46 protein-coding genes are annotated in these 56,219 nt (G+C 42.2%); 25 read left to right on the forward strand and 21 right to left on the reverse strand.

Annotated elements, in window-relative coordinates:
• Positions 1–164: 164 nt before the first annotated feature.
• Positions 165–905 carry a hypothetical protein gene (locus H6G86_RS27620; protein ID WP_190936991.1) on the reverse strand — a complete coding sequence of 247 codons (741 nt, stop codon included), beginning with the start codon at positions 903–905 and terminating at the stop codon, positions 165–167.
• 473 nt (positions 906–1,378) lie between these two features.
• Positions 1,379–3,307: an alpha-amylase family glycosyl hydrolase gene (locus tag H6G86_RS27625; RefSeq protein ID WP_190936992.1), complete on the reverse strand. Its 1,929-nt coding sequence runs from the start codon at positions 3,305–3,307 to the stop codon at positions 1,379–1,381.
• A 479-nt stretch (positions 3,308–3,786) separates the two neighbouring features.
• Between H6G86_RS27625 and H6G86_RS27630 the strand changes: the two genes are divergently transcribed.
• From H6G86_RS27630 to H6G86_RS27640, 3 genes are all read left to right on the forward strand, one after another.
• The gene (locus H6G86_RS27630; RefSeq protein ID WP_190936993.1) at positions 3,787–4,839 is read left to right on the forward strand and encodes a tellurite resistance TerB family protein; all 1,053 of its coding nucleotides are present in this window, start codon (positions 3,787–3,789) and stop codon (positions 4,837–4,839) included.
• 501 nt (positions 4,840–5,340) lie between these two features.
• The gene (locus H6G86_RS27635; protein WP_190936994.1) at positions 5,341–7,173 is read left to right on the forward strand and encodes a serine/threonine-protein kinase; all 1,833 of its coding nucleotides are present in this window, start codon (positions 5,341–5,343) and stop codon (positions 7,171–7,173) included.
• Positions 7,174–7,560: 387 nt separating this feature from the next.
• Complete coding sequence (locus H6G86_RS27640; protein WP_114080301.1) at positions 7,561–7,779, forward strand: hypothetical protein; 219 nt, start codon at positions 7,561–7,563, stop codon at positions 7,777–7,779.
• Between the two features lie 42 nt (positions 7,780–7,821).
• Here H6G86_RS27640 and ribD read toward each other — a convergent pair whose 3' ends face one another.
• Positions 7,822–9,021, reverse strand: coding sequence for a bifunctional diaminohydroxyphosphoribosylaminopyrimidine deaminase/5-amino-6-(5-phosphoribosylamino)uracil reductase RibD (ribD, locus tag H6G86_RS27645; RefSeq protein WP_190937026.1), 1,200 nt, complete (start codon positions 9,019–9,021; stop codon positions 7,822–7,824).
• A 229-nt stretch (positions 9,022–9,250) separates the two neighbouring features.
• Positions 9,251–9,850: an MBL fold metallo-hydrolase gene (locus tag H6G86_RS27650; RefSeq protein ID WP_190936995.1), complete on the reverse strand. Its 600-nt coding sequence runs from the start codon at positions 9,848–9,850 to the stop codon at positions 9,251–9,253.
• A gap of 182 nt (positions 9,851–10,032) precedes the next feature.
• On the opposite strand from H6G86_RS27650, the gene H6G86_RS27655 reads away from it, so the two are divergent.
• Positions 10,033–11,211, forward strand: coding sequence for a pyridoxal phosphate-dependent aminotransferase (locus tag H6G86_RS27655; RefSeq protein ID WP_190936996.1), 1,179 nt, complete (start codon positions 10,033–10,035; stop codon positions 11,209–11,211).
• A gap of 203 nt (positions 11,212–11,414) precedes the next feature.
• Complete coding sequence (locus H6G86_RS27660; protein WP_190936997.1) at positions 11,415–12,905, forward strand: glutamine synthetase family protein; 1,491 nt, start codon at positions 11,415–11,417, stop codon at positions 12,903–12,905.
• Positions 12,906–13,153: 248 nt separating this feature from the next.
• Here the strand turns inward: H6G86_RS27660 and H6G86_RS27665 are convergent, their stop codons facing one another.
• Complete coding sequence (locus H6G86_RS27665; RefSeq protein WP_190936998.1) at positions 13,154–14,335, reverse strand: family 10 glycosylhydrolase; 1,182 nt, start codon at positions 14,333–14,335, stop codon at positions 13,154–13,156.
• A 303-nt stretch (positions 14,336–14,638) separates the two neighbouring features.
• On the reverse strand, positions 14,639–16,018 hold the full coding sequence (gene dnaA / locus H6G86_RS27670; protein ID WP_190936999.1) for a chromosomal replication initiator protein DnaA: 1,380 nt from the start codon (positions 16,016–16,018) through the stop codon (positions 14,639–14,641).
• Positions 16,019–16,182: 164 nt separating this feature from the next.
• Between dnaA and H6G86_RS27675 the strand changes: the two genes are divergently transcribed.
• On the forward strand, positions 16,183–17,424 hold the full coding sequence (locus tag H6G86_RS27675) for an HhoA/HhoB/HtrA family serine endopeptidase (RefSeq protein ID WP_190937000.1): 1,242 nt from the start codon (positions 16,183–16,185) through the stop codon (positions 17,422–17,424).
• Positions 17,425–17,496: 72 nt separating this feature from the next.
• Positions 17,497–18,027, forward strand: coding sequence for a peptide deformylase (gene def / locus H6G86_RS27680; RefSeq protein WP_190937001.1), 531 nt, complete (start codon positions 17,497–17,499; stop codon positions 18,025–18,027).
• Positions 18,028–18,248: 221 nt separating this feature from the next.
• On the opposite strand, the gene H6G86_RS27685 is transcribed toward def, so the two are convergent.
• On the reverse strand, positions 18,249–19,940 hold the full coding sequence (locus H6G86_RS27685; protein ID WP_190937002.1) for an NAD-binding protein: 1,692 nt from the start codon (positions 19,938–19,940) through the stop codon (positions 18,249–18,251).
• 179 nt (positions 19,941–20,119) lie between these two features.
• Between H6G86_RS27685 and H6G86_RS27690 the strand changes: the two genes are divergently transcribed.
• From H6G86_RS27690 to H6G86_RS27700, 3 genes are all read left to right on the forward strand, one after another.
• Positions 20,120–20,617 carry a hypothetical protein gene (locus H6G86_RS27690; protein ID WP_190937003.1) on the forward strand — a complete coding sequence of 166 codons (498 nt, stop codon included), beginning with the start codon at positions 20,120–20,122 and terminating at the stop codon, positions 20,615–20,617.
• Positions 20,618–20,739: 122 nt separating this feature from the next.
• Complete coding sequence (locus H6G86_RS27695; RefSeq protein ID WP_190937004.1) at positions 20,740–21,840, forward strand: D-alanine--D-alanine ligase family protein; 1,101 nt, start codon at positions 20,740–20,742, stop codon at positions 21,838–21,840.
• A gap of 201 nt (positions 21,841–22,041) precedes the next feature.
• Complete coding sequence (locus H6G86_RS27700) at positions 22,042–22,692, forward strand: hypothetical protein (RefSeq protein ID WP_041565806.1); 651 nt, start codon at positions 22,042–22,044, stop codon at positions 22,690–22,692.
• Between the two features lie 126 nt (positions 22,693–22,818).
• Here the strand turns inward: H6G86_RS27700 and H6G86_RS27705 are convergent, their stop codons facing one another.
• Positions 22,819–23,307 carry a hypothetical protein gene (locus H6G86_RS27705; RefSeq protein WP_190937005.1) on the reverse strand — a complete coding sequence of 163 codons (489 nt, stop codon included), beginning with the start codon at positions 23,305–23,307 and terminating at the stop codon, positions 22,819–22,821.
• A gap of 163 nt (positions 23,308–23,470) precedes the next feature.
• On the opposite strand from H6G86_RS27705, the gene H6G86_RS27710 reads away from it, so the two are divergent.
• The gene (locus H6G86_RS27710; RefSeq protein WP_190937006.1) at positions 23,471–25,336 is read left to right on the forward strand and encodes a serine/threonine protein kinase; all 1,866 of its coding nucleotides are present in this window, start codon (positions 23,471–23,473) and stop codon (positions 25,334–25,336) included.
• A gap of 170 nt (positions 25,337–25,506) precedes the next feature.
• On the opposite strand, the gene H6G86_RS27715 is transcribed toward H6G86_RS27710, so the two are convergent.
• From H6G86_RS27715 to H6G86_RS27740, 6 genes are all read right to left on the reverse strand, one after another.
• Positions 25,507–26,166 (reverse strand): heterocyst differentiation related protein, encoded by a 660-nt coding sequence (locus H6G86_RS27715; protein ID WP_174709225.1) that lies wholly within the window; start codon positions 26,164–26,166, stop codon positions 25,507–25,509.
• Positions 26,167–26,407: 241 nt separating this feature from the next.
• Positions 26,408–27,226: a tryptophan synthase subunit alpha gene (trpA, locus tag H6G86_RS27720; RefSeq protein ID WP_190937007.1), complete on the reverse strand. Its 819-nt coding sequence runs from the start codon at positions 27,224–27,226 to the stop codon at positions 26,408–26,410.
• A gap of 115 nt (positions 27,227–27,341) precedes the next feature.
• Entirely contained in the window at positions 27,342–27,653 is a 312-nt protein-coding gene (locus H6G86_RS27725) for a DUF3007 family protein (protein WP_012412811.1), read from the reverse strand.
• Between the two features lie 25 nt (positions 27,654–27,678).
• Positions 27,679–27,891, reverse strand: a complete 213-nt coding sequence (gene ndhL / locus H6G86_RS27730) for an NAD(P)H-quinone oxidoreductase subunit L (protein WP_185581107.1) — start codon at positions 27,889–27,891, stop codon at positions 27,679–27,681.
• A gap of 845 nt (positions 27,892–28,736) precedes the next feature.
• Complete coding sequence (locus tag H6G86_RS27735; RefSeq protein WP_190937008.1) at positions 28,737–28,982, reverse strand: hypothetical protein; 246 nt, start codon at positions 28,980–28,982, stop codon at positions 28,737–28,739.
• Positions 28,972–29,556: a Uma2 family endonuclease gene (locus H6G86_RS27740; RefSeq protein WP_190937009.1), complete on the reverse strand. Its 585-nt coding sequence runs from the start codon at positions 29,554–29,556 to the stop codon at positions 28,972–28,974. The genes H6G86_RS27735 and H6G86_RS27740 overlap by 11 nt, the downstream gene beginning before the upstream one ends.
• Positions 29,557–29,977: 421 nt before the next feature.
• On the opposite strand from H6G86_RS27740, the gene H6G86_RS27745 reads away from it, so the two are divergent.
• The gene (locus tag H6G86_RS27745) at positions 29,978–31,297 is read left to right on the forward strand and encodes a Sll1247 family protein (RefSeq protein ID WP_190937010.1); all 1,320 of its coding nucleotides are present in this window, start codon (positions 29,978–29,980) and stop codon (positions 31,295–31,297) included.
• 15 nt (positions 31,298–31,312) lie between these two features.
• Here H6G86_RS27745 and H6G86_RS27750 read toward each other — a convergent pair whose 3' ends face one another.
• A complete protein-coding gene (locus H6G86_RS27750) occupies positions 31,313–32,230 on the reverse strand; it encodes a lysylphosphatidylglycerol synthase transmembrane domain-containing protein (RefSeq protein WP_190937011.1) in 918 nt (305 codons plus the stop codon).
• 339 nt (positions 32,231–32,569) lie between these two features.
• On the opposite strand from H6G86_RS27750, the gene H6G86_RS27755 reads away from it, so the two are divergent.
• From H6G86_RS27755 to H6G86_RS27770, 4 genes are all read left to right on the forward strand, one after another.
• Complete coding sequence (locus H6G86_RS27755) at positions 32,570–33,139, forward strand: DUF6658 family protein (RefSeq protein ID WP_190937012.1); 570 nt, start codon at positions 32,570–32,572, stop codon at positions 33,137–33,139.
• 100 nt (positions 33,140–33,239) lie between these two features.
• Positions 33,240–33,830 (forward strand): hypothetical protein, encoded by a 591-nt coding sequence (locus tag H6G86_RS27760; RefSeq protein WP_179075343.1) that lies wholly within the window; start codon positions 33,240–33,242, stop codon positions 33,828–33,830.
• Between the two features lie 870 nt (positions 33,831–34,700).
• Positions 34,701–36,122: an AAA-like domain-containing protein gene (locus tag H6G86_RS27765; protein WP_313931465.1), complete on the forward strand. Its 1,422-nt coding sequence runs from the start codon at positions 34,701–34,703 to the stop codon at positions 36,120–36,122.
• Positions 36,115–39,801 carry a WD40 domain-containing protein gene (locus tag H6G86_RS27770; RefSeq protein ID WP_190937013.1) on the forward strand — a complete coding sequence of 1,229 codons (3,687 nt, stop codon included), beginning with the start codon at positions 36,115–36,117 and terminating at the stop codon, positions 39,799–39,801. Before H6G86_RS27765 ends, H6G86_RS27770 begins: the two co-directional genes overlap by 8 nt.
• A 583-nt stretch (positions 39,802–40,384) precedes the next feature.
• Here H6G86_RS27770 and H6G86_RS27780 read toward each other — a convergent pair.
• The gene (locus H6G86_RS27780; protein ID WP_190937015.1) at positions 40,385–41,257 is read right to left on the reverse strand and encodes an S-methyl-5'-thioadenosine phosphorylase; all 873 of its coding nucleotides are present in this window, start codon (positions 41,255–41,257) and stop codon (positions 40,385–40,387) included.
• A 421-nt stretch (positions 41,258–41,678) separates the two neighbouring features.
• Between H6G86_RS27780 and H6G86_RS27785 the strand changes: the two genes are divergently transcribed.
• Positions 41,679–42,803: a metallophosphoesterase family protein gene (locus H6G86_RS27785; protein WP_190937016.1), complete on the forward strand. Its 1,125-nt coding sequence runs from the start codon at positions 41,679–41,681 to the stop codon at positions 42,801–42,803.
• Between the two features lie 83 nt (positions 42,804–42,886).
• Here the strand turns inward: H6G86_RS27785 and H6G86_RS27790 are convergent, their stop codons facing one another.
• On the reverse strand, positions 42,887–43,042 hold the full coding sequence (locus H6G86_RS27790; protein WP_190937017.1) for a hypothetical protein: 156 nt from the start codon (positions 43,040–43,042) through the stop codon (positions 42,887–42,889).
• Entirely contained in the window at positions 43,023–43,454 is a 432-nt protein-coding gene (locus H6G86_RS27795) for a nucleoside deaminase (RefSeq protein ID WP_012412799.1), read from the reverse strand. The genes H6G86_RS27790 and H6G86_RS27795 overlap by 20 nt, the downstream gene beginning before the upstream one ends.
• Positions 43,455–43,470: 16 nt before the next feature.
• Here H6G86_RS27795 and H6G86_RS27800 point away from each other — a divergent pair, with 16 nt between their 5' ends.
• On the forward strand, positions 43,471–44,394 hold the full coding sequence (locus H6G86_RS27800) for a nucleoside hydrolase (protein WP_190937018.1): 924 nt from the start codon (positions 43,471–43,473) through the stop codon (positions 44,392–44,394).
• Positions 44,395–44,423: 29 nt separating this feature from the next.
• On the opposite strand, the gene H6G86_RS27805 is transcribed toward H6G86_RS27800, so the two are convergent.
• From H6G86_RS27805 to H6G86_RS27815, 3 genes are all read right to left on the reverse strand, one after another.
• The gene (locus H6G86_RS27805) at positions 44,424–44,684 is read right to left on the reverse strand and encodes a hypothetical protein (RefSeq protein WP_163932716.1); all 261 of its coding nucleotides are present in this window, start codon (positions 44,682–44,684) and stop codon (positions 44,424–44,426) included.
• 15 nt (positions 44,685–44,699) lie between these two features.
• On the reverse strand, positions 44,700–45,029 hold the full coding sequence (locus H6G86_RS27810; RefSeq protein WP_190937019.1) for a flavoredoxin: 330 nt from the start codon (positions 45,027–45,029) through the stop codon (positions 44,700–44,702).
• 216 nt (positions 45,030–45,245) lie between these two features.
• Positions 45,246–45,800 carry an NUDIX hydrolase gene (locus H6G86_RS27815; RefSeq protein ID WP_190937020.1) on the reverse strand — a complete coding sequence of 185 codons (555 nt, stop codon included), beginning with the start codon at positions 45,798–45,800 and terminating at the stop codon, positions 45,246–45,248.
• Between the two features lie 139 nt (positions 45,801–45,939).
• Between H6G86_RS27815 and H6G86_RS27820 the strand changes: the two genes are divergently transcribed.
• The 7 genes from H6G86_RS27820 to H6G86_RS27850 all read left to right on the forward strand — a co-directional run bounded on the left by H6G86_RS27820 (position 45,940) and on the right by H6G86_RS27850 (position 56,151).
• Entirely contained in the window at positions 45,940–46,992 is a 1,053-nt protein-coding gene (locus H6G86_RS27820; RefSeq protein ID WP_190937021.1) for a dipeptide epimerase, read from the forward strand.
• Positions 46,976–48,022: an N-acetyltransferase DgcN family protein gene (locus H6G86_RS27825; RefSeq protein WP_190937022.1), complete on the forward strand. Its 1,047-nt coding sequence runs from the start codon at positions 46,976–46,978 to the stop codon at positions 48,020–48,022. The genes H6G86_RS27820 and H6G86_RS27825 overlap by 17 nt, the downstream gene beginning before the upstream one ends.
• Before the next feature lie 539 nt (positions 48,023–48,561).
• Positions 48,562–48,732 carry a photosystem II assembly protein Psb34 gene (gene psb34 / locus H6G86_RS27830; protein ID WP_163932704.1) on the forward strand — a complete coding sequence of 57 codons (171 nt, stop codon included), beginning with the start codon at positions 48,562–48,564 and terminating at the stop codon, positions 48,730–48,732.
• 179 nt (positions 48,733–48,911) lie between these two features.
• On the forward strand, positions 48,912–49,658 hold the full coding sequence (locus H6G86_RS27835) for a Uma2 family endonuclease (RefSeq protein WP_190937023.1): 747 nt from the start codon (positions 48,912–48,914) through the stop codon (positions 49,656–49,658).
• Positions 49,659–49,839: 181 nt separating this feature from the next.
• Entirely contained in the window at positions 49,840–51,471 is a 1,632-nt protein-coding gene (locus H6G86_RS27840; protein WP_190937024.1) for a M48 family metallopeptidase, read from the forward strand.
• Positions 51,472–51,551: 80 nt separating this feature from the next.
• On the forward strand, positions 51,552–52,328 hold the full coding sequence (locus H6G86_RS27845; protein ID WP_190937025.1) for a COP23 domain-containing protein: 777 nt from the start codon (positions 51,552–51,554) through the stop codon (positions 52,326–52,328).
• A gap of 799 nt (positions 52,329–53,127) precedes the next feature.
• The gene (locus tag H6G86_RS27850; RefSeq protein WP_242065004.1) at positions 53,128–56,151 is read left to right on the forward strand and encodes a phytase; all 3,024 of its coding nucleotides are present in this window, start codon (positions 53,128–53,130) and stop codon (positions 56,149–56,151) included.
• Positions 56,152–56,219: the final 68 nt, after the last annotated feature.

The following is a 56,219-nucleotide window of genomic DNA, read 5'->3' on the forward strand; positions in this document are numbered from 1 at the left end:
TACCAGCCACCACCGAATCTAGCGCAGCGTTCCCCTGTTGCGTCAATGTTCACAGTCCCGGTTTTTTGTTCACGATCGCTTGACTTTTAAGACAGTCGCTACGTTTAATGCACTGTTTTAGCCTGGACACGCCACTACTTAATATTTACTTTATCAATAACCTCTTATTGCCTCTTTACAGAAATTGTATAACTGGGTAAATGTGAGGCATCTGTTTGAGTTTTTACAAGTCGCCAGTCATTATCTATATATAAATGCTGAAACACTTGAGAAGGTGCTAAGGATGTTTTTTTTAAATAATTTGTATGATTTGTCTCTATATTTTCTAATTCGAGAGCTTTTGGTAAAGCCAATTTTGACGCATTCAGTTTGACTTTAGTGTTAAGTACATTAGTAAACCAGGTGTAGACTGATTCTAAAGTTAGAGGAATTTCTCTATTTTTAAAAGCCTGAAATCTATCAATGTTTTGAAGATACCATTTACCATTTTGAACTCCATATTTTTGGATTACCATGAAATCATAAGCTGGTAATATTGAGTTAAAACTCTGGGATAAATACGGCTCTTTTCCCATTATATAGCGAGCGACACTGGCACAGTAACCATCATGCTGAAAAATTTGAAAAGACTGTTCTTGTATTCTTTTCGGTAAACTTTCATGAAATGATATGGTAGACCATATTGGTGTCCAAACACCCACTAAAAGCCGTAATTGTTCCGTAACACTGAAAACAGGATTGTGTTGGCTCAATTTTATAAAATAGGGAAGTAGTTCAGTTTTATAAAATTTAATTTCGTCATTTGAAGTTTCTGAGTTTTGTCCTTGAACTCGTGCCAAAATCTCATTTTTAAATTTTACTTTTTTGGGAGCGCTTAATTGATTTTTTAGCAAGAGTTCAAACATCACCATTTACCTTTTTTTCATTTTTTTAGATGATTTGGTAAGAATTAAAAACTGGTGATTTTAGTACTTATACAGGTATCATCTATTCTTTTACCCTGTAAGAGGTAGAGCTTTTTAGCTCCTGCCTTTGACAGTTCTAAGGTGTTTATGTGCTTGATACTATCTATTCTTACTCACAAAATGGTGTGATCTAGATCACTGCAAACTAAAATATATTGAAAAAGCATTTAGAAATCAGAGCATTGCATACATAAACTTATAGCGGCTACTCTCAATACGGTTTCGTTAAGAGGGAAAGGGTAATTCAAACTTTACCCCTTCCCCTTTTCTGAAACCACAAGGGAAGTGAAGAATCCTTATCCGAACCGGATTATAGCTACTTTCTGAGAACGCCAAAGACTAAACCATAAAGCTCAAGAAGTGTAAAGGATGAAAATTTTGCTCCTTCACACTTCATTGTTGATTTGAAATTTCTACGATTCTCTTCCCGATGCCCAAGTATCACGCCATTTAACAGTACCTTCTTTGGCAATCACCCAGCGACGATTGACCAAATTTTCCCGCAGAGGCGATCGCCCTTCCCGCCACATGGCATATTTATAAGCAATCAGCTTACCAGCACTTTCATCAAAGGGAATCTCAGCAGACCAAGTATTTGAGTTGATGTACTCCAAAGGATATGCTTTGCTGATATCCCAGTTACCCAACTCTGGACAATCTCCTGTCACCACAATGATTTCACCAGGTTGGGTATCCACACCATTGAGTTGGACGCGGACAATTGTTTGTGCTTTGATCCGTTCCCCAACGTGGCTGAAAACAAGCACTCCCCGTTCTTCTAGTACTAAGTCATAAATCTTACCGTCTTTTACTTCATACTTGTTGCGAGTCACTACGCAAGTATGCTCACCATCGGGTAATTCTGTTTCTACTTCAGGGAGAGTAACTTCCCCTCCCCGGTTTAAAGCTACAAAACACAGAGAATCACGATAGCGGCGGACATAACAGTAAACATCGGCGGTCAAGTATTTCTGCCAATGGCTACCCATTGATATAGCAGGATTCAGTCGCCGTAAACCAGATAGCAATCTAATGCAACGATAAACCTCACTATCGGTATCCCAATTTTCCATCATCGGGCGGTTATATGGGTCATTACCGCCATCAGTATCGTTATGTAAATACTGTTCTGTGCCGTAATATATACAGGGAATACCGCGAGATGTCATAATTAAGGCGATCGCAACCTTCAACATCGCTGGATCGGGATTCAGCGATTGGAAGCGGCACATATCATGGTTATCGATGAAGGTAACTAACTCTGTTGCCCCGTTATAGCGATAATCCTGGTCAAAAATGTATTGAATTGTTTGGAATCCCATTTCTGAACCTTGACCCAGTGCGGCTCGAATTGCCACACATAGCCCAAAGTCTAGAAGTGTCATGCCTGAGTGGTTAACAAATTCCACCGAGCGATCGTCACTCGGATTACTATAAATCCATTCACCAAAAATAAATACATCTGGTTTGTGATTGGTCATCTCGCCAGTAAATTCTTGCCAAAACCAAATCGGCATGTGCTTGACAGTATCAACCCGCAGTGCATCCACACCTCTGTCTAGCCATTGTTTAATTGCTGACTTAATATACTGTCGATATTCTGTATTATTTTCATTAAAGGTTGCAAGACCAGCTAGTTCACAATTCTGTACTTGCCAATCGTCTTCCCAGTTTTGCACTTCACCGTAATGGTGATACCAATGATTGACATCATCATTGAAGTCAGCAATTTTAACGCCATCATCATACAATTCACCTTTGCTACCACTGGTATCAGGGCTGCTGTGGTTGCAGACAATATCCAGCACCAGCTTCATATTCCGCTTGTGCAGTTCTGTAACTAACCGATCAAATGTTGTATTTTTTTCTTCTTGCGTAGCGTTTAAAGAAGGGTTTTCTCCAGCAGCAATGTAACGAGGATTAATCCGCTTAAAGTCTTTTGTCCAATAGCCATGCATTGCCGCATTGCTAATAAATAACTCTTCTACTTGCTCGAATAATGGAGTTAGCCAAAGGGCAGTAACTCCCATATTTTTGAGATAATCTAACTTATCGATGACACCTTGCAAGTCACCACCCCAGTACTTACCCCATTCTTGTCTATTGGGATCGTAGAGTTCTGAATTTTCACCTTCGCTGTTATCTGGATCGCCATCATAAAAGCGATCTACCACCAGAAAGTAAATGGTTTCCTGACGAAATTCAATATCTCTGGTGTAAAGAAACTCTAGGTCAATCTCGGTTTCTGATGGTGGCGTTTCTATAATAGCGTCTACTTTTTCTTGTGCAGAATCAACTTTGTATTGATCTGGGGAAAACTGAGATGGAGGGGTTTTTACCATAAAAAACTCAAAATCTTATGTAATTTACATTTGTAGAACTAACAGTACAAACGCTTTGGCTATTGTGTGTCGCTACAAACATCGGTATTGTGACATCCTGCCCACGGTATAGGTATCTATCGCTAGCTAGTTTATAATTCTATCGATAGATATAATTCATCTGCTAGAGGTTAAAAATCAAGGAATATAGCATTTATTAACGATAATTGCTTAATAACAAAAATTTACAATATTTAATTAAGTTGACCTTTGGTAAAAATTGAGCCTAACTCGTGTTTAAGTGTATATTCGACAACAGATTTGAGAACATCTCAATTTATTGGAGATTAGCTGTCAACAAGATTTTGTTACACCTGAGCAATATTGAGTAGACCAAGCATTAGCCAACTTTTTCTCTAGAAGATTCGCTCCATTGGTAAACTGACCATTGTCACTTTCAATCTGTTTTTACTGTTGAAGAATTAATTTAGGTAGCAATTATGTCCAAGTATGACAAGGTTTTTAACTCACCAAAGACATCAGAGGAATCACTAAGTCCAGAGGAAGCGGTAGCGGCGATCGCAACTGTCACTGCGATCGCTGATTCAATGATTGAAGATGTAGATGCAGAAAGTTTAGCGGGTATCCTCTGGGAATTCGAGGTTTTCGAGGAATACTCAGAAGATGAAATCGCCGAAATAGTTGATAGACTCCTAGCCATTGCAGAAGAGGAGGGAATTGGCCCCCTGTTTAATGCTGCCAAAGTATCTCTATCAGAAGAATTAGTGCTGGATGGTTTTGCCGCTGGGGTAATAGTGCTTTTAGACGATGAACTTGCGATCGCCAAACCAAAACAAGCCTACCTCAAAAAGCTCCAAGCAGCCTTAGACCTGGAAGATGAAGAAGCAGAGGAAATTATTAAGGAGGTAATTGCAGCCTTTAAAGAAGCAGAAGAAGAATATGCAGACGACGACGATGATGATGAGACAGTAGTCATAGAAGATTTTAGCGAACAGACATATCAATCCCCTTTAGGCAATTTTACCGTGCCAATTCCGGTTGATCCCCAGCAGGGCGGTAGAATTCAAAGCCAGGAAGGAGTAGTTGGCTTTTCTGATGACATCGGTACTTTATTGAGAATCGATTATTATCCTTTCCCTCTAGAACAGTTAGAGGAACTGGAGTCTGTTGGACAAGAAGAATATTTACAAACAATTTTAGTAGATAAGTATGTACCCCAAGCGATTTTTGCCAATGTACCAGATGCTTCTGTGGAGTACACCGAATATCTGGAAGATACTTTGCGAGGTGCTTACTATGTGTTAATTGATATGCCCAAAGGTTCGACAATTTCTAAGCAAGAAAATAATGGAACTGCGATCAGATTAGATGCGTACCGGGGTCTGCTCACCTTTATCAGTGGTGAATTTTTGTATATAGTTAGTAGTCAGCACAGCTTTCTTGACGGCGAAACTCCCGATTCCCTTGAAGAAGAAGCTGAAGACATTAAGGAGAGTATTTTAGAGTTTGTTGAGACTATAGAGTTTAACTAATGCAGCATTTGATTGATTGGCGTTGCTGAATTCAGGTATGAAAATGATTTTACGTAATTTCAAAACCCTTGTAAAGAAGTTGCAATGCAACGTCTTTATACCAAAATTCATATATTTAATCAGCAACACCGATTCATTCATCGCAAATAAAATTTGGCAATACCCTGCATTGATAATGCGTCGGCTTACATTAGATATCTGGTAAAAAAGAATAAGGGGAAGGGGTAAAGGCAAAGAAAAGCCTTTAACCCTTCCCCTTTAACCTTTTCCCAAAACCCGATAAAGAAGCCCCGTTCTTCCAGGACGCTTGAACTGGAGCAAAGTACAAGCTCCGTCTCAATCTTTCCCCCTGCTCCCTACTTCCTGCCTCTTTTGACCAGATATCTTTCGCCCTCGCTTTACTTATCTGATGTACATTTGGAAAGGGCGATGTCTGAGACAAGCCTGGAGAAGATAGGAAGTCTCCGGCTCCGCGCTGGGTGTCTACGCTTATAATTTTTCATGACAATAACCCTGCTAAACAATCGCTATCAAGTTATCCAGGTAATCGGTGCTGGGGGTTTTGGCGAAACCTTTCTGGCAGAAGATGTTCACATGCCTTCTCGCCGTCGTTGTGTGATTAAGCAACTCAAACCGATAACTAATAATGATCCGCAAAATTACCAACTGATCCAACAACGGTTTGAACGGGAAGCCGCAACCTTGGAATATTTGGGTGAAAGTAGTAACCAAATTCCTAAACTCTACGCCTACTTTTCTGAGAACGGGCAATTTTACCTTGTCCAAGAATGGATTCACGGCCAAACTCTGACGAAAATTGTCGAAGCCAAAGGATTTGAGAGTGAAGCTGCTGTTCGGCAAATTCTCTTGAGTCTGCTTTCAGTGTTAAATTATGTCCACAGTAAAGGCATTATTCATCGGGATATTAAACCTGAAAACATTATTCTCCGTTCTGTTGATAACAAGCCAGTTTTGATTGATTTTGGTGCAGTCAAAGAAACAATCCGTTCTGTGGTCAACTCTTCAGCATACCCCACGCGATCGCTCGTTATTGGTACGCCTGGATATATGCCTAGCGAACAAGCCGTTGGCCGCCCAGTTTACGCCACTGATATCTACAGCTTAGGTTTAACGGCGATTTATCTGCTGACTGGCAAACACCCGCAAGAATTGCAAACCGATCTCAAAACTGGCGAAATACTTTGGCAGGAACACGCCCCTAACGTCTCTTCTCAATTGGCGGCGGTACTCAATCAGGCAATTAAGCCTCATGCTGGCGATCGCTACAGCACTGCTAGTAAGATGTTACACGCTTTGCAGTCTGCTAGTAATATCCCTCCTGAGTTAGCTGCAAATACTACTACAGTTAATTTTTATCCCCCTGCGTCATCGACTCGACAAACCCAGCCATTATATTCCCCACAAAAACCAACTGTGATAGGGAATTCCACTCCTGGAAACTGGCAAAAACCTGCCGTAATTATTGGTAGTTTGCTGATAGGCGGCTTGATTGGTGCAGTAGTGATTCCTAACATCATTCGTCAGCAACAACCAGAAACAACCATTGTTACAAGTAGCACCCCATCGCTAGAATCTTTGCCTACTCCTGCATCTACAGAATCGCCTTTTTCTTCCCAAACTTCTCCAGTCCCAGTTGTACCAGCCTCACAACCACGAAAGCGAGTAATTCCCAATCCTTTACCAACCTTTAATCCCCCAGTTGTATCCACGCCACAGCCAGAAAAAGAGCCTGTAATTTCAGATACTCCAGCGCCAGAAGTGTCTTCTACACCACAGCTAGAACCAGAGAATATTGCAGTTCCCACACCAGAAGCACCTTCTACACCACAGAAAAACGAACGGCCACCTAGTAAAGTAGCTGTAACTACCAGCAGTCAAAGCGTTCCCGCATTTCCTACAGGTACATCTAGAAGCGCCGTAGAAGCTACCCTCGGCAAACCAAATCAAGATTTAAGAGGTGCATGGGGTAAGACGCGTGCTGTTGTTTACAAACTAGTACCAAACAAAATTGATCTTGGCTACTTATTCGATCGTAATTCTCAAGTGCTGCGTCAAACAGAGGTATCTTTTGCCCAATCGGTAGACCCGCAGGTGATGCAAACTACCTTGAATGGATTGTTAGATGGGCAAGCAACTGAAGAAATTAAGCAGGGACTTAAACAGGTACAACAGGGTCAGTCTGATAATTTCCGTTTTCAGAATGGCTCAGTCAAGGGCCAGATTATCCGCCAAGAATGTAATTTTATTTACATTAGCATTTGGGATGAAAATTTACATGATTTTGTGAGTCCATCGACAGCTAAAAGATGTTAACTCTCTAGAAAACGTTTTTCTCAAAACTTAAATTTTTGTATCTTAGAAGACAGATTCAGGATTCAATATAGTATTTGAAAAACTGTCTTTACTGGACTAAAATCTACATAATTTCGGTCTTCGCAAACACAAAAACCCAGTTTTTAGAATTAATGTATTTGTCTTCTAGGTTTTGCAACTAAACCCATAAAAATCTGTTTTCCCAATTGCCAATTCCCAATTCCCATTTTCAACCTGAGTTTCAAATTCTTAATCTTCATAAAGTTATAAATACCATTATTAAGTTTTTAATAATACTTGTCTCAGCTTCTACATTCATGTCGTAAATTGCGATCGGAATTGTGTAATCTAAAGACAGCTAATAGCTCATTATTCAATCGAGGTCTGATGACTCCTACAATCATGCGTCAGCTTTGGTCAGTGGTGGAAACCGCGCAAGCCAAGCTCCTCTTACAACTGGATGATGCTAGCTTGGTGCAGTGGTTAGTGAAACAAACCGAAACACAAGTTTTGTTAGATCCTAACGAAACTGATTATCTCTGCCACTACATTCAATCTCGGCTAGCCCTTATACGTGATATTGCCCATGAACGCCAGTGTTCATGATAGCAAAATCACGATGAATTGATTGATAGTCAAGTGTTATTACTATTGACTATTGGCTTTTTGGGGAAAATAACCTTCCACTAAGCAGTCAGAGCCGACTACACGCCAACGAACACGTTCTAGAGACAATGCCTCAGTCATGGTAGTAAAACCTAAATCGCCCACTGGTGTGGGAGCAATGCTACCACCAATAATTTTTGGGGCAATAAATGCCAAAACTTTTTGCACTGCTCCTTGAGCGATCGCACTAGCAGCTAAGGTACCGCCACATTCCCACAAGACGCTACAAAAACCCCGTTCATATAAGTACGCCATTGCATTATCTGGTGTAAGTGATGTTAATTCCACGATTTCCACCCCCTGTTTGAGCAACAGTTCTTGGAAATCGGGGTTAGCACCCTTTTGAGTCAACACCAAAGTTGGAGCATCCGCAGTTTGCCACAGGTGGGCACTTTCCGGTAAGTTGAGATGACGACTCATCACCACCCGCAGGGGATTATGTGCCTCAGCATGATGGCTAGTTAAATAAGGATTATCTTGTCGGACTGTATTACCGCCGACAATTATGGCATCGCAAGCCGCCCGCAGTTGATGTACTTCATTGCGGGCTTCTTGGCTTGTCACCCAGGCGCTATGACCAGAGGTAGTAGCAATTTTGCCATCTAAAGTCATGGCATATTTTAAAATTCCCAAAGGTCGTTTGTAGAGAATGCGATGCACAAAAGCTTCATTGAGCTGATGACAAGCTGATTCTTCTACTCCTACCAACACTTCGATCCCCGCCGCACGTAAACGGGCAATACCACCTCCAGCTACCAGTGGATTGGGATCAACCATACCTACTACCACTTTTGCTACTCCAGCTTGGATTAATCCTTCCGAACAAGGGGGAGTCCGTCCGTAATGATTGCAAGGTTCAAGTGACACATAGATTGTTGCACCACGAGCGCGATCGCCTGCTGCTTGCAAAGCAAACACTTCTGCATGAGGCTCACCTGCACGCGGATGAAACCCTTCGCCGACAATCTCGCCATCCTTGACAATCACCGCTCCCACTAAAGGATTTGGGGAAGTCCGTCCTAAAGCGCGGCGAGCAAGTTCCAAACACCGCAGCATCATGCGAGAGTCAAAATCAGTTCCGATCTTTTCTTTTATAACTGCTGACTCCACTAGATGTATATTTTCCTGAGTGTAATTTGGTAAGGATGCATCTGCTTGAGCGACCACTGGGGAATTATCCATAATTTTAGGCGGCAACACTGTAAATATTTTGCACGCGATCGCGCAGCCTTTCCACAGGAGACTCGCGCTTTGCTCCTAATAATTGAAAATAGAGGGAAAGGGAAAAGGGTAAAGCCCAACTTTTAGAGAGAGTTTAAGACCCCAACTGTTGCGTCAGCTTCCCGCTTTCTTACGGTAGTTCAGTAGCTCCAGAATCCCCAACTAAAAACTTCCTCCTACCCCCACCTATTTACAGCGTGGCTACAAGTTCCTGTAAGCGATCGCGTCCATCGCGGAAGACGGGCCAACCATCCCCCACCAGCACTGCTTCAACTCGACTCAGTTCTGCTAACCTGCGAACCGAAGCAACAGCCTCCTCTCGATTCAGTAGCTTGTCATCTGGCAATATAGTTAAGCTACCTGCTTTACGTGCCCTGACTAAATCCCCTGTAATCAAAGTTGTCTCTTCCAGTAACAGAGCCAATTCACCGGGAGTTTTCGAGCCTTGGAGTTCAATTACTTTTAACCCAGGTACAAACTCTTCACCATCAGATAACCAGCGATCGCAAGGTATGGGAAAAGTGTCTTTTTCTGCCACTGGGCCAGCTATCTTAGCGTGTGTTTGATCGGCAATATCTTTACTTGCCCTGACATGCTCGGAATTCGTCAGCACAATCCAAACTACACCACCGAGAGATTTCAAATGATTCCAATCATGGTTTGATAAGGCTACTGGGTCAATCAAGATGTTTCCATCTGGGCGAATCCAGGCAATCCCATTGAAATCAATATTTCTTGCCGGATTGAAATTAGACCAGCTATAGAGATCGGGACGGTGCAAAGATTTCATGATGATTCTGGATCAGTACTTCAGTAATTGACTATTAATATCAATAATTAAGTATATAGATTATAAGGTTGCATTCCCTCTGAATCTCGAATTTGAGTATACTACGATAAAGCTATCGGTATTATGGGTTTTATAGGATTTGGAAAAATTCCTACATAACCGCAATCGAGATCAACGGAGGTATGGGAGTGAGTGAGATTGGGCGTAAAAAAATATCAGCGAAGGCAGACCAGTTTAGAGAGTCGGTAATTCGGGAAATGACACGGGTGGCACTGCAATATAGTGCAGTGAATCTGGCTCAGGGGTTCCCTGATTTTCCATGTCCCTTGGAGTTGAAACAGGCAGCAAATGATGCCATAGAGGCAGATGTCAACCAGTATGCCATTACTTGGGGCGATCGCGCATTTCGTCATGCGATCGCTAGCAAAGTTCGTTGGTATCTCGGCTTAGATATCGACCCTGAAACCCAAATCACCGTCACCTGCGGTTCCACAGAAGCAATGGCATCTGTAATGCTGGCGACAGTCGATCCTGGTGACGAAGTAATTGTATTTGAGCCATATTACGAAAACTACGGCCCCGATGCCATTTTAGCTGGTGCCACACCACGGTACGTAACACTGCATCCTCCCCATTGGACATTTGATGAAGCACAGTTGCGTCAAGCTTTCAATGCTAATACCAAAGCTATTATTATCAACACACCCCATAATCCCACCGGCAAAGTCTTCACCCGTGAAGAACTAACCCTAATTGCTGAACTTTGTCAAAAATGGGATGTGTTAGCCTTCACAGATGAAATCTACGAACATATTCTCTATGATGGCACTCAACATATTGCCCTAGCGACCCTTCCCGGTATGGAAGAACGCACCATTACCATTAACGGTCTATCCAAAACTTATAGTGTCACCGGATGGCGAGTTGGTTACATTTTGGCAAACCCTGCATTAACGGGAGCCATTCGCAAAGTCCATGATTTTCTTACCGTTGGCGCTCCCGCACCATTGCAACGAGCCGGAGTTACCGCGATGCAACTACCACCATCCTATTATGAAGAACTAGGCAAACTTTATCACCAGAAGCGAGACTCCATCTTACAGATACTCGATGGAGTTGGTATTCCTTACTTCCTTCCCCAAGGAGCCTATTATGTTCTTGCAGATATTTCTAAATTTGGCTACAAAACAGATATTGAATTCACTTACCATCTAATTAAAAATATTGGTGTTGCCGTAGTTCCTGGTTCCAGCTTTTTCAGCCAACCAGAAAAAGGTCATTCATTGATCAGATTCTGCTTTAGCAAAACACCTGAGACATTACAAGCAGCGAGCGATCGCTTGCTCAAACTAAGTAAGTAGGCGTAAATAATTGTCGTTGGGATAAGGCAATAGGAAATATGAAATAAACCTCATCTATGTTGAAACCAAAAGCTTTTTAAAAGATATATTTATGTAGGTTGGGTGGAGTGAAACGCAACCCAACATTACCACCAAATTTTATGTTGGGTTACGCGATCGCTGCACCCAACCTTGTATCTTAGAAATAGTAGTAGACCGTCCCAATGAAAAGACCTGGATTTATTGAGCATCATCACCTGTGGACAGAAATCCAAAAAGAAGCATCTGAAAAAATCAAGGCTATTGTTAAAGAACAGGATTTATTGTTGATTCGTACCGCTTGGTCAGATCAGCATGGAATTGTTCGCAGTAAGTCGCTCTTACCCCAAGCTTTTTTCAGCGCCCTGGAAAACGGTATGCAAATCAGCACAGGGACATTCCTATTTGATACTGGTGGTGCAATAGTATTTAACCCGTTTGTCCCTGGCGGTAGTTTAGATATGCCTTTGATGACAGGTGCGCCAAATCTTGTGGCTGTTCCTGACCCTGATACCTTCAAAATTGTGCCTTGGGCAAAACGTACTGGCTTTATTCTCTGTGATGAGTACTTTCAAAATGGTCAGCCAATGCCCTTTTCCAGTCGCAGTATTTTGCGCCAATCATTGGTGGAGTTACATCAAAGAGGATTGGAGCATATTGTCGGCTTAGAAGTTGAGTGGTATCTAGCAAAGTTGGAAGATCCGATGTTAGCGATCGCTAATGTTGGTAGTTCTGGAAAACCCGGTGAACCTGCTAAAGTTAGCGCCGTAGACCATAGCTTCCAATACCTTTTAGAATCTCACAATCCAGAGATTCAAGATTTGCTGCGCCTTCTGGCAGAGAATTTAGTTGAAATGAAATTGCCTTTAAGGAGTGTAGAAAACGAAGGGGGTGTTGGTCAATTTGAATTTACTTTTGAACCGATTCCTGCATTGCAAGCTGCCGACACAATGATGATATTCCGAATGGCGACCAAGCAAATCTGCCGTCAACAAGGTTACATCGCATCATTTATGTGTCGTCCAGGATTGCAAGGTTCTTCTTCTAATGGCTGGCATTTGCACCAATCCCTTGTAGACCGAACCACAGGCGAGAACGCTTTCATGTCTGCAAACTCCCAAACCCTCATGTCAGATTTAGCTAAACACTTCGTTGGTGGTCTTCTGAAACACGCCAATGCTGCTTCTGTGTTTACAACCCCAACAATTAACGGCTACAAAAGATTTAGACCTTATTCTCTAGCCCCTGATCGTGCAGGGTGGGGATTGGAAAACCGAGGGGCAATGATTAGATTACAAGGCGGTTTTGATGACCCCAGTACCCACATTGAAAACCGAGTTGGAGAACCAGCAGCCAATCCCTATCTCTATATGGCATCGCAATTGATTTCTGGGTTAGATGGTGTAGATTGTAAACTTGATCCTGGCTCCCCAACAGAGGAACCTTATATTACAGAAAATCCGATCTTACCCAAAAGTTTGCCAGAGGCGATTTCATATTTGAGCCAGAGCGAACTTTTTGCTCAAAAAATGGGGCAGCAGTTCATAAACTTCATTATTAAGATGAAGGAGAGTGAAATTAATCGCTTTTTGCAGTCCGTCGCCGATCAGCCACCAGAAGAGTATTTAAAGCAGGTGACTAATTGGGAGCAAAGAGAATATTTTGAATTATTTTGACTTGAGTTGGGTTGATTCTTCTTTTAATAAACCAGATTTACTAAGTAAGTGGGCGTAAATAATTGTCGTTGGGATAAGGCAATAGGCAACAGTCAATAGGTATAAGGGTTTTATCCTAGTTCAGTTTTATTTACATAGTTTGATTTTATTGTGCCAACTTACTTACTCTTTTGCGCTGTTTAAAACTTGATTAAATCATAGTTTTTTCATTATCTTTTGTTTCCCCACTCAGAATATTCGCTCCCACATCATAGTGAGTTTTTTAAGCTAGAAGCTGTTTTTTCTGGGTTTCCTGAAAATGGAAAAACTAAGATACTTTTAATTTTTGGGTTATCAACTAATTCTTTTAAACGACCTAGTTGCCGATCTGTAATCGCAACTCCAGCATATTTTTGAGCATAATTTAACTCTTCAACAAAATTACTATCATTATAAGCTTGAATAAATATACGATCCGCACCCCATTTTTCCCAGTCAGCAGCAAAATATTTTTTAGCCCAATAGGGGTTATGATGGCAAATATCAAAACTCACTGATGGATTAGCTTTTTTCATAGAAGTTACCATTTGTTGCACAAATTTAGTTAAATTTGCAGTACGGTCAAATTTTCCAGATAATTCAGCATAATAACCCAGATAATCATCCCATTGAACTGCATCAATATCAGGATATTTTTTGACAAACTCTACTAAGATATTTTGAAAAAGATTAGCAACTTCAGGAATTTGTACATCAAGTACATAATGATCAATTCCAGAGTAGGTTTTATCCACTCCTGGAACAATCCATTTCCGGGCAATTGCCAAATCATAAATTGGACTATTCTTATCTATTTTAATTCCCTTCTCAAAGTAAGCATGAACTTGCATTCCTTGCTTATGTGCTTCATCAATCAACCAATTTAACCATTGTTCCTGAAACTGATTTGGACAACTTTTATACCCGAAAGTTTGCTGCATAACTTCGCTATTGTACATAGTACAACCATTACCCCAAACACCATGAATAATTGTATTGATTCCTTGAGAGCGATAGTAACGAACTCTTTCACGAATCGTTTGTTCGTTAGCATTATTGGTAATTTGGTAGCGAGTTAAATAAATCCCTCTAATTACTTTCTTCTCCCAAGCTGTTTGAAGCAATAGTATTTTTTTATCTGGGCTTATTTTCGGATTATCAGTAAAGGTTGGAGTGCTTGCTAAAGAGGGCACTGGGGTTATAGAAGGAGTTGCATTAATAGTTGAAGAACTAGTTTTAGTAGGCTTAGGAATATGTATGTCTATATTTTTGCTATTATCTAAAAACTTACTAATTTCTGGATATCCTTTTTGGCTAAACCACCAATAACTACCTCCTAAGATAATTAAGATTATAGAAATCGGAATATTTGAGCATCCACATCCAATTGGTTCTTTCTTTTTACTCGACATATAAAACTCCGATTTCATTCAGGACTTACGTAAACAATGGACGAAACCCTTATTTTCAGGTGGGGGCAATTCATGAATTGCCCTTAACGCGTATACTTTTGCGTAAGTTTTATCATTATTGAAAATATATTTAGAGACCATTTTTAAAGTGGTAATCGCAGTCATCATCTTAAAGCTTCTATTGCGCGAGGTTTACCACCACGGGATAAATCATCCGAGCCTCTTATCGTCCGTGTCGCTTCCCTCTCAGGACTGTTCGCGCAGCGCTGACGAGGCGACAAGCGCCCCATTAGCATATTTTCCCTATGATTTTTGAGAACGGCTAGTCATGTTGATGCGATCGCTCAGTTGGCGGAGAGTTTGTGCTAAAGTGCGATCGCTCTGGTGGAGTTGGGTAATTTTATCGCAACTATAGATTACCGTTGTATGGTCTTTACCACCAAACTCCTCGCCAATTCGCGGCAAACTCAGAGATGTGTGTTGACGCATGAGATACATTCCTATTTGACGCGCCCAGCTAATCTCTCTTCGTCGTGAGTTACCTTTGAGATCGTCTATTGAAACATCAAAATTATCCGCTACAACCTTTAAAATTGCTTCTGGGGTAGCTGCCATTTTTTCGTTAGGCGGTTCTAAAACAGGTGTGATATTTTCCACCGTCATTGGTAAGCCCCAAATAGAAATATAAGCCACCGCCCGAATTAAAGCTCCTTCTAATTCTCGAATATTAGAAGTATAGTTAGAAGCAATATACTCAATCACATCGCGGGGAAGACGAATATTTTCATCCTCGGCTTTTTTTTGCAAAATTGCCATCCTAGTTTCTAAATCCGGCTTTTGGATATCTGCGATTAACCCCATAGAAAACCGAGAACAAAGACGTTCTTGTAAGCTAGGAATCTGGTTAGGAGGACGATCGGAAGCAATCACAACTTGTTTACCAGCTTCATGTAAAGTATTAAAAGTATAAAAAAATTCTTCTTGAGTGTATTCCTTACCTTCAAGAAACTGAATATCATCAACTAATAAAACATCAGCAGCTCGATAATGTTCTCGAAAACTTTGCATACTATCTTTACGAATCGCTGTAATTAAATCATTAGTAAATTGTTCAGTAGAAACATAAAATATTTTACAATCAGGAGAAATTTTCCAGCGATAATGACCAATAGCTTGCATCAGATGAGTTTTACCTAAACCGACCCCACCGCATAAAAATAAAGGATTAAACTCTTTGCCGGGAGATTCTGCAACTGCCAAAGAAGCAGCATGAGCCATCCGATTGTTGGCACCAACTACAAATCGTGAAAAGACATATTTAGAATTTAATTCAGTTGTTTTATGATTGTGATGAGAAACAGCTTCAGGAATACTGCTAGGATTTGTTGATTCCCAAGAAACTTCCCGTTCACTAAAATGAGAAACTTCATCACCTTGAGCAACAGTAATGTAAATTCCTACGGGATGACCGAGAATATCTTGTACTGCATGAGCAATGGTATTGATGTAATACTTCTGTAACCAATTACGAGCAAAAGGGTTAGGAGTGCGGATTACTAAGCAATTATTTTCTAATCGCTCCGCACTAGCAGTTTTTATCCAAGTTTCAAAGGTAGGTCGGGATAGTTCAACCTGTAGGCGCTCTAGTACCTGACTCCACAGAATTTCTATGGGAATTTCCATTATCCACCACCTTTGCTGCTAATCGTCACAATAGAAGATAAAGCATCAATTTAGCATCCAGACACGCTAGACCTAGAATAAGCTTTTAAGTTGTAATCATTTTGGGACATACCCAGTAGGCAAGATCCTAACACTCACCGACTGACACGGAGAAGCAACGATACATGAAGACAACAAACCATGACTTAGCACCCAAAAAAACTGATACCAGGGGTTTGCCCCAGAGGTGGTGGATGCTCTTATATGGGGTAGCAATGGTGTTCTTGGGAAGCTGCTCTCTTTTACCAGCTAAGACCTTTGAGAATCGACAAAGTGACACTCAACCCCAAGAAACAATAGAACCCAATCAGGGAATTGTCCCCCCGCCGATTTTCTCGTCGTCTGGAGATCCTAATTTTGTGGTAAAAGTAGTACAAAATGTGGGGCCTGCGGTAGTTCGCATTGATTCTTCTCGAACAATTACTTCTCGCGTACCAGACGAATTTAACGATCCATTTTTCCGGCGGTTTTTTGGAGACGCAGCACCACAACCTAGACAACGGGTAGAGCGCGGTAGTGGCTCTGGATTTATTATTAATTCTTCAGGTCAAATTTTGACTAATTCCCATGTGGTAGATGGTGCTGATAGAGTGACTGTCATACTCAAAGATGGCCGGACTTTTGACGGTAAAGTACTAGGTGAAGATCCAGTAACGGATGTTGCTGTGATCAAAATTGATGCTAATAATCTGCCAACCTTATCTGTAGGTAACTCTGATGCTTTACAACCAGGAGAAGCAGTAATCGCTATTGGCAACCCTCTAGGCTTGAATAACACCGTCACTTCTGGGATTATTAGTGCTACAGGTCGTTCTGGTAGAGATATCGGTGCTAGTGACAAGCGGGTTGATTACATCCAAACCGATGCTGCGATTAACCCTGGTAATTCTGGTGGGCCATTGCTTAATGCTCGTGGACAGGTAATAGCAATGAACACAGCTATTATCCGAGGCGCTCAAGGCTTGGGATTTGCTATCCCCATTAACACTGCACAAAAAATTGCCCAGGAATTAATTGCTACAGGCAAAGTCGATCATCCTTATTTGGGTGTTCAGATGGTGACACTGACACCAGAAATTAAAGAAAAAATAAGAGATAAAGCAGGCGATCGCTTAAATCTTACAGCAGATGAGGGTGTTTTGCTGGTTGAGATTGTGCCGCGATCGCCAGCAGCTGTGGCTGGACTACGAGTCGGTGATGTGATTAAAAGCATTAACAGCCAGCCTGTTACTAAAATTGAAGAAGTACAAAAGCTGGTAGAAAATAGCAAAATCGGTACTAAGTTACCAATACAGGTGGAACGCAATGGGCAAATTGTCCAAATAGCAGTTCAACCTGCTGCTTTACCCGCAAGACGTGAAGGATAAAGTTTGTCATTAGTCATTGGTCATTAGTCAATGCCCAATTCCCCATTCCCCATTCCCCAAAATAGTTTTATCATGACTGAATTAGCACCAATCATTCAATTAGGCAATCCAACATTGCGTCAAAAAGCTGTTTGGGTTGAAAATATTCAAGATAAGCATATCCAGAAATTAATTGAAGACTTAATTGCCACTGTTGCCAAGGCTAACGGCGTGGGAATTGCTGCGCCTCAAGTGGCACAATCTTATCGTTTATTTATTGTGGCTTCCCGTCCTAATGCCAGGTATCCCAACGCGTCGGAAATGGAACCAACTGCTATGATTAATCCCAAAATCATTGCTCATTCAACTGAAGTTGTCAAAGATTGGGAAGGTTGTTTAAGTGTTCCCGGAATTAGAGGGTTAGTTCCTCGCTATAAATCTATTGAAGTGGAATACACTGACTGTCAAGGCAACTTACAAAAGCAAGAATTAACCGATTTTATTGCTCGGATTTTTCAACACGAGTACGATCACCTCGACGGTATCGTATTTGTTGATCGTCTAGAAAGCACTCTTGATATGATTACTGAGCAGGAATATCAAGAACGAGTAGTTAACAAATAAATGGGAGTAAAAAGTAGGGAAAATACGGTTTGGTTAAGGTTTTTTGATGAAAATTTTAGATCACAAAGACGCGATAAATCATCATAAAGACGCGATAAATCGCCGTCTCTACAATAACCAGTCTTTTGTAGAGACGGCGATTCATCGCGTCTCTTGCCTTAACCGAACAGTATTGGAGTGGAAAGTAGTATATTAATTACGAATTACGAATTACGAATTATTTAAGCGTGTGTTTCGCAAACTTGCTCGTCTCGCCACAATTGATATAGCCGTGTCGCTGGCATAGTCATATATAAAACGTCGCCAGCACTGAGGTTTGTCTCTAATAAATCCCACCCGTGAAGGGTTTGGTGATTCGTTTCTACGTACAAAGGTACACAGTCAGCAGACATGGCTACATCTTTCACCCATTGACCACAAAAGGCGTGTAAAGGTGTAATCACAGTTGCAAAAGCTACCCAAAGACTATCGGCTGTGATGCCATTGCCAAGAATGCGTCCCCCTAGTGCAGCAGCAGCAAAAGCTGGGGCTGCTAGTTCAGCCGGACTCAGTACAGCCTCGAAGCCAAATAGCTGTTGAGCTATGCCAGCAAAATCGGGATCGGCATAATGAACAATCACCGGAATACTGGGTGTCAAGCCTTTGGCTTTGAGGGCAATTTCCAGATTGGTGGCATCATTGTTAGTAACAGCAAGTACGGCGGCGGCAGAGTCTATATTGCTGGATTTAAGTATTGTGCGGAAACTGGCATCACCCTGAATCACGGGGATACCTAGTTCGCGGGCGGTGTTGATATATTTGTTATTGGAGTCGGGTTCAACTACTACAACTTCATGTCCGCTGGCGTGGAGTTGCTGGACAATTCTCACCCCAATACCACTCAAGCCACAGACAATGTAGTGATATCGCTGGGGTATTCTGGCTGCATCCCAAAATTGCTTAAAGCGGCTTCCTAAGACAAAATCGGTGAGCATTGCATACCAAATACCAATCACCACCGCTCCAACCAACATCATCACAACAGTAAATAACTTAATACTGTTAGGAGCATTTTCTACTACTTTGTCATTGCCACCCGCTCCCGTAATCATGCCTACAGAAAAATATAGAGCATCGACAGGAGATAAACTCAACTCAGCCGACATATAGGTGAGTGTAGCGATCGCAATAACTGCAAGTAACACAACAGCACCCACCAATACCGATCGCCCATGTTGCTGAAACTGCTTAAAATTAGTCAAGGCTTTCAGCAGTTTTTTAATCAACGATCTTCGGGGAGAACGGATGCGGGGTTGTGTACCAATAATTAAGCGATCGCCTACTTGGATCTCTTGTCCAGATATGACACCTGACACCAAATCCATCTCACCTTCTACTGGCAAGTAATAAATCAGCATCCGCGATCGGTCTTCCCACAATTCACTCAGCTTTAAACCTCTCCAGAAGTGGTTTTCATCAATGTATTCTTCATGAATGGGCCAAGTTTGCTGAAATAATTTAATTTGTCCGATCGCTCGGTTTCCCATCGCTGCAAAGGTGAATACGGGTGCTGCTAATCCCACAACACTCATACTCAAATGGTCTGGCAAACTTTGATCTAGGCGTTCGCCCAAATTTGTATTATAAAAACGGTTGATAATCCGAATCTGGGGATTTAGCACCCGCGCTTGCATCATAATAGACAAATTCAGAGCATCTTTAGATCCAGCAATGACTAAAGTGTGTGCCTGTTGAATTCCTGCTGCTGTTAGGGTAGAAGCTGCTTGTAAATCGCCAACAATCACATCTCCTGCCGTTTCGCCAGGGATAGATTGGTGATGAATGCCAACAACGAAGGCCCCCTGATGTCTCAGCAAACGAAAGGTTTTATATCCGGTACGTCCTAAGCCGCAAACAATAATTCTGGGTTTCATGAAACGGCAGCATCTTTTACAGGTAGGGCTGCATTTCTAGTTATTGATCAATATTGTTGCCCATTTTCCTGGAATATTACTGTAGCTGACAACACGATTGTTTTAAATAAGATGGCACTTTTACAAATTTATGAAAGTCGATGTTATTTGGATAACTGAAATTTGAAAAAATTCAAGTTATGAAAAATTTGGTGAAATTGTCAACTTTCGGTACTATTTTATGCCCCCTAGTTTTGGCAGGAACCATAGCAGCTACAGCGCAAGCACAGCAACAGTCAGAGCCAGGGGCGATTTCTGCACCTCATGTAACACTTAATGTACAACGTAGCAGTGGTACATGTCCTCCAACAATTGGACTGTGGTGGTTTGTTCTACCTTATGAAGGCGGTGCTGAACATACGGTAGTGGCAGATACTAGAGAGTTTGCAGATGAAACTAACTTAGTTTCATCTAATAATAAGCAGTTTGTGGAATTTGTTTCACCTTTACGCAGTAATTATGCTTCTTGTGTAGGTCAAACTCGTGGGCAAGAATATACTTTCTACAATGTAGAATTTAAAAATAAAAAAGCTTATTTCCGTGTAGATTTACGAAAAATTGATGCACCCGCTCGCCTAATCACTTACAAAAGTGTAGTGGCTTCCCGCCCTTATGTCAGATGGGCGATCGCTGACTAACTCATCAAATAAGAGAGTTTTTCTAAGTAGGGTTTCAACAGGCAAAAAATAATATAGAAAAATATGGCAATTTTTGTAGGTTGTGATACGCTATCTGCTTGAGGAGTGTGGAGGAACCGAAAATGACTAAGCTGCGCGTGGGGTTACTGTTTGGCGGTCGTTCGGGAGAACATGAAGTTTCAATCAAATCAGCACGGGCGATCGCTAAAGCCCTAAGTGCAGAGGAAAATGCTAGTAAGTACGAAGTACTTCCTTTTTACATCCAAAAAGATGGACGCTGGCTAGCGGGAGAAGCACCCCAAAAGGTTTTAGAAACAGGCAATCCGCTTCTAGAAGCTGAACAACCAACTGCTGAGGGAAATCTGACATCCAACCCTCAAGCCCAAACCCTGAGTAAATGGGAATCTCCCTCTCAAGTTGCCCAAGTGGATATTTGGTTTCCCGTTCTCCACGGCCCCAACGGTGAAGACGGGACAATTCAAGGGTTATTAACTTTGATGCAAGTCCCCTTTGTTGGTTCTGGGGTGTTAGGTTCGGCGATGGGGATGGATAAAATTGCGATGAAAATGGCTTTTGAGCAAGCGGGACTTGCACAGGTAAAATATAAAGCGATAACTAGAGCGCAAGTTTGGTCTAATCCTTGTGTGTTTCCGAAATTGTGTGATGACATTGAGGCAGCATTAGGTTATCCTGCTTTTGTCAAACCTGCTAATTTGGGTTCATCAGTGGGTATTGCCAAAGTGCGATCGCGCCAAGAATTAGAAGCCGCCTTAGATAATGCCGCCAGTTATGACCGAAGACTGGTGGTAGAAGCTGGTGTCGTCGCCAGGGAAGTTGAGTGTGCTGTTTTAGGCAACGATCAACCCCAAGCCTCTATCGTTGGAGAGATTAGTTATGATAGCGATTTTTATGATTATGAAACTAAATATACAGAAGGTCGGGCAGATTTACTGATTCCAGCACCGATTCCAGATGCGATCGCTCGTCAAATTCAGGACATGGCTTTGGAAGCCTTTGCGGCTGTTGATGCTGCGGGATTGGCAAGGGTAGATTTCTTCTATGTAGAAGCTACACAAGAGGTTTTGATTAACGAAATCAATACGTTGCCAGGGTTTACGGCGACGAGTATGTATCCCCTACTCTGGGCCCATAGTGGAGTTTCCTTTCCAGAATTAGTTGATCGGTTAATTCAACTTGCTCTTGAAAGGTATTCTCCTAGCTGACAGAAAAAATAAGCAAACTGATTTCAGAGCATTACGGCAAGAAGTCACAATAAAGACACAATTTTGACAAAACTTAGCCGGATTTGGTAGCATCTGTTTTACAAAAAAGCTACTGGGATCGGAAATTTTGTTACGGATACCTGATGCTTGACTCCTCCAGTACAATTTATTGACTAGAGGGGTACAAATCTGAAAGTAATCATGGAAAAAAGTCAGAGTGTACAGCGCGAGCCAACCCGACTCAGAAGGGCTACTCCAGAGCTGACAAACAGGAAATCGAGATTAAAACAAAGCTCGAATGTTCTGATATATCTGGTAACACATCATCCTTGGCTATTGTTAACTGGGTGTTTAGCCATGTTTTTAGGAGGTGGTGCCTTTGCCCTGTACAGCTTAGGTAATGCTGGACAGGTAGCACAAGAAGAACCAGAAACAATCCCAGTTATTGTTGAAGAACCAATCAGTGTGCCCTCTGAGAATAGTAACCCTACACCTTTATGGATGGTAGCTGCGATCGTCCTCAGTTGTGGTGGTGGTTCTTTGCTCGTTTTCAAAATGCTTAACCGGAAAACGCAACCGCAAAAAGTCCAAAAACAGGTTAACCGCCATCAGGCACGCTTGGCACAAAGCCAGTACCAAAGATTGGAACCACGCCTTCCCAAGAACCAACCAATTTTTGTGCCACAGCCACAACTGATGCCGCTGATGCAGATGCAACCTAAAGCAAAACATTTGGTGACGGTTCTGCCAGCAGAACACAAGCACCACTTGGATACGCGCACAGATTCTTTAGCAGACTTAATGGATCTTCGTAAAAATAGTTCATTGTCTGCAATTTTACGCCAGTATTAAATTTAACGTAAAGCAAAAACCTTTCAAAATAATACTTTTTGCGAATTAGGGCACGGTTATACCGTGCCTTTACTAATTTTATCGAACAGAATTCTGAATTCTGAATTCTGACTCCTGAATTCTTCTTCAACTTTCTGGCAATTTAGCAAACGCCTGTTCAACTAAATCCTTTGCTTTAGCATCCAAACGCAGCCAATCCACTTCACCCAGTTCATCAATTAAACTAGTATCAATCTCAGCAGCTTCTTTCTGTGGGCTGTATTCAATAAAACACACTTCATAACACAATTCCCACAAATCGATACTCGCTTCTTGCTGTTGACGCTGCAAACGTAGATGATATCCTGGATGGGGCATCGGCAAACGAGTAAGAGTCTCTCTAATTTCATCGGCTTCTTGAGGCGTTGCAGTTTCCATTGCTTGCAACAACTCAGTCACCAATGCTTTGATTTCATCAGTGGTGCTAGGCGGCCAAATCAGGACATCATGGTAAGTTCCCGTCCAAGAAGATTCATCAAGGGACTTGCGGATATTATCGATAACGCGAATGAAAGCAGGTTGCATGAGGATTTCAGCCTGCTGCCATGCAACTGGATTTGTTATTTTCGGTGGCATTGGTAATAAACAGGGGCACTAAAAGAAAAATAAACAGTCTGCGTTTATAAAAAAGCTGCGTTTTTAATCTAAATCTTTTCTCAAGATAGCGGATTTCATTGAAGAAAATTTGGAGATATTTATTACCAGCTGGACAATTAGGTAATAACTCTGGGGAGGGAATATGATCGGCAAGCTACTAGACCATCGTTACCAAGTAATTCGAGTCCTCGCAATGGGAGGATTTGGTCAAACTTATATTGCCCAAGATACTAGGCGGCCCGGCAACCCCATTTGCGTTGTCAAGCACCTCAAACCCGGAACTGACCCCAGAGTTTTTGATACTGCTAAACGCCTGTTCAACAGCGAAGCCGAAACCTTAGAAAAACTGGGCAACCATGACCAAATACCCAGGCTACTAGCGTACTTTGATGAAAACCAAGAATTTTATTTAGTACAAGAATATATTGAAGGACATACCCTAGCGGAAGAACTTACACCTGGTAAACGCTGGAGTGAAAGCCAAGTAATTCAACTATTACAAGAAGTTCTGGAAATTCTCGAATTTGTCCACAGCCAAGGCGTTATTCATCGGGACATCAAACCGGATAATATTATCCGTCGTGCTTCAGATAATAAGTTAGTTTTAGTGGACTTTGGGGCAGTGAAGCAACTGCGTACACAGATGGTAATAGTAGGGGGACAAGCATCTGCCACAGTCGTTATTGGTACTCCTGGCTATATGCCCACAGAACAAGGGCAAGGTAAACCCCGCCCCAACAGTGATATTTATTCCCTCGGCATCATCGCCATTCAAGCACTAACAGGATTATTGCCAACAGCATTGCAAGAAGACCCAGAAACAGGCGAAATTATTTGGCAGCAATCAATAAACGTAAACTACCGGCTGGCGGCAGTGTTGACGAAGATGGTGCGTTATCACTTCAAAGACCGCTATCAAAACGCCACGGAAGCACTGCAAGCCTGTAAAGATGCGATTAATCCTGTACCTAAACTTTCCCAACCTCAAGTATCTCGGCTACAAACGGTTGCAGTTGCGCCAGCAAATCCTGTCAAACCTGCCCGTAAAGACTCTGGTAAATCTGACCCATGGCCAATATTAATTGGCATATTATTAGCGGGTGGTGCGGCTGCCTTGGTAGCAAATGTATATCCAAATGTGAAAAATTTAGCTTTAAATCTTACAGGTAAGGATACTACTTTAGTAAACAAATGCTCGGCTGTGGTCGTCGGAAATTCTAATATCCGTTCTGAACCTAGTTCGATAAATTCTGATAATATTTTGCAAACAGTTGCCGATAACACCAGTTTCGAGGTAACAGGTAAGCGGACAAAACGAGGTTGGATAGAAGTTAAACTTAAATCTGGTCGTTTAGCTTGGGCACACCCGGCCGTGATCATCAATAATCAAGAATGGGCTTCTTGCCTGCGCTATAAAGGTATTGCAACTAAGACAGTAAATGATAGTAGCTTGATTGCTACTCGACCGACTCCCAAGCCAAAAGCAAAATCTAAGGATGTAGCAACTCCCTTAGCAGAAAAGCCGAAGGGTTCAACTGACGATGTGGATAAATCAGAACGATCGCAGCCTATTGATAACAGTGCCAATATTATAGAACAAGCAAAACAGAAGTATGATTCAGGGGATATAGTTGGAGCGATCGCACTTTTAAAATCAATTCCAGCAAATGCTGCTTCTGGTATCCAAGAGACGGGCAAAATGATTGCCCAGTGGCAAGATGATTGGGCGAAAGCAGAGGCGTTATCTAATGAGATCAACAAAGCAATAGATGATGGGAAATGGGATAAAGTTTTAGATTATAGAAACCATCCAGAAAAATTGCCTAATACTAAATACTGGCGAAACAAAATAGAACCATTATTTAAACAAGCAGCCGAAAATCTGGCAAAACAGGCACTAACTCAACTAAAAAATCAAGGTAATTCTAAGAGTACCCAACAAAAAATTCCCGATACTAAACAACCTGCTAATACAGAGAATCCCAATATTAAGGCAAACCCACAGTAATCAATTATTATGACCCAAGCCTTACCAAAAATAGTTACCTTTGACGAATTAAAATACTCAAAATAGTCTGATTGAAAATGATAATCGGACATGGATAAGGGTGGAAAGAGATAAGCGACTCTCGCCTCCTTCCACCCTCTATTTGATTATCTGTTATTTGATTTTCCCGATTAGTGCATTTCGTCGTATTCTGGGGCTTCAACTCGTCTTGCTTCCATCCGCGAAGCCGGCAAAAACTCAGCGCGACGAACTGGAACCAAGGGCGGTGTATTTCCTTGGTAAGGGTGAATCACTTGTACAGTACGGGCTGGACGCTGCCGTGGCGAGAACAAAGCCAATACTCCAGCGACAACAACACCACCACCAATAGTCAGAGTTGCGCCTCCCACAGCCCAAAGCATGGGTGAAGACCACCAAGAAGTTTGCGGCTGGAGTGCTGCTACTTTTTGTTGGTTATACTGCTGGGCTTGTTGCCACTGCTGCTGAGTATTGAAATTTTGAACTTGTCCTTGGAGTTGTTGATTTTGCAACTTCAACTGTTCATTGTCGTTTTTTAAACGCTCCAGCTGCATCTGCGTATTCAGCTTTTCCATTTCCAGACGTTGGTCAGCACTGGTAGCGGTTGGTGGCTGATTAGGATTGGGATACATTGGTTGCCCATAAGGGCCGTAAGGATACATTTGTGGCTGTATTCCCGGCGCTACTACCCCTGGCATTTGCGGAGCAACAGCAAAATTAGGTTGTAGCGGGGTATTTGTTCCTTTGAGCAATACGAGAGCCGCCAGCCCAGCTACGGCGACCCCGCCGATAAACGCCATACTCTCACTCATCGCCTTTGCTCCTCAATTGCGACGTAACTATAATCATTTGTGACTGACTCACTCTCACACTCACACTCATAAATTATGCCTACTTGACTTCACATAATACTCAAACTATAAGCGACCGTATCAGCTAGTTTTTTTACATCATGATATCTGATGTTAATATTCAAAACCATAATGGTCAAATTGTCTACCAAACAAGGATAGAAAAACTACGCTGTTATACTTTTTAATCTACTTTTCCGTTCTAATCAAGAGGAGTATTTGTGCTGGTTTTGATTGCTGCTTTGAGACTTTGGCAAAATTGAGCGATCGCATTTAGTCCTTGCTCTGGTGTACCTTCTGCTAACCGTTTGACAACAGCGCTACCCACGATCGCCGCATCTGCTCCCCATTCCTTTACCTGACGCGCTTGGGCGGCTTCGGAGATACCAAAGCCTACACCAATGGGTTTATCAGTAACACCACGAATTTGTTTGAGTAAATCGGACACGCGGTTTTCCAGTTGCGATCGCATTCCTGTAACCCCAGTGACGCTGACTAAATAAATAAATCCTTGTGAAGAATGAGCGATCGCTTCTATTCGTTTAGCATCACTGGTGGGAGCTACCAATAAGATTACATCAATTCCCATCTTCTTAGCTGGTTCGAGCAAGCCTGCTGCTTCTTCCAAGGGCAAATCTGGTACTACTAATCCTGCTACCCCAGCCGCAGCTATTTCCTGGAGAAACTTATCAATTCCCCGGTGCAAGATTGGGTTGTAGTAAGTAAATAGAATAATAGGCGATCGCAATTTGGGAGTAATGCCTTGCAACATTTCCAGTACTTGCTCCAATTTTGTTCCCCTTTGTAGAGCGCGGGTAGCAGCAGCTTGAATTACTGGCCCATCAGCTAGAGGATCGGAATAAGGTATGCCCAGTTCAATAATATCGGCTCCACTTTGATCTAGAACCTGCAAAGCTTTTGCTGTTGTTTCTAAATCTGGATCGCCAGCAGTAATAAACGGAATCAGAGCGCACTCATGATTCCGCCCAAGGGTTTCAAAGCAATCAGAAATTGCAGTCATTTGAGTCAGGTGTCAATAGTCAGTGGTCATTGGTCAGTAGTCATTAGTCATTGGTCATTAGTAAAGGACAAATGACTAATGACAAAGGACAAATAACAACTAACCAATGATAACTTTACACCTGTGATTGCTCTTCTTGTTCTATTTCAGCTTGAATTCGTGCTAGCTCTTCTGGAGTAAGCTCATCTAGCCGCTTTTGCAGAAAGTCTTGCTCGTACTGTTCCCGTTGTTGGTGGTAGGTCATTTTTTGTCCCACCGCACGGAAAAAATAGGTCGCTAACCAGCCAATTAAACCACTGACTAGTAAGACTTGGCTCCATATACCAGCTTTCTGAGTGTCCAAACCGACTAGCTGCAATATTACATAAGCCAAGCCGCCGGCAATAAAAACACCTAAGCCAATTCCAATAGCGTCAATCCGTCGCATGAGAGTTATGACCTACCAATTATCGTTAAACTTGAACTTGTCGCCGTTGGGGTCGGAAATTTACAAACGGCGATAGAACCAACAAACCTGGAAAAAAGAAAAACACCAAAAAGTACATCAACAAACGCTCGATGGAGCTAGCTACATACCAACGCTGCTTCAGGTAGAACAATACAGCAATGGGGATTACCAGAAGGTAAGCTCCAGCCAAAATCAGATATAGCAGGGCGACAATCATAACTTTTTTGGTCTAAGCATCTGTTTTCCATCATAGGCTGAAGAGCCAAACTGAGGGAAGTATAATCATGATGCTTTCAATATCATTACGCCATAATTCCTTTTTTTATCCAAATTGATTGATAAAAGCTAATTTTGTGCTATTATCGTAAATCTACTAGCAAACAAATGCTTTAGTCACACGAGATGAGAAACTCATCTAGGTTGATTACGAATAAAACTTCCGATTTGGGAAGCGATCGCACAATCTAGAAAAAATATTTTCAATCTAGTTGGACAAAAGACACAATTGATGGTGGAATAGATAAGGCGGTATTTGCTGCCTCCAAAAAATAACTAGGTCTATACTAGTTAATTAACGAACACCTGCGGGGGTGTGGCGGAATGGTAGACGCTACGGACTTAGATAACTGAGCCTTGAAGGAGAAATCCCTCAAGTGGAAGCTCTCAAACTCAGGGAAACCTAAATCTGGTGACAGACATGGCAATCCTGAGCCAAGCCCGAAAATTTTAGATTTGCGATTTTAGATTTGGATTAGTTTTCAATCCAAAATTTAAAATCCAAAACCCAAAATTGAGGGAAGGTGCAGAGACCCGACGGGAGCTACCCTAACGTAAAGTCGAGGGTAAAGGGAGAGTCCAATTCTCAAAACCTGATTTGGCTATTGCCATCAGGTAGCAGTGAAAACTGCGGGAGGATGAAAATCCGTTGACCGTAAAAGGTCGTGTGGGTTCAAGTCCCTCCACCCCCACTAAAAATTGAAAATGCCAAAAAGCTTTTATTGTGACTTTACCTATAACTTTGCCGCAACGGTAAGCTTATGCTTCCAATAAAGAGTGGCAAGGTTATGGTTCCAAACAAATTTCTCTTCGCGCTGCCCTTAAAGCAGCGCTAACTATTTTGTCGCGAAAACATCCTGGTTTAGCCAATAGCCTTGAAATAGCTACCTCACTAGGATAAATACCTTCAGTGTGAACTTGCCTAACAGCTTGTTTTACTTGGATTTTTTGAATGGCTATTTCTAGGGTTAGCATATTGGGCAATAGGTAGAAGGGAATGGGTAATGGGAATGCTTTTATTCTATTCCCCATGCCCTGGTTCAAGGGTTAAACCGCGATAGACTTGTTCAATGGGGAAATTGAAGTTAATGCTTTTGAGTTCGATTGTGTCGCCTGCTTTGTAGTTGATAATCAACCAGTCGCCTGCATCGTTTTTGTGATACAGGTCGATTTCGGTGCTGGTGGAACTGACTAGTAGGTAATCAATTAAGGCTGGGTTTTGGCGGTACATTCGGAATTTCCCGCCTCTGTCGTAGGCTTCGGTGCTGGCAGAGAGGACTTCGACAATGAGGCAGGGGTAGGTAATATATTGGGTTGTGGTTTTATCGCGATCGTCGCAGGTAACGCTGGCATCTGGGTAGGTATAGTTATTGCTGCCAAATATATTGACTTTGACATCAGAATTTCCGGTGATGCAACCTGTATTTTCTAAGTGGCTGTCGAACATGGCGGTGAAGCGGATGGCGATACGACCGTGATTGACGCTGCCGCCAGTCATGGCGTAAACTTCGCCGTTGATATACTCGTGCTTTTCCAGTTGGGTTGCTTCCCAGGCAAAGTACTCGTCTGGGGTGAGGTGGGGGGCGTTGCCTTTGGCTGCGATCATTGTGGGGAAACTCCTGGATTGGATGACTCGCACACTTTCATATAGAAAAATCCCTGCTGCACTTTATTTTACACAAATAGATTTATCCGTAATGCCCTACTCTTCGTCTAACAATGCTTGTTCATCAAGGAAGGTTTGTAGCCGGATCTCATAATCTTCATAGTAAAGTTCATATAATGCTTGGCTGTAAAGTAATTTGCCGTCCAAGGGATACTCTTCTAATTATTGAGACTAAGTAATTTCACCGGGGGTTTTGATGAAGTATTAAACAATTTAGATTTAATACTTTATTTATGGTGGGACTTTATCAAATTTATGTAAAAAAATCACTGAATTTCAGAAGAATAGATTGATGCTAGTGTGCACCAAGGTTAAGCTTGTAATAATATGAACAGGAAGCCTTTTTGTCCTGATAACTAGAATGAACGCTAATAGTTTATCAATTAGTCAGGAAAATCCCCATAGTGTTACGTCTAACTCTAGACAGATAAATGTGCAAATTGCACAAGAAGAAGTTTATAGCTTCTTCGTGGAAATTGTCAAAAAACTGTCACCAGATGATGTTTTACGAGAATTCAAAGGTTTATTTATAGACGGTCTTGATTCAGAAGAATCAGATTATATTCCTGGGATATATGGTATTTTTTTAGATGATAATGAGCAAGAACTATGTAATACACTCAAGCGGTGTTGCTACATTATAGTTAATAATTGGAAGACTAATCGAAAAGATAAATATATCCAAGAATTAGTTAATTTATTTGTTAATGAAAATCTCAAAGTCAAAGACAATAACGATCCAGTAATAAAGATTTGCAAGACTTGGTTAGAGAATTTTGTCAACAGCAAAGACTACCAAGAATTGAAATTATTTGCTGCTAAATATGATGAATCATCTAAAGGTCATTGGGCTAATCGCTATAGTTCTTATTTATTAATCGATCAATCTGTTAATAAAAATAATCCCATAGAGCAACAAGAGGCTGCTAGAAAGCTTTCTAAACAGATAAAAGAAAAATTTAAGTTTGAACTGGCAATGTATATTGCTCGTTCTCAATCTACAGTTTCAAGCACAGCACGCTATAAAAATCCTAGTGTTTTGGGAGACCAGGCTCTACGTTTAATCAAAGCAATTGTTTTAAAAAGAGGGGTTTTTAGCCATGAGAATATTGCTCATATATTTATCAAACAGACTCAAAATCAAACTCTAGAACAATTTAAAACTAATCTCGAAAAATATCTATTTCTTTCTGTAGGCAAGCAAGAATCAGTTGAGGTTTGGAAGCAGCAGTTTATAGATGTTTTATCATCATGGAAGAAGGATTGTAATCAGGAAGTTATCACTAAAGAATTGTTTTTGAGAACCTGTAATCGAGTCATCGATTACTTGACAATAGAAAACGGCAAGGAACCTTCATCATTATTTATATTATTAATTAGTCAAGGTCATGCTCTAACATTGGTAATTATACTTTTAAAAATAATTCTAATTTGTAATAATTCCCGTCGTCATTTAGAAACTCGGATTGCTCATTTGATTCGTTTTTACGAAAACTATTCTGAAGATGAATGCAAAGGTGTAATAAATTTTATGGAGATTTTTAATATTACGTTTGCAATTTATGCAGAAAACGTAGAATATAACTTGATTAAGATGGAAGAGGAACAAAGCAGTAATCCGCAGTTGAATCTGGATGGTTATCGTGTGTTTTCACAGATGAAAGTAGATAGACCGAAATGAGTTTTGCCTAATTTATTATTTAGGAAGGCGTTCGTCTAAGTAAGCGAGGGTAGCGCCCGCAGTTTCAGCTAGAATACTAATGAGGCGATATAGAGCGATCGCACTAAATACCAGGGCCGCTGGAAAGTGATGTTGCAAAAGTTGATATGCAGTCGCTTCAAATACACCTAACCCACCAGGCGCACCCGGAATCACAAAACCTAACAGCCAAGCGCAACTAAAAGCCCCTAGCAACAAAGGAATTTGATTTACGTTCAACGAACCCAGCGCGGACATAGTTAATATAAACCCAGTAGCGCGTAGTCCCATAAAGCCCAACTCTCCTAATAAAGGGCGTAAAGGGTAGCTTTTAAGACTGAAGGGAACAGTTGGTTGAGTTGTAGCAGCAGACTTTTTTGCTTTTAATCTGTATAAAAAGCGAATAACTGGGTTTAAAAACCGGGGATGAATTGCACAAAGAACTACGGCTAAACTCAATAATTGTAGTACTTGAATAACTAGGGTAGTATTAGCCGCTGCAAATTGGCTACCGCATAAGACAATGATGATTAAAGCAGCCGCTAGCATGAGTAGGGGTTCTAGCAAAACGCTTAAAGTGGCTGCACCAGCAGAAATATTGGCATTTTTGGCGGCGACAATTCGCCCGTAATGATGCCAGATATTACCTGGTAAATACTTAGCAATGTTCGTTTTTAGGTAAACTTGGATAAATTGGGGAGATGATACAGGTTGATTTAACTCTTGCAAAATCCAAGTCCAAATCCAGCCTGCCCAAGTATGCGCTAGTAAAGTTACGCCTGTAGCGATCGCTATAATTGCCCATCCTACCCCATCAATGCGGATAGCAGTCACTCCAATCCAATTATCTTTCAAGGCTTTTGCTAGAAAAAACAGCGTTCCGCCCAAAATTATCCAGCGTAAAAATTGCTTCATGAATTTAGTAATTTAACGGTTGAGCAACAAGGGGCCAATGCCTCTACGATTGCAGTACATCAGCTACCTATTCAAAGCTTTTGAAGTATAAAACAGCTTGATATAGTGCTTTTTACGAAAAGTATATTACTTTATTTTATATCTCTCTAGAGTTAGATAAAAATATTATTCATGTACTAATTAAAATGTAGCCTGCGCTAGAGGTAAAGAGCCTTTTATTATTCATATCCTTTATAGAGGTTATCGAATGAGCGAACCAAAACAAGCACAATAACTTGCTGACCAATTCAATGATTCAGCAAACACTTAACTTATTAATATTTTGGTAAGGAGGACTACGTGAACGCTGTGAGAGTATTCTTGAAACAAATAAGATTGCGCCAGATATTAACTATCTTTTTAGCTGGACTATTGTTGATAGTTAGCACTGCTTGTAGTGGGGCAAATGCTCAAGGTGCAAATCCACAAAACCCTGCTGTGCAAGCTGGTGGAGCAAACAATCCTTATAAGAATGGTGGAGACAAGTATGGCAACTACAGAATGTCTACCGATCCGAAAATAGCCAACCCAAAAGCCAGTCAGGGACGCGACCAAGCTAGCTTACAACCAAGTTTGGAATTTTTGATTGCTACAGCAGATAGAGAATCTAAGATACTTTATCCTGGTGCTGAGACACCAGCAGGTCGAATCAATAAAGAAGCAGAGTTGCCACTCATCACAGATAAAGACTTCCGCCAGCCTGAACCCGGTGGTTTGATTCAGAATGAACCAAAAGTTGGGGATCGGGTTCAAGATCGGCTTGAGACTGTAAAAGAGACTGTTGAAGAAGCTTCCGGCTTTTTGAAAAATAAGGCAGATGAAGCAAGCCGCAGACCTGAATTACAAAGAAATCCAGCAGTAGGCAGATAGAATCCTTATTTTGTCTGAATGTTTGGGATGCAAAATTCATTCCAAATGCCATCTTGGTTGAAGTTTAACTTAGTCACAAAAATGCAAGGAGTTTAGCACTATGAAAAAAGCAATGAATTGGCTCAAAAGCATTCGTCCCTTGAAAGTTTTAACTGTTTTTTTGGCAGGGATATTCTTATTTCTGACACAAGCTTGTGGTGCCCCAGGAATAGCAACGCAGCCACCACAGCCAGGTTCCCAAGCACCTAACGTCAAGCGATACGATCCTACAAAAGATTATCCTCTGAATTCTCCTGCTGGTGGGATGAATAACTTTAGTGATGTAGATCCCAGAGCGAGAGATGAAAAGGCAGCTAATGACAGAGCTGATGCACTGGCCAAAAATGCTCAAAGAAATATTGACCAGAAATCAGTTGACAGCCCAAGGCAGTATGGTGAAAATTACAAACAAGGTACACCCCTTGGTGAAAGAGTGAAGAACCTGGGTGAAGATATCGGCAGTTCAGCTGAAGAAGTTCGCAAAGGTGTTGTTAAGGGAACTCAGCGAGGAATTGAAAATATCAAGGGAAATACCCAGAATGCTGCCGAAGATGTGACAACAAATGTTCAGCGTGGGGCTGAGGATGCTGGTAGAAATGTTCGGCGTACAGCTGACGATGCTGGTAATGCAGTCAAGAGAGCGGTTGATTGAAATTAGTCATTTAATTCTTGTAAAAATTTGAAAGCGCCCACAGACTTCTAGTCTGGTGCTACTAAAACAAAGCCTGCATAGACAGGCTTTGTTTTGGTTTGAGATAGGGTTTAATTCCCTTAGAGGATGTCTGAGAAGTATCAAATATTTCTTGATCCCCCCTAACTCCCCTTAAAAAAGGGGGGAATAAGAGTCTTAAAGTCCCCCTTTTTAAGAGGGATTTAGGGGGATCTCTAAGGGTTAGATGTATACAAAAAACTTTTCAGACATCCTCTTAAACTTTATTTATTAATAGATATCTCTAGAAATTAAATATGCATTATCTAGAACCCTTGTAGAGACGTAGCACTGCTACGTCTCTACATTATTTTTCATATCTCTAATGAGCCTTTGAACTCCGTTAATGAGTCTTTGAACTCCGTTAATGAGTCTTTGAACTCCGTTAATGAGTCTTTTAGCTCCGTTAATGAGCCTTTTAGCTCCGTTAATGAGTCTTTTAGCTCCGTTAATGAGTCTTTGAACTCCGTGAGCAATTTTTTTGTGCTGTCGGTAATTGCCTGCAACTGCGCTGTAGTAAAGTGTAACTAATTGATAGCGCTGTGAATAAAATCCTAATTTGTTCAGCTAATCCTCAAAATAGGGAAAAAATGCCCTTGGATGACAAAGCACAGAATTACCCAACTTCTGTACAAAATTGACACGCAATTAGATAAGCTTTTCCACTCAAAAAGCTGAAGGAAGACAAGGTTAATAGTAATGTTAAACTCACAGGCTAAACGCATCTTCATCAGCTACAAGCGTAATGCTAGCCCCGATGAACCAGTAGCGCTCCAAGTCTTCCAAGCACTATCGCAGTAGCACAAAGTCTTTATCGACCAAACCATATCTGTTGGTACACGCTGGGCTGAATGTATTGAAGCAGAAATCCGCCAAGCTGATTTTTTGATTACTTTCCTTTCTGCTTTGTCAACTAGCAGCGAGATGGTGGTGGCAGAAATCGAGACAGCACACCACTTGGCAAAATCACAGTCAGGACGACCAATAATTCTCCCGGTGCGTCTGGCATATCAAGAACCGTTCCTGTATCCCTTGAGTGCTTACTTAAATGGGATTAATTGGGCGTTCTGGAAAGATGAAGAAGATACGCCACGCCTGATTGCAGAGTTGTTACAGGCTGTCTCTGGCGGTGCATTGGCTATCAGTGAAGAAAAATCGAAAGCAGATTTACTCCAAACGAGTCAGCCGTCACTCCTACCCCATCCCTTTCCTTCAGCACAACCTGTATCCCTGGAAATGCCCGAAGGGACAATGGAATCGCAATCTGCTTTTTACGTGGAACGCTCATCTGATGCACTTACTTTAGAGACTATTGAGCGGCAGGGTGTGACAATTACAATTAAAGGCCCCCGGCAAATGGGCAAAAGTTCTCTGTTAATCCGCACAATTAATACTGCTGTGAATGCAGGGAAGCGGGTTGCTTTGCTGGATTTCCAATTGTTTGATAAAGCTGCCTTAACTAATGCTGACCTTTTCTTTCGCCAGTTCTGTACTTGGTTAACCGATGAACTGGAAATGACTGACAAAGTTGATGAGTATTGGAATATGCCTTTGGGCAATAGTCAGCGTTGTACTCGCTATGTTGGCCGCTATTTGCTCAAGGAGTTTGGCAACCCCATTGTCTTAGCAATGGATGAAGTTGAAAGGGTCTTTGATACAGATTTTCGCTCTGATTTCTTTGGAATGCTGCGAAGTTGGCACAATAGCCGCGCCACTAATCCCATCTGGAAGCAACTAGATTTAGCGCTGGTTACTTCCACCGAACCCTACCAGCTAATTGATAATCTCAACCAATCCCCCTTTAATGTTGGGCTAGTAATTGATTTAGAAGATTTTACAGCAGCACAGGTTGCTGATTTAAACCGCCGTCATGGTTCACCCTTCAACGCTAGTGAAGAAAAGCAATTAATAGCGTTGCTAGGTGGACATCCTTACTTAGTACGCCTTGCACTTTACTCAGTTGCTAGCGATCGCTTCTATCCTACCGAATTATTTGCCAGTGCGATCGCAGATAATGGCCCCTTTGGCAATCATCTGCGTAACCACCTTTTCCGGCTGCATAACAAACAGGAGTTAGTTCACGGTATGTTCCAAGTGATTCACCAGAACACCTGTGAAGATGAGCGCATCTTTTTTCGCTTGCGGGGTGCGGGTTTAGTGCGCCGGGAAGGGCGTGTAGTGTTTCCGCGTTGTCAACTTTACACCGATTATTTCCGGGAGCATCTTCGTGGCTAATCCAAGCATTTACACTGTGGGGGGGACTGTACAGGCTGGCGGTGGCATTTACATTCCTCGTCAAGCTGATGAGGAATTGCTCGGTTTATGCCGGTCAGCAATATTCGCCTATGTGCTAACGCCGCGCCAAATGGGTAAGTCTAGCCTGATGGTACGCACGGCAGAAACATTAAGAGACGAAGAAATTCGCTCGGTAACTGTTGACCTCCAAGAATTAGGGGCAAATGTCACAGCCGAACAGTGGTATTTTGGCTTTTTGGTCAAACTGGAAGACCAACTCATGTTTGATACAGATGTAGTGAGTTGGTGGCAAGAACACGAGCATCTGGGAGTATCGCAACGGCTGACACAGTTTTTTGAGAAGGTTTTGCTGGCTGAGGTTGAGGGGCAAGTTGTGATTTTTGTGGATGAAATTGACTCTACCCTCAGCCTGGATTTTACGGATGATTTTTTTATCGCCATTCGTTATCTCTATGTTGCCCGTGCGACTAATCCTGAATTTGGGCGGCTTTCTTTTGTCTTAATGGGGGTAGCGACTCCTGGCGATTTAATCCGCGATGCCAAACGCACACCATTTAATATTGGACAGCGTGTAGATTTAACTGATTTTACCTTTGAGGAAGCTTTACCCTTCGCTGAGGGATTGGGATTACCCAGCAATGAAGCCAAGCAGGTATTACGCAAGGTGTTGAAGTGGACAGAGGGACACCCATATTTAACGCAGCGTCTCTGTGATGCCTTGGTTTTGATCCCCCCAACCCCCCTTAAAAAGGGGGGCAATGAACTTCCAGGTTTGGAGATTTCCCCAACCACCCTTAGCAATAGTTCTATTCTCCCCCCCTTTTTAAGGGGGGTTAGGGGGGATCGAGTCTTATCGGCAGCCGATGTAAACAGCATAGTGACCAGCACATTTTTTGGTGCGATGAGTGAGCAAGACAATAACCTGCAATTTGTCCGCGATATGCTCACCAAACGCGCACCAGACCCGGAAGTTTTGACTATTTACCGTGACATTCGCCGGGGTAAGCGGGAAGTTGTGGATGAAGAGCAGTCTTTAGCTAAATCTCACTTGAAGCTATCGGGTGTGGTGCGGCGAGAGAATAATGTTTTGCGGGTGCGGAATCAAATATATCGGCAGGTATTCGATTACAAGTGGATTAATAAACATTTGCCGTTTAACTTGCGGGATAGGTGGGAACAGCTTAAACCTGCACTGCCTTATGTGGCGATACTGGTAATATTTTCGGTTTTAATGACGGGAGTGGCTGTGTATGTGAATGGCGAACGTTTGACTGCCCAAAATGCCCGCACTAGAGAAGAACAACAGCGTCTAGAAGCAGAAACTCAACGCAATGAGGCAAAGCGTCAGGCTGAAAATGCGCGAATACAGCAGCAAAAAGCAGAGGAACAAAGCCGGGAGGCAGAAAAGCAAAAGCACTTTGCTAATCAGGAAAGTAAAAGAGCTAAAAAAGGAGAGGACGAAGCAAAGTCGGTACAACAATTAGCTGAAGAAAGGGGAACAAAGTTAGCAATTGCACTTGATAAAACAAAAACTGCTGAACAATTAGCTAAGGATAGACAGGCAGACGCTGAAAAGCAACGGGATTTTGCCAAGGTAAAAGAACAGGAAGCAATTGCCGCCAAAGCCGATGCAGATAAACGCCGTATAAATGCCGAAATTCTTGCCCAAAGCCTCAAATTACAAAACCTGATGACATTAAATTTAGAACCTGATACTTTAATAGCAGGCTTGAAGCTAGGAAAACGACTCAAAACTTCAGATAAAAATGTAGAATCGGATACCCGCGTTTTCGTAGTAGCTACACTCCAGCAGATAATTTATGGAATCAAAGAACGTAATCGGCTAGAAGGTCATAGCAGTTTGGTTTGGGGCGTGGCATTTAGCCCCGACGGTCAAACCATTGCCTCTGCTAGTGATGACAAGACGGTGAAGCTGTGGAATCGCAACGGGCAACTCTTACAAACTCTCACTGGTCATAGTGGTTCGGTTAGGGGCGTGGCATTTAGCCCCGACAGTAAAACCATTGCCTCTGGAAGTTTAGACAACACGGTGAAGGTGTGGAATCGCAACGGGCAACTCTTACAAACTCTCCAGGGTCATAGCAGTTCGGTTTATGGCGTGGTATTTAGCCCCGACGGTCAAACCATTGCCTCTGCAAGTTCTGACAATACGGTGAAGCTGTGGAATCGTAACGGGCAACTCTTACAAACTCTCCAGGGTCATAGCGATTCGGTTAGGGGCGTGGCATTTAGCCCCGACGGTAAAACCATTGCCTCTGCTAGTGATGACAAGACGGTGAAGCTGTGGAATCGCAACGGGCAACTCTTACAAACTCTCCAGGGTCATAGCAATTATGTTTCGGGCGTGGCATTTAGCCCCGACGGTAAAACCATTGCCTCTGCTAGTGATGACAAGACGGTGAAGCTGTGGAATCGCAACGGGCAACTCTTACAAACTCTCACTGATAGCAGTTTGGTTTATAGCGTGGCATTTAGCCCCGACGGTCAAACCATTGCCTCTGGAAGTTTAGACAGGACGGTGAAGCTGTGGAATCGCAACGGACAAGTCTTACAAACTCTCCAGGGTCATAGCAATTATGTTTCGGGCGTGGCATTTAGCCCCGACGGTCAAACCATTGCCTCTGCAAGTTCTGACAACACGGTGAAGCTGTGGAATGCCAACGGGCAACTCTTACAAACTCTCACTGGTCATAGCAATTCGGTTTATGGCGTGGCATTTAGCCCCGACGGTCAAACCATTGCCTCTGCAAGTTATGACAAGACGGTGAAGCTGTGGAATCGCAACGGGCAACTCTTACAAACTCTCCAAGGTCATAGCGATTATGTTTCGGACGTGGCATTTAGCCCCGACGGTCAAACCATTGCCTCTGGAAGTTTAGACAACACGGTGAAGTTGTGGAATCGCAACGGGCAACTCTTACAAACTCTCCAGGGTCATAGCAATTATGTTTCGGACGTGGTATTTAGCCCCGACGGTCAAACCATTGCCTCTGCAAGTTATGACAACACGGTGAAGTTGTGGAATCGCAACGGGCAACTCTTACAAACTCTCCAAGGTCATAGCAGTGAGGTTTCGGGCGTGGCATTTAGCCCCGACGGTAAAACCATTGCCTCTGCCAGTGCAGACAAGACGGTAAAGTTGTGGAATCGCAACGGGCAACTCTTACAAACTCTCCAAGGTCATAGCGATTCGGTTTATGGCGTGGCATTTAGCCCCGACGGTCAAAACATTGCCTCTGGAAGTTTAGACAAGACGGTGAAGCTGTGGAATCGCAACGGGCAACTCTTACAAACTCTCCAAGGTCATAGTTATTGGGTTTTTGGCGTGGCATTTAGCCCCGACGGTCAAACCATTGCCTCTGCAAGTTATGACAAGACGGTGAAGCTGTGGAATCGCAACGGGCAACTTTTACAAACTCTCCAAGGTCATAGCAGTGAGGTTTCGGGCGTGGCATTTAGCCCCGACGGTCAAACCATTGCCTCTGGAAGTTTAGACAAGACGGTGATACTGTGGAATCTCAATTTGGATGATTTAATGGTTAAGGGTTGTACTTGGGTGCGCGATTATTTGCAAAATAACCCCAATGTGAGTAAGAACGATCGCCATCTATGTGATGATATTGGTACACGCAGGTAATAAACCTCTCCCTGCCTTGAAATAAAGTTCAAGTTTCTCTCCGACTCGGAGAGGGACGATTTTGCTTAGTAAAACCAGGGAGAGGTCTTTGATTGAGCTACGCAAAGAGATTTCTGTAATGAGCAGCCCCAACTTAGAATAAATCTGTCAGACACCACGAACAAGCAAAGCTTCATAACGAAATTTATGCGTTTGTTGATGAAACTCATGCCTTTGTTGATGAAAGCTTATATGTTTACGTGTTATCACTTATATGATTTTATAATAATGGTACGTCACTGAAGAATCTGATAGTGCGTAAGTGTAGCCCTTCTCTACGAGAGGCTGCGCTCAGGAACCACCCGTTGTAGCGATCGCTTTTGCTCTAATACGGTTCGGTTAAGGTTTTTAATAAAATAATGAAAATTCTATATCGCGTCTTTGTGATAAATCATCACAAAGACGCGATAAATCGCCGTCTCTACAATAATCAGTTTTTCGTAGAGATGGTGATAAATCGTGTCTCTTGCCTTAACCCAACAGTATTAGCTCTTGATGTAATCTGAGAAAATACGTTGTAGACATTGCTAATTCACCACCAATATTACAAATACTTCTGCAACAATAACCCTAACTTTTCCTTTGTCGCTGCTGGTGCTTTATCCAACGGAGTCAAAATCGCATACTGCAACGCCGAATGCGCCTCACTCGGTGGGGGATTTTCACTCAAGCGCCGCACAGTTTCTTGAATCACCTTTTGAGCATTCACAGCATTCCGCAGCAAATTGCCAATTACCAATTCCACCGTCACACTGTCATGGTCTGGATGCCAACAATCATAATCTGTCACCAGCGCTAAAGTTGCATAAGCAATTTCCGCTTCTCTTGCCAACTTCGCCTCTGGTAAATTCGTCATTCCAATGATTGTTGCATCCCAACTACGGTAAAGATTCGATTCTGCCTTAGTGGAAAAAGCTGGCCCTTCCATGCACACATAAGTGCCGCCGCGATGGAGAGTAACTTCTGGTAAATTGAGAGATGCGATCGCATCTGCCAATACAGCAGCCAAGTTCTTACAAATCGGATCGCCAAAGGCAATGTGAGCTACAATTCCCTCACCAAAAAACGTTGAAATCCGATTTTTCGTTCTGTCAATAAACTGATCTGGCACCACCATATCCAGTGGTTTCGCCTCTGCTTTCAAGGAACCTACAGCACTAGCTGAAATTAAATACTCCACACCCAATTGCTTCATCGCATAGATATTAGCGCGAAACGGTAACTCAGAGGGTAACAGCGTGTGATTGCGGCCATGACGCGCCAAAAAAGCTACCCGTGTCCCATCCAAAGTTCCCAGAATCAAAGCATCAGATGGTGAACCAAAGGGAGTTTGGATATGTACCTCTTCGACATCTTTGAGCGCGTCCATTTTATACAGACCACTGCCACCAATAATCCCAATACTAGCTTGAGCCATGATTCTGAACCTGTTCCTTGCTGATCTGCTAAGTTATTTTACCGAAAAGGGGAGTAGCAGAGAAGCCAAGAAACAAAGCAATGTCTACGACAGGTGGTTCCTGAGCGCAGCCTCTGGTAGAGAAGGGCTACGCTTACCGATTTCGTGCTGCTAACAATATTGAATTGTTTGCGTGCAGATAGAAGCGATCGCTCAGTTATTTAATCGTTGATTATTAAATCTTTAAAATCAAATCTCCGATAGTTTTTGCAGATTAATGGTTATATTCAGCCTCGAAATTAATTGTCACCATAGCGTGTAATCAATGCTTAATGTATACAAATATTAAGTAGATGTACTCCTGAGCAGCGAAACAAACCAAGCGTTATACTTTTGGGAAAAGGCTTATTTTAACCCCTGCTTTTAACATTTTCATAAATCAATGACTCTCAATTTTCGCTTTGCGGTAGTCAGCGACTTGCACCTGGCACTTCCTCACACAATCTGGGATCATCCTAGCCGTTTTCATCTGGTAGAAGTCAGTATATCGGCGTTTCAAAGTGTACTGGAACATTTAATACAACTCGATTTAGATTTCTTATTGTTGCCAGGAGATTTAACCCAGCACGGCGAACCAGAGAACCACGCCTGGTTAAAACAATGTTTAGCCAAGCTACCTTTTCCCGTCTATGTTGTTCCTGGTAATCATGACGTTCCCGTGATGTTGGCCGATCAACAATCAATCGCTTTTGCGGATTTTCCCTACTATTACACAAAGTTTGGCTATGAAGATCCGCAGCAAATGTACTACATTCGTCAGTTACTCCCTGGAGTTAAGCTGATTGGACTGAATTCTAACTTCTTTAATGACCAGGGTGAGCAAGTGGGGTGTTTGGATGCCAAACAGCTACGGTGGTTAGAAGAGGTGCTGGCGGCATCTGTTGATGAATTAGTTTTGGTGATGGTGCATCATAATGTGGTCGAGCATTTACCCAATCAAGCGAACCATCCACTGGCAAATCGCTATATGTTATCCAATTCAGCAGAACTGTTACAGTTGCTGAGGCGCTACGGAGTCAAGCTAGTATTTACGGGGCACTTGCACGTTCAGGATATTGCTTACTCAGATGGAGTATATGATATTACCACTGGTTCTTTAGTGAGCTATCCTCACCCTTATCGGGTGCTAGAGTTTCATCGGGATAACCAAGGTAAAGAATCGTTGCAAATTGTATCCCATCGGGTAGAGTCAGTGCCTGATTTTCCCGACTTGCAACACTCATCGCGGCAATGGATGGGCGATCGCTCTTTTCCCTTTTTAGTCAAGCTACTAACTCATTCTCCATTAAACTTACCAGTATCACAGGCGAAAAGATTAGCTCCTAGTTTGCGAGACTTCTGGGCAACTATTGCCGATGGAGATGCAGTATTAGACTATCCCCAGTTTCCATTAGAAGTGCGTCGCTATATTGAGACTTATAGTGCATCAGCACAGTCCAACCCAGGCATGGCCACTGGTGGAACTCTTACACTGATTGATAATAACAGCACACTTTTGCTGCGTTAGGAGTGATGAGTATCCGTGTGAAGGTAACTTTTTTGTCTGGGTAGAATGCTTGGCAGTCGAGTAGCTGATTCTGCTGTATTTTTTTAGATTGCGATCGCCTCCGGCGGGCGGTTACGCCATCGCTCCTGCCATAATTTTCTTATCAAAAGTTCCCAAGACGCTTGCAAATCTTGTACAGACGCGATTAATCGCGTCTCTCTTGTACGATTAATCGCGTCTCTAATTACCGATATCTTCATTCCAAAGTTCGGGATTCGTTTCAATAAACTCACTCATCATTTGTTCGCAATCGTCAAGATTAAGATCAATTACTTCCACACCGTGAGATACCATAAATTCTTTAGCACCAGGAAAAGTTTGGGATTCTCCGACGATGACTTTTTTAATACCAAATTGCACCACTGCCCCAGCGCACAGGTAACACGGCATTAAAGTTGAATAGAGTGTAGTGCCTCTGTAGCTGCCAACTCTCCCAGCATTGCGGAGACAATCGATTTCCGCGTGCGTGACAGGATCGCCATCTTGTACACGTTTATTGTGTCCTCTGCCGAGAATTTTGCCATCCTTGACGAGAACCGAACCAATAGGAATTCCACCTTCTTCTCTCCCTTGTTTTGCTTCTTGAATAGCAGCTTCCATAAACTCATCCATATTAATATCTCCTTTTATGTCAAAACAACTTGTATTAATGGATCACGATGGCGGTGTAGATGACTATCTGGCAACTATGCTGCTGTTGACGATGGATCATATCGAACTCCTTGGTGTTGTCGTTACTCCAGCAGATTGCTACATTCAACCGGCTGTTAGTGCCACACGTAAAATTCTCGATTTGATGGGATTTTCTCATATCTCGGTTGCAGAAAGCACTGTGCGCGGCATCAATCCATTTCCTACTCTCTATCGCCGTGATTCCTTTATCGTTGACCATCTCCCCATTCTCAATCAAAACGAAACCATTACTACGCCTTTGGTTGCCGAAACAGGTCAAGATTTCATGATTAAGGTGTTGCGTGAGGCATCAGACCCCGTAACGTTGATGGTAACTGGGCCGTTGACCACCGTTGCAGTAGCTTTAGACAAAGCACCGGATATTGAAGCCAAGATTCACAAAATTGTGTGGATGGGAGGTGCTTTGAATGTCGGTGGCAATGTAGAAAAAAGTTTAGAACCTGGACAAGATGGTTCTGCCGAATGGAATGTTTATTGGGACGCAGTTTCAGCCGCGCGGTTATGGGAAACACAAATTGAAATTATTATGTGTCCTTTGGATTTAACTAATAATGTTCCAGTCACATCAGAATTAGTGCAAAAAATGGGGCGACAACGCCACTATCCCATCTCTGATTTAGCCGGACAATGTTATGCGCTAGTTATTCCCCAAGATTATTATTTTTGGGATGTGCTGGCCACAGCTTATCTAGGACACCCAGAATTTTATCAATTACGCGAATGGGAAACAGAAATTATCACTACTGGAGTCAGTCAGGGGCGGACTAAAGTGGTTTCTGGCGGGCGGAAAATTTATGCGATGGATAAAGTAGATAAAAACGCTTTTTATACTTATATCTTGCAGCAATGGGCAAGATAAAAACCTAAAAAATTAGGTGGCGTGGATACTCAAACTTGTGCCTGCACAACAAAATTCTCAACTTGTGTGATTCGATCCCAATCAATGGCAGCAACCCACAACTTCTCCTCTTCGGAGAACTGCACCACTCCATCAACTTCCAAATCCTCGCTATATATCGTGAGTAACTGCCCATCTCGTAGCTCAATACTTTGATTCGCTAAGTCTTCGATTGTACCAATACAGTTCAAACGCAAACGCCCTTCAGCATCAGCATTATGAAAATCTGCAAAAACTCTAGGGTTAATCATTCTATGTGATCCAAACTATAACTGCTGCTTTGCTGGATTTGGAACAGTAGGTGTAAGGAGTTGACTAACTTGCTGCGGGTTTAAACCCCTTAATGTTGCATGATTAGCACTTCTACCGGATGTTCGGATTACATCACCACTTGCTTGGCGAACCTTGCCAACTGTTGTTACACCAATCTGACCATGAGGAATACTCGATGCCAACTCCGCTACTGATGATCCTACTGCACATTCCACAGAAATTCCTGTTATGCCACTGGGATGAGTACCTATTCCACGTCGAATATCTTCTGGACTATTACGCCCTCCCCGAACTACCAATGCTTCATCTGGAATTATTGTCACAAGTGTAGTGTTTTTGATTAAAGATTAGAATTTGACCGATACTTCATGGATTGCATTGTATGCTACAAATTTAAAGAATCGTTAGGCTGTTATGCGTAACTATATGTCAATTGAAGTAGTTGAAATTACCTCTGATCAATTAAATCAGATACTCATAGCTCAGGAAAGCCACTATCTCAAGCATTATTCTTGTTAAAGCCAAAAAAGCTATATTGATTATTGAGAAGTGATAAACTTTAAACCTAAGAAGAGAGCCGCAACAGTTCCTGCCACAGAAATTTCACCTTGGGCAATTTTATCTAAAACTGATTCTACAGGGATAAATACAATTTCAATATCTTCGGTAATATCGAGTTTTTGCTCTCCAAATTTGCTCACCTTCTCTGCTAGAAATAAATGTATTTGATTGGTATCTTTACTCGGCTTATCGTATAAAGTTCCGATTTTTCTAAATTCTTGGGATATATAACCAGTTTCTTCTGTAAATTCTCTAATTGCTGCCACTTCTGCACTCTCTTTTGTAGGATCAAAATTTCCTGCTGGCAGTTCTAAGAAAAATTCACCCACTGCGTGTCTATATTGCCGGACAAAAATAATTTCTCTATTACTCGTAACGGGTAAAACCATCGCCACATCAGGCTTAATACTGACAAAATAATCATCTATAATTTTGCCATTGGGCAATTCTATTTCATCTTGCCTAACCTGACACCAGGGGTTATCTAAAACCATTTTTGATTTTAAAGTCTTCCACTTTTTTAAGTTGCTCATAAATCAAGTAAAAAATAAAATTATGTATAAAAACTTTAGTAACTAAGCAATGAATGTAAAAAAGTATAACAGATACATCCGATAATCTAAACTTTGAACTTACACTTACTTTTGCAATAACATAATATGCAGAATTATTATGCAAATAAATGTAAATTTATTTACAGTAAATAAAAGATTTCCGTTGACCATTAGTCGGGGTACAACGGCACAGACAACGAATGTATGGGTGAAGATTTCAGATGATGGTATCGAAGGCTGGGGGGAAGCATCGCCATTCGGTGTGGGTAATCATCGGCAATCAACTGATGTAATCAAAAATGCTCTAGAGCAAGTTGTCCCACTGTTGCAAACATTCAGCCCTTTACAACGGCAGGAAATTGAGCAAGTTTTAATACAAAACCAGGTTCCTTCTGCTGCAAGAGCTGCTTTGGATATAGCAATGTACGACTGGTTAGGTAAGCGCGTAGGATTACCTTTGTGGCAAATTTGGGGACTCGATCGCAATCAAATAGTCCCAACTTCAGTCACAATTGGGATTAATTCGCCCGAAGGTGCGATCGCAAGAGCGCGAGACTGGTTACAATTTACCGATGTCCGCCTTTTCAAGGTGAAGTTAGGCAGTCCAGATGGCATAGATGCAGATAAAAAAATGCTATTGGCAGTGCGAGAAGAAGCACCGGAACCAGAGCTTTTCGTTGATGCCAACGGGGGTTGGAGTTTAGAAGATGCGATCGCAATGTGCAATTGGCTGGCTGATTTAGGTATAAAGTATGTAGAACAGCCATTGCCACGGGGTCAGGAAAAAAGTTTAGCAAAACTCAAAGAACACTCTCCCCTACCCATCTTTGTCGATGAAAGTTGCTTCACAAGCTCTGATATTCCCGATTTGGCAAATTACGTGGATGGTATTAATATCAAACTGATGAAATCAGGGGGACTAACAGAAGCGATGCGAATGGTACATACAGCACGAGCATATCGGTTGCAAGTAATGTTCGGTTGCTATTCTGATAGCTCCCTAGCTAATACAGCAGCATTACAGCTAGCGCCACTAGCTGATTATTTAGATTTAGACAGTCACCTCAACTTAATCGATGATCCTTTTACAGGTGCATTGCTAAAAGAAGGTAGAGTTTTGCTAAACGATTTACCAGGTTTGGGGGTAAAACACAGTGCGTCTACCACTTAATCAACGAGTAGCTATCTTATTACATGAAGGAACTACTGGGGCTCACGGCAAAACAGGACTCGCAATTTTACGTTACAGCGAAGCACCAATTGTAGCCGTCATCGATCGCGAATGTGCTGGCAAATCTCTGACAGAATTAACAGGTATCAAACGTGATGTTCCGATTGTGGCATCGGTAGCCGCAGCCCTAGAGTACAAGCCAGAAGTTTTGGTAATAGGCATTGCTCCAAGTGGTGGTGCTATCCCAGATGATTTTTGGGTGGAAATCAAAGACGCTCTAGAAGCTGGGATGTCGTTGGTGAATGGTTTGCATACACCAATGGCAAATATACCAGACTTAAATGTACTGCTTAAACCAGGGCAACTAATTTGGGATGTCCGCAAAGAGCCACCTAATATAGGTGTGGCTAGTGGAATAGCACGCACGCTTCCGTGTCGACGGGTGTTGACAGTGGGAACCGATATGGCGATCGGTAAAATGTCAACTAGCCTACAGTTACATTGGGCATCAAAACTGCGGGGCTGGCGTTCTAAATTTCTCGCCACAGGTCAAACTGGGATGATGTTAGAAGGGGATGGTGTGCCTTTAGATGCCGTGCGGGTAGACTTTGCTGCTGGTGCTGTGGAACAAGTAGTCATGCGCTACGGCAAAAACTATGACATCTTGCACATTGAAGGGCAAGGTTCACTGCTACACCCTGGTTCAACGGCAACCCTACCCCTGATTCGTGGTTCCCAACCAACTCAACTGGTGTTAGTCCATCGGGCGGGACAAGTTCATGTCCGCAATCATCCCCATGTAATAATTCCACCTTTACCAGAGGTAATTCGTCTTTATGAAACCATTGCTAGTGCAGGTGGCGCTTTTGCAAGTGTGCCTATTGTAGGTATAGCACTTAACACAGCACATTTAGATGAATCTGCGGCTGAGGAAAGCATCGCTCAAATAACAGCAGAAACCGGGCTACCTTGCACCGATGTAGTCCGCTTTGATGCCAATGTGCTTTTGGATGCAGTGATGAAGAATTAGATGGTTAGAGAGAGGCGATAAATCGCCGTCTTTACAATAGACATCTGGTGAAAATGAATGTAAAGACGTTGCAATGCAACGTCTCTACAAAGGACTTACGCCAAAAATAGCCCAAACCGTTATTTTCCAGGTAGGGGTAATTCATGAATTACCCCTACCGCGTGTAGTTTTGCGTAAGTCCTATTTTTTATACAATTTTGGATTTTAGATTTTGCAATTGAAAAATTGCGTAATATATGGCATTTTCGGCGGCTGGGGTAGCTTCACGTCAGTCCCCTATGCCTGATAAGTCAATACAGTTCAGTTAAGCATCTCTTTCTTCTCTCTGCGTTCTCTGCGCCTTCTCTACGAGACGCTGCGCGAAGGCGGTTCGTTAAAAAAACGACTTTGGTAACAGAGTTTTAGCCTTAACTGAACCGTATTGCCTGATAAGTTACTTTTATTAAAATAATTAGCCCTTTCTTGTCAAGTCCTCTTGACGTTTCGTTACAATTCTGTTAAATTTAGTTACATAAGTAAACAAAAGAAGAGAAAAAAATATGTACACCACTGTAAATGAAGACGGCATTCTCAATAACTACGCAGCTGAACCCAAGGTTTACTACGCCGAGTACCCAGCAATTTGGGAACAACGTAAATACGTTTTACAAGGTCTTTTTGCGACTTTAATTATTACAACTTTAGTTTTAATTGGTTTTAGCGTTAGCTAAGATTTTCAATTTCGGTATCGCTGTATCTCATTGTCATTCGTACCTCTCTCTCTTACCCCGGTTAGTTTCGCCGGGGTTTTTTGTGTTTTACTGCTGTGCAATCGCATCTCAAACTACGACGTTGTAGAATAAATGCGATCGCTCATAAAATAAAGACAAATCAATAAAAAGGGGTGTTTATGACAACCCAACTCGGTGAAACCAAATCTTCAACAGAACTGGTAATATCTTGGGAAGCGTTGCCCGCAGATTTTCAGTTAGAGGATGAACCAGTGGAAAATACAGGTCAGCCACTATTAGCTGGTGCTTTGCGCGAAAGCCTTGAGATAAGCGGTTTCATCCAACCGCAGATGTTGATAGCCTCAAATTTTGGACTTTGTGCAACAATAAACGGGCAATTTGTTGCTAAAGCACCCAACTGGGTTTATGTGCCATCGGTAAATCAAGTTTTAGGCGAACGCAAAAGCTATACACCCAATTTAGATGGGGATATTCCGGCAATTGTGATGGAATTTCTATCTGACGCTGAGGGTGGAGAATACTCTTTTAAGCGAACCTATCCACCAGGAAAATGGTTTTTTTATGAGCAGATTCTTCAAGTTCCAATTTACGTAATTTTTGACCCAAATGGCGGTTTGTTAGAATTTTACCAACTCGAAAACAGCCACTACGAGTTAAAGCAACCTGATGAAAATGGTCGTCATTGGATTGATTCAATGGGTTTATTTCTGGGAACTTGGCAAGGAACAAAGGAAGCTAGAACTGGTTACTGGTTGCGCTGGTGGAATGAGGCAGGTAATTTGTTGCTTTGGGCGGTGGAACAAATTGAACAAGAACGCCAGCGTACCGAACAGGAACGCCAGCAAAAAGAACGGCTAATTGTCTATTTACAATCTCAAGGTATTGATCCAAATAATCTGCGTTAGCATATATAAGCAAAATTTTCAAGTATTTGAGTGACTCAGTTTAAGCAAATAAGTACTGGGATGCCTCACAGAACAGTTCGCGGTTCGCGTAGTGTCTCACAAAAAACACATCGCTATATGCGTATTTTGCTAATTGCTCATAAAATTTAAAAAAGAGCCTTTTGCATACGTGGGCCCAAGTATGAAACGAATCTGGAAGTCTTTGCTTCTAGCCTGGAAGTGGGTATTACTTTCAGTTGCTACATCAATTTTGATAATCCTGACGCAGCCAACACCCCTTCTGGCACAAGAACCTGCTACTTCTACCACTATTGAAACGACAAAGCCCAATTCAGAAACAACTAAAGTTCAAAAGTTACGGGAAGCGCTGCAACGTTCATCAACGCCAGAAGCACCAAAACCCGCCCCTGAAGTTTCCGAACCGAAAAAGCCAGAATCGTCACAGGAACCCCCACTCAGCCCGGAAGAACTCACCCGTCAGCTAAAATTTATAGAAGCGGATAAACTTTATCTGGCGGGACAAATCCCAGAGGCGGAAAAAATTTACCGCGAAGTTAAGCAGCCTTTTGGTAAAACATCAGATAATCAACAGCGTAAAGCTGCCATACTCGACCCCACGCAACTATCCCCAGGAGGTAAAGTCTACTGGCGAGAATCAGAGGCAGGGATAGCACAAAAGTTGCAAACAAAAACTTTAGTACCTCTGCAACTATTAGTTGAGCAATATCCTGAATTTATCCCTGGCCATATCCGATATGCTGAAGCGTTGAAACAATACGATCGCACTAAAGAAGCATTAGATATATTAGAACGGGCTTCTTCGCTGTATCCAGATCAACCAGAATTAATCAAAGCTAGAATTACAGCCCTAGCTGGTGATAAAAAATGGATGGAAGCGTCTTTAGCAGCGCGTCAATTTGCTATTCTCAACCCAAAAAATCCCCAAGCGCCTGAGTTTACAAAACTAGCAGAGGAAAATCTGAACCTTTACAAAACTTATACACAAAGAGAAATTAGAGGCAATGTCATCGGTAATATTATTACAGGTGCTTTAGGTTATGCCGTCACTGGCAGTCTGCTTGGCCCGTTTTCTGCCCTTGACTCTACCATCATGCTGTTACAAGGTGAACAAGCCATAGGAGAATCGGTGGCAAAGCAGGCAAAAAAACAGCTGGGTGTAATTATAGACGAAGATATTTTGGCATACGTCAATGAAATTGGACAGAAATTGGCGAAGGTAGGAGGACGGGACGAGTTTAAATACGAATTCTTTGTGATTCCAGAGGAAAGCCTTAACGCCTTTGCATTACCTGGGGGTAAAATTTTTATTAATGCAGGTGCGATCGCTAAAGCTAATTCCGAAGCAGAATTAGCTGGGTTAATGGGTCATGAATTATCCCATGTACTTTTATCCCACACTTTTCAATTAGTCAGCGAAGGCAACCTGATCTCTAACGTTACCCAATATCTACCTCTGGGCGGCACCATCGGTCAACTGTTTGCACTCAGTTACAGCCGCGACATGGAACGTCAGGCAGATAATCTCGGCACACGCCTAATTGTTGCCACTGGCTACGCTGCTGATGGCTTGCGTAACTTAATGGTGACGCTAGAAAAACAGCAAAAAAATGCCCCTCCTAGTTGGCTATCTTCGCACCCAGGCGGCAATGAGCGAGTTAGTTATTTAGAAAACCTCATTACCCGTAATAGCTACAACCGTTACGCCTATGAAGGAGTGGAGCGTCATCTAGAAATTAAAGCACGGGTGAAAAAGCTACTCGAAGAGAAAAAAGCAACAGAGGAAAAAAAATAGCGTTTTTAATGAATCAAAATAGAGAATTATTCGTCACTTAAACTATCAATTCCCTACTTATTTCTACTGGAGGATGATTTATGTCATCACAACTACTGCGATTGATATCTTTGGGTAGTATTGGCTTATCTTTGTGTCTGGGCAATTCGGCAGCAATGGCACAATATGACTCTACTGGTGACGGTGTAGTAGTACCAACAGTCCCATCAGGTGGCTCATCAGTCCCAATAGACACATCAACAGGTATACCCCCTTCACCCTCATCTGACGGTACAACCCGGTTTACCTGCCAGACTTACAACGGTCAGTATACCGTTATGTATCAGCCACAAAGTCAACCAGGACAATTCTTTCCTTGGGCAGCACCTGCGGCTTTGGGCGGTGGTTGGGATGCACAGAGACGTTGTGCAACAATTGCTAGTCGCTTAGAACTTTATCGTCCAGATGGTTTACAAGAACTCCAGACATCTGTAGAAAATAACGAAAATATTGTCTGCGTCACAACAGAAGCTAACCCAAGCTGTAGAATTGTGCTGACAGTACCCCGTGGGAAAGATCCTGTTGTAATCCGTAATAGCATTTTTCAGAACTTGACTACTGCTGACAACGGACAGCAGACTATAGCCGTTAACACTTATGGCGATCGCAGTAGTGGAGGGAATGAATTATATAATTTAGGACGTACACTTCTAGGGAGTGGCAATAATCGGATTAGTTCATCTAGAAGTGGCATTAATCTAAAGCCTTTCCTTGATCGCAAAGATGGTGGTACTGGAAACAATTTGCGGAATGGAGTAGCAATTCGTCGTCAGTCTCAGCCTAACTCTGTTCGCTTAAAACCTGGTAATTTCCGCTAATGTTTGAATTACTCAACATATCAGAACAATTTCGCCAAAACTAAAAGATATCGTTTTTTCGGTCGCGGTAATACTAAAATACAGATTTACATTAAGGTGGGTAAACAGCCCACCTTATTTTATATCGGGTGAAATATCTATCATTAAGAGGATGTTTGAAAATTATTATTGGTATCAAAAATTTTAAATCATCTAAATTATCCAATAAAATTAAGGGTGGTTAAGGTAAATTTAAAAGTACCTCAAATCACAGTGAAACAATTTTCAAACAACTTGATACTTATTTATAGAAAGATATATACAGGATCAGATATAGGTTGGTTTGAGGAACGAAACCCAGCATCATCAAGCCTTTTTTTGTTTATCAACTCAACCGACTATTCTGCTTAACCCAAGCGGATTGGGATATATGACTGAGAATAATTGCTGTGGAAAAAATATCTCTAAACCTACAATTATTTTTATCTTAACCTTTTGCTAGCTGTTCCTTAATCTAAACAGTATACTTTGAGATTGCCCAATTAAGAACTCATACAAAAAGTTACATAGCTGTCTTCTAACAATCTCTAATAACAGTGAATTGGAAGGCACATTTTATATTGTCCATGTTGATAATGCGAACTCTCTAAACTGCAAAGATGCACTTCGCAATTAACGGTCTCTTACTGGCAATATAAATGACATTTACACTCAAAATTTTCCCCACTTTTACAGCGATTTGATTGGGCAACTTTGTTCTGTGGTTGCCGCAGATAAACACTAATCTTTGCAAAACTTGAATCTACCCCAGCACTAACTTATGGTAAATAATAATACAATCCGCTTTTCCCAATTTAATGCTTCTCTAAACCGCAGCGCTCAAGGTAAATTAGCAGCCGATTTGTCAACCCCCGATAATGCTCAGGCAAAAGCTGTTGCAGAAATTATCCAGCGTAACAACCCAGATGTGCTGCTAATTAATGAGTTTGACTACTCCCAAGAGGCAGTGAAACTATTCCAGCAAAATTATTTAGCTATAAGTCAAAACGGTACGACTCCCGTTAACTACCCCTACTTCTATATTGCTCCCTCCAACACAGGTATTGCCTCTGGTTTTGACTTAAACAACAATGGCGCAGTAGTTACAACACCAGGCACATCAGGATATGGCGATGATGCCTTCGGCTTTGGTGATTTTCCTGGCCAATACGGGATGTTACTGTTATCCAAATATCCCATCGACACTGCCAACGTCCGCACCTTCCAAAACTTCCTCTGGAAGGATATGCCCAATGCTTTGCTTCCCGATGATCCCAATACACCAGAGCTAAATGATTGGTATTCTCAGGAGGAACTATCAGTTCTACGCCTCTCTTCTAAAAGCCACTGGGATGTACCCATCCAAGTAAACGGCGAGACAATTCATGTCCTTGCTAGCCACCCTACACCCCCAACTTTTGATGGTGCGGAAGACCGTAATGGTAAGCGCAACCACGACGAGATTCGCTTATGGGCAGATTATATTACTCCTGGTAATGGTAATTACATTTATGATGACCAGGGAAAAACGGGCGGGATTGCTTCTGGTTCAAGCTTTATGATTGTGGGCGATCAAAATGCAGATCCGTTAGATGGTGATAGTTTTGACAATGCTATTCGCCAACTGTTGCAAAATCCCAATATCAATACTAATGTCATCCCTACCAGTCTTGGTGGTGTCCAACAAGCAGACTTGCAAGATGGTGCAAACGCTAGCCAAAAAGGTAATCCTAGCTTTGACACCGCAGACTTTGCTGATACGGCTCCGGGAAATCTGCGTACTGATTACGTGCTACCCTCCGTTGATCTGAAAATTAGCGACTCAGGAGTATTTTGGCCGCTAAATACTGACCCGACATTCTCCTCAGTTGGTACTTTCCCTTTCCCCAGTTCTGACCATCGCTTAGTGTTCGCAGATGTGCAAACTGGGGCGACTCAAGCAGGTAAAACTATTCCCAGTGTGGGATTTGAACGACAAACTATTTTTCCTACTAGCTTTATTCCAACTGGTGCGGCGGGAACAGTGAATGGGGCACCGATTCCAGTGGGTGGACTATCTGGTGTCACCTACGATGCAGCTAACAACCGCTACTACGGTATCTCAGACGATCGCTCTCAAGTTGCCTATGCCCGTTTTTATACCTTCACTACTGCCGATTCCGGGGTGACTTTTACTAACGTCACACCATTGAAAGATACCAACGGCAACTTTTTTGCAATCAACAGCCTTGACCCAGAAGGTATTGCTTTAACTAACAATGGTACAGTCTTTATCTCTTCCGAGGGGGAAGTTAATCCTACTGTTGGTCGTGTTACTAATCCCTTTATTAAAGAATTTTCCCTAACTACAGGGCAAGAAGTAGGATCGCTTTTTGTCCCCAGCAAATTCCTGCCAGTAGTTGAAGATACCAACAAAAATGGTATTGTAGATGCCGGAGATACGCAGACATCAGGCGTATACAATAACTTAGCCTTTGAAAGCCTCACCATCACACCCGACCAGAAAACCCTATTCACTGCCACCGAAAACGCCCTCTCCCAAGATGGATTAAAAGCTTCACTCACCAGTGGTAGCCCATCCCGGATTCTGCAATACAATCTATTTACTGGACAACCAGAAAAAGAATACCTCTACATTACCGATGCCATTCCCGAAGCACCAAACCCAAGCACAGGCTCTGCTGACAATGGTTTGGCAGATTTGCTAGCAATAGATAATCGTGGTACTTTCCTGGCGTTGGAACGCTCCTTTGCCCAAGGTGTAGGCAATACCATCAAAATCTACGAAGTTTCTTTGCAAGGTGCAACTGACATCAGTTTCTACGATTCTCTCAATAATTTGAGTGCGGAACAACTAGCAGCTATTAAACCCGCTCAAAAACGTCTGCTGTTGAATTTAACCGATCTGAATTTACCTACCGATGCCAATCACCCGATTATAGGAGTGGATAATATAGAAGGTCTTGCCTTCGGTTCTAAACTAGCAGATGGTCGTCAATCCATTGTGCTGGTGAGTGATAACAACTTTGGTAGCACCCAATATACCCAAATCCTCACCTTGGGTGCAGACTTGGTTCCAACTGCTGCACCTACAGTAGAAACTCGTCCCGATTTATTGGACGATGAAGATCCAGCATTACCTGCTGTAGATCAGAATGCCGATGCTGACGATCCTGCAATCTATGTTAATGCCACAAACTCTGCCGATAGTCTAGTACTAATCTCAGTTAAAAATGCCGGACTGCGGGTTTATGACTTGTCTGGTAATTTGTTGCAGACAGTTAATCCCGGTGGCATTCGCTACAACAACATTGACCTGCAATACGGTTTTAAATTAGGCAATCAATCGATTGATATTGCCGTAGCTAGCGATCGCAACAATGATAAACTAGCAATCTTCAAAATTAACCCCAACCCCAGTAACCCTGGTCAATATCTGGAAAATATCACCGATAGCAATATTGGTACTATCTTCCAAGCATCACCTTTTGAACCTCCTTATTCTGCATCAACTCGCAGTTCTTACGGACTTACCTTATACCGTAGCCCCGTAACTAATGATTACTATGTCTTTACCAGTCGTCGCCAAACTGGAGACATAGCTCAGTTCAAATTGATTGACAAAGGTAATGGCACAATTGGGGCTGAACTAGTGCGAGAATTCACCGTGCCAACAATTGAGGGTCGCGATCCCCAAACCGAGGGTATGGTGGTAGACCAGGAAACTGGCTTCCTTTACATCGGACAGGAAAATGTAGGTATCTGGAAGTTTGATACTGCTGGCGAAATATTGCTTAACAAATAAGTTGGCTCCATCAAGAGTTATTTAGGATCTAAAAAGCGATCGCTTGAGGTATGATTCGATGTCACTGA

Origin of the sequence: Nostoc sp. FACHB-133, assembly GCF_014698055.1 — a bacterium.
GTDB lineage: Bacteria > Cyanobacteriota > Cyanobacteriia > Cyanobacteriales > Nostocaceae > Nostoc.

Bases quoted from the DNA above. Each gene is read 5' to 3' on its own strand.
- H6G86_RS27620 (WP_190936991.1), bottom strand. From the start codon at position 905: ATGTTTGAACTCTTGCTAAAAAATCAATTAAGCGCTCCCAAAAAAGTA.
- H6G86_RS27625 (WP_190936992.1), bottom strand. From the start codon at position 3,307: ATGGTAAAAACCCCTCCATCTCAGTTTTCCCCAGATCAATACAAAGTT.
- H6G86_RS27630 (WP_190936993.1), top strand. From the start codon at position 3,787: ATGTCCAAGTATGACAAGGTTTTTAACTCACCAAAGACATCAGAGGAA.
- H6G86_RS27635 (WP_190936994.1), top strand. From the start codon at position 5,341: ATGACAATAACCCTGCTAAACAATCGCTATCAAGTTATCCAGGTAATC.
- H6G86_RS27640 (WP_114080301.1), top strand. From the start codon at position 7,561: ATGACTCCTACAATCATGCGTCAGCTTTGGTCAGTGGTGGAAACCGCG.
- ribD (WP_190937026.1), bottom strand. From the start codon at position 9,021: ATGGATAATTCCCCAGTGGTCGCTCAAGCAGATGCATCCTTACCAAAT.
- H6G86_RS27650 (WP_190936995.1), bottom strand. From the start codon at position 9,850: ATGAAATCTTTGCACCGTCCCGATCTCTATAGCTGGTCTAATTTCAAT.
- H6G86_RS27655 (WP_190936996.1), top strand. From the start codon at position 10,033: ATGGGAGTGAGTGAGATTGGGCGTAAAAAAATATCAGCGAAGGCAGAC.
- H6G86_RS27660 (WP_190936997.1), top strand. From the start codon at position 11,415: ATGAAAAGACCTGGATTTATTGAGCATCATCACCTGTGGACAGAAATC.
- H6G86_RS27665 (WP_190936998.1), bottom strand. From the start codon at position 14,335: ATGTCGAGTAAAAAGAAAGAACCAATTGGATGTGGATGCTCAAATATT.
- dnaA (WP_190936999.1), bottom strand. From the start codon at position 16,018: ATGGAAATTCCCATAGAAATTCTGTGGAGTCAGGTACTAGAGCGCCTA.
- H6G86_RS27675 (WP_190937000.1), top strand. From the start codon at position 16,183: ATGAAGACAACAAACCATGACTTAGCACCCAAAAAAACTGATACCAGG.
- def (WP_190937001.1), top strand. From the start codon at position 17,497: ATGACTGAATTAGCACCAATCATTCAATTAGGCAATCCAACATTGCGT.
- H6G86_RS27685 (WP_190937002.1), bottom strand. From the start codon at position 19,940: ATGAAACCCAGAATTATTGTTTGCGGCTTAGGACGTACCGGATATAAA.
- H6G86_RS27690 (WP_190937003.1), top strand. From the start codon at position 20,120: ATGAAAAATTTGGTGAAATTGTCAACTTTCGGTACTATTTTATGCCCC.
- H6G86_RS27695 (WP_190937004.1), top strand. From the start codon at position 20,740: ATGACTAAGCTGCGCGTGGGGTTACTGTTTGGCGGTCGTTCGGGAGAA.
- H6G86_RS27700 (WP_041565806.1), top strand. From the start codon at position 22,042: ATGGAAAAAAGTCAGAGTGTACAGCGCGAGCCAACCCGACTCAGAAGG.
- H6G86_RS27705 (WP_190937005.1), bottom strand. From the start codon at position 23,307: ATGCCACCGAAAATAACAAATCCAGTTGCATGGCAGCAGGCTGAAATC.
- H6G86_RS27710 (WP_190937006.1), top strand. From the start codon at position 23,471: ATGATCGGCAAGCTACTAGACCATCGTTACCAAGTAATTCGAGTCCTC.
- H6G86_RS27715 (WP_174709225.1), bottom strand. From the start codon at position 26,166: ATGAGTGAGAGTATGGCGTTTATCGGCGGGGTCGCCGTAGCTGGGCTG.
- trpA (WP_190937007.1), bottom strand. From the start codon at position 27,226: ATGACTGCAATTTCTGATTGCTTTGAAACCCTTGGGCGGAATCATGAG.
- H6G86_RS27725 (WP_012412811.1), bottom strand. From the start codon at position 27,653: ATGCGACGGATTGACGCTATTGGAATTGGCTTAGGTGTTTTTATTGCC.
- ndhL (WP_185581107.1), bottom strand. From the start codon at position 27,891: ATGATTGTCGCCCTGCTATATCTGATTTTGGCTGGAGCTTACCTTCTG.
- H6G86_RS27735 (WP_190937008.1), bottom strand. From the start codon at position 28,982: ATGGGGAATAGAATAAAAGCATTCCCATTACCCATTCCCTTCTACCTA.
- H6G86_RS27740 (WP_190937009.1), bottom strand. From the start codon at position 29,556: ATGATCGCAGCCAAAGGCAACGCCCCCCACCTCACCCCAGACGAGTAC.
- H6G86_RS27745 (WP_190937010.1), top strand. From the start codon at position 29,978: ATGAACGCTAATAGTTTATCAATTAGTCAGGAAAATCCCCATAGTGTT.
- H6G86_RS27750 (WP_190937011.1), bottom strand. From the start codon at position 32,230: ATGAAGCAATTTTTACGCTGGATAATTTTGGGCGGAACGCTGTTTTTT.
- H6G86_RS27760 (WP_179075343.1), top strand. From the start codon at position 33,240: ATGAAAAAAGCAATGAATTGGCTCAAAAGCATTCGTCCCTTGAAAGTT.
- H6G86_RS27780 (WP_190937015.1), bottom strand. From the start codon at position 41,257: ATGGCTCAAGCTAGTATTGGGATTATTGGTGGCAGTGGTCTGTATAAA.
- H6G86_RS27785 (WP_190937016.1), top strand. From the start codon at position 41,679: ATGACTCTCAATTTTCGCTTTGCGGTAGTCAGCGACTTGCACCTGGCA.
- H6G86_RS27790 (WP_190937017.1), bottom strand. From the start codon at position 43,042: ATGAAGATATCGGTAATTAGAGACGCGATTAATCGTACAAGAGAGACG.
- H6G86_RS27795 (WP_012412799.1), bottom strand. From the start codon at position 43,454: ATGGATGAGTTTATGGAAGCTGCTATTCAAGAAGCAAAACAAGGGAGA.
- H6G86_RS27800 (WP_190937018.1), top strand. From the start codon at position 43,471: ATGTCAAAACAACTTGTATTAATGGATCACGATGGCGGTGTAGATGAC.
- H6G86_RS27805 (WP_163932716.1), bottom strand. From the start codon at position 44,684: ATGATTAACCCTAGAGTTTTTGCAGATTTTCATAATGCTGATGCTGAA.
- H6G86_RS27815 (WP_190937020.1), bottom strand. From the start codon at position 45,800: ATGAGCAACTTAAAAAAGTGGAAGACTTTAAAATCAAAAATGGTTTTA.
- H6G86_RS27820 (WP_190937021.1), top strand. From the start codon at position 45,940: ATGCAAATAAATGTAAATTTATTTACAGTAAATAAAAGATTTCCGTTG.
- psb34 (WP_163932704.1), top strand. From the start codon at position 48,562: ATGTACACCACTGTAAATGAAGACGGCATTCTCAATAACTACGCAGCT.
- H6G86_RS27835 (WP_190937023.1), top strand. From the start codon at position 48,912: ATGACAACCCAACTCGGTGAAACCAAATCTTCAACAGAACTGGTAATA.
- H6G86_RS27840 (WP_190937024.1), top strand. From the start codon at position 49,840: ATGAAACGAATCTGGAAGTCTTTGCTTCTAGCCTGGAAGTGGGTATTA.
- H6G86_RS27845 (WP_190937025.1), top strand. From the start codon at position 51,552: ATGTCATCACAACTACTGCGATTGATATCTTTGGGTAGTATTGGCTTA.
- H6G86_RS27850 (WP_242065004.1), top strand. From the start codon at position 53,128: ATGGTAAATAATAATACAATCCGCTTTTCCCAATTTAATGCTTCTCTA.